At 38.5% G+C, this 57,671-nt stretch carries 58 protein-coding genes, 1 other RNA gene, 1 pseudogene and 2 other annotated features (2 of these 62 running past the window's edge); of the genes and pseudogenes, 9 read left to right on the forward strand and 51 right to left on the reverse strand.

The features are described 5' to 3' along the window. From deoC to lepA, 11 genes are all read right to left on the reverse strand, one after another. Nucleotides 1–208: the 5' end (the start) of a deoxyribose-phosphate aldolase gene (gene deoC, locus AC1VU3_RS09335; protein ID WP_482983346.1), read on the reverse strand. It extends 464 nt beyond the left edge of the window; 208 of the gene's 672 nt are visible here — the first part of the coding sequence; the start codon lies at nt 206–208; the stop codon falls past the left edge of the window. Nucleotides 209–744: 536 nt separating this feature from the next. Then, nucleotides 745–2,085, reverse strand: a complete 1,341-nt coding sequence (gene mtaB / locus AC1VU3_RS09340; protein ID WP_482983347.1) for a tRNA (N(6)-L-threonylcarbamoyladenosine(37)-C(2))-methylthiotransferase MtaB — start codon at nt 2,083–2,085, stop codon at nt 745–747. 14 nt (nt 2,086–2,099) lie between these two features. Continuing rightward, the gene (locus AC1VU3_RS09345) at nt 2,100–2,840 is read right to left on the reverse strand and encodes a 16S rRNA (uracil(1498)-N(3))-methyltransferase (protein WP_480387632.1); all 741 of its coding nucleotides are present in this window, start codon (nt 2,838–2,840) and stop codon (nt 2,100–2,102) included. A 12-nt stretch (nt 2,841–2,852) separates the two neighbouring features. Next, nucleotides 2,853–3,797: a 50S ribosomal protein L11 methyltransferase gene (gene prmA / locus AC1VU3_RS09350; RefSeq protein ID WP_482983348.1), complete on the reverse strand. Its 945-nt coding sequence runs from the start codon at nt 3,795–3,797 to the stop codon at nt 2,853–2,855. Nucleotides 3,798–3,813: 16 nt separating this feature from the next. Further along, nucleotides 3,814–4,932, reverse strand: a complete 1,119-nt coding sequence (gene dnaJ / locus AC1VU3_RS09355; protein ID WP_480387630.1) for a molecular chaperone DnaJ — start codon at nt 4,930–4,932, stop codon at nt 3,814–3,816. A gap of 144 nt (nt 4,933–5,076) precedes the next feature. After that, nucleotides 5,077–6,903, reverse strand: coding sequence for a molecular chaperone DnaK (gene dnaK, locus AC1VU3_RS09360; protein ID WP_480387629.1), 1,827 nt, complete (start codon nt 6,901–6,903; stop codon nt 5,077–5,079). Nucleotides 6,904–6,963: 60 nt separating this feature from the next. Then, nucleotides 6,964–7,536 carry a nucleotide exchange factor GrpE gene (gene grpE / locus AC1VU3_RS09365; RefSeq protein ID WP_482983349.1) on the reverse strand — a complete coding sequence of 191 codons (573 nt, stop codon included), beginning with the start codon at nt 7,534–7,536 and terminating at the stop codon, nt 6,964–6,966. Between the two features lie 16 nt (nt 7,537–7,552). Continuing rightward, on the reverse strand, nt 7,553–8,590 hold the full coding sequence (gene hrcA, locus AC1VU3_RS09370; RefSeq protein WP_480387627.1) for a heat-inducible transcriptional repressor HrcA: 1,038 nt from the start codon (nt 8,588–8,590) through the stop codon (nt 7,553–7,555). Between the two features lie 95 nt (nt 8,591–8,685). Then, nucleotides 8,686–9,819, reverse strand: a complete 1,134-nt coding sequence (hemW, locus tag AC1VU3_RS09375; protein WP_482983350.1) for a radical SAM family heme chaperone HemW — start codon at nt 9,817–9,819, stop codon at nt 8,686–8,688. A 214-nt stretch (nt 9,820–10,033) separates the two neighbouring features. Next, entirely contained in the window at nt 10,034–10,219 is a 186-nt protein-coding gene (locus tag AC1VU3_RS09380) for a hypothetical protein (RefSeq protein ID WP_480387625.1), read from the reverse strand. A gap of 103 nt (nt 10,220–10,322) precedes the next feature. After that, nucleotides 10,323–12,152, reverse strand: a complete 1,830-nt coding sequence (lepA, locus tag AC1VU3_RS09385) for a translation elongation factor 4 (protein WP_482983351.1) — start codon at nt 12,150–12,152, stop codon at nt 10,323–10,325. Nucleotides 12,153–12,468: 316 nt separating this feature from the next. On the opposite strand from lepA, the pseudogene AC1VU3_RS09390 reads away from it, so the two are divergent. Further along, a pseudogene (locus tag AC1VU3_RS09390) lies at nt 12,469–12,582 on the forward strand (YjcZ family sporulation protein); the annotation flags it as partial. Between the two features lie 108 nt (nt 12,583–12,690). Here the strand turns inward: AC1VU3_RS09390 and spoIIP are convergent. Together spoIIP and gpr are read right to left on the reverse strand one after the other, a co-directional pair. Then, complete coding sequence (gene spoIIP, locus AC1VU3_RS09395) at nt 12,691–13,512, reverse strand: stage II sporulation protein P (protein WP_480387569.1); 822 nt, start codon at nt 13,510–13,512, stop codon at nt 12,691–12,693. Nucleotides 13,513–13,563: 51 nt separating this feature from the next. Further along, a complete protein-coding gene (gene gpr / locus AC1VU3_RS09400; RefSeq protein WP_480387568.1) occupies nt 13,564–14,577 on the reverse strand; it encodes a GPR endopeptidase in 1,014 nt (337 codons plus the stop codon). 157 nt (nt 14,578–14,734) lie between these two features. Between gpr and rpsT the strand changes: the two genes are divergently transcribed. Continuing rightward, on the forward strand, nt 14,735–14,983 hold the full coding sequence (gene rpsT, locus AC1VU3_RS09405) for a 30S ribosomal protein S20 (RefSeq protein ID WP_480387567.1): 249 nt from the start codon (nt 14,735–14,737) through the stop codon (nt 14,981–14,983). An 80-nt stretch (nt 14,984–15,063) separates the two neighbouring features. On the opposite strand, the gene holA is transcribed toward rpsT, so the two are convergent. Next, nucleotides 15,064–16,068, reverse strand: coding sequence for a DNA polymerase III subunit delta (gene holA, locus AC1VU3_RS09410; protein ID WP_480387566.1), 1,005 nt, complete (start codon nt 16,066–16,068; stop codon nt 15,064–15,066). Nucleotides 16,069–16,221: 153 nt separating this feature from the next. On the opposite strand from holA, the gene AC1VU3_RS09415 reads away from it, so the two are divergent. After that, nucleotides 16,222–16,356: a YqzM family protein gene (locus tag AC1VU3_RS09415; protein ID WP_480387565.1), complete on the forward strand. Its 135-nt coding sequence runs from the start codon at nt 16,222–16,224 to the stop codon at nt 16,354–16,356. A 210-nt stretch (nt 16,357–16,566) separates the two neighbouring features. On the opposite strand, the gene AC1VU3_RS09420 is transcribed toward AC1VU3_RS09415, so the two are convergent. The 12 genes from AC1VU3_RS09420 to AC1VU3_RS09475 form a co-directional block, all read right to left on the reverse strand. Next, nucleotides 16,567–18,726 (reverse strand): DNA internalization-related competence protein ComEC/Rec2, encoded by a 2,160-nt coding sequence (locus AC1VU3_RS09420; protein ID WP_482983352.1) that lies wholly within the window; start codon nt 18,724–18,726, stop codon nt 16,567–16,569. A 122-nt stretch (nt 18,727–18,848) separates the two neighbouring features. Next, nucleotides 18,849–19,412 (reverse strand): ComE operon protein 2, encoded by a 564-nt coding sequence (locus AC1VU3_RS09425; RefSeq protein WP_480387563.1) that lies wholly within the window; start codon nt 19,410–19,412, stop codon nt 18,849–18,851. Between the two features lie 65 nt (nt 19,413–19,477). After that, nucleotides 19,478–20,089, reverse strand: a complete 612-nt coding sequence (locus AC1VU3_RS09430) for a helix-hairpin-helix domain-containing protein (RefSeq protein ID WP_480387562.1) — start codon at nt 20,087–20,089, stop codon at nt 19,478–19,480. Nucleotides 20,090–20,159: 70 nt separating this feature from the next. Continuing rightward, entirely contained in the window at nt 20,160–20,894 is a 735-nt protein-coding gene (locus AC1VU3_RS09435) for a class I SAM-dependent DNA methyltransferase (RefSeq protein ID WP_480387561.1), read from the reverse strand. Beyond that, nucleotides 20,894–21,244, reverse strand: a complete 351-nt coding sequence (rsfS, locus tag AC1VU3_RS09440; RefSeq protein WP_480387560.1) for a ribosome silencing factor — start codon at nt 21,242–21,244, stop codon at nt 20,894–20,896. The genes AC1VU3_RS09435 and rsfS overlap by 1 nt, the downstream gene beginning before the upstream one ends. A 4-nt stretch (nt 21,245–21,248) precedes the next feature. Next, on the reverse strand, nt 21,249–21,815 hold the full coding sequence (gene yqeK, locus AC1VU3_RS09445) for a bis(5'-nucleosyl)-tetraphosphatase (symmetrical) YqeK (protein WP_480387559.1): 567 nt from the start codon (nt 21,813–21,815) through the stop codon (nt 21,249–21,251). Continuing rightward, nucleotides 21,805–22,377, reverse strand: coding sequence for a nicotinate-nucleotide adenylyltransferase (locus tag AC1VU3_RS09450; protein WP_480387558.1), 573 nt, complete (start codon nt 22,375–22,377; stop codon nt 21,805–21,807). Before AC1VU3_RS09450 ends, yqeK begins: the two co-directional genes overlap by 11 nt. Further along, nucleotides 22,374–22,676 (reverse strand): ribosome assembly RNA-binding protein YhbY, encoded by a 303-nt coding sequence (gene yhbY, locus AC1VU3_RS09455; protein WP_480387557.1) that lies wholly within the window; start codon nt 22,674–22,676, stop codon nt 22,374–22,376. Before yhbY ends, AC1VU3_RS09450 begins: the two co-directional genes overlap by 4 nt. Further along, entirely contained in the window at nt 22,663–23,490 is an 828-nt protein-coding gene (gene aroE / locus AC1VU3_RS09460; RefSeq protein WP_480387556.1) for a shikimate dehydrogenase, read from the reverse strand. The genes yhbY and aroE overlap by 14 nt, the downstream gene beginning before the upstream one ends. A 13-nt stretch (nt 23,491–23,503) precedes the next feature. Continuing rightward, complete coding sequence (gene yqeH, locus AC1VU3_RS09465; protein ID WP_482983353.1) at nt 23,504–24,622, reverse strand: ribosome biogenesis GTPase YqeH; 1,119 nt, start codon at nt 24,620–24,622, stop codon at nt 23,504–23,506. Further along, entirely contained in the window at nt 24,604–25,125 is a 522-nt protein-coding gene (locus AC1VU3_RS09470) for a YqeG family HAD IIIA-type phosphatase (RefSeq protein ID WP_480387554.1), read from the reverse strand. Before AC1VU3_RS09470 ends, yqeH begins: the two co-directional genes overlap by 19 nt. A 36-nt stretch (nt 25,126–25,161) precedes the next feature. Beyond that, a complete protein-coding gene (locus AC1VU3_RS09475; protein WP_480387553.1) occupies nt 25,162–25,944 on the reverse strand; it encodes a phosphatidylserine decarboxylase in 783 nt (260 codons plus the stop codon). Nucleotides 25,945–26,048: 104 nt separating this feature from the next. On the opposite strand from AC1VU3_RS09475, the gene pssA reads away from it, so the two are divergent. Together pssA and sigK are read left to right on the forward strand one after the other, a co-directional pair. Next, nucleotides 26,049–26,570 carry a CDP-diacylglycerol--serine O-phosphatidyltransferase gene (pssA, locus tag AC1VU3_RS09480; protein ID WP_482983381.1) on the forward strand — a complete coding sequence of 174 codons (522 nt, stop codon included), beginning with the start codon at nt 26,049–26,051 and terminating at the stop codon, nt 26,568–26,570. Nucleotides 26,571–26,720: 150 nt separating this feature from the next. Continuing rightward, nucleotides 26,721–27,446, forward strand: coding sequence for an RNA polymerase sporulation sigma factor SigK (gene sigK, locus AC1VU3_RS09485; RefSeq protein WP_480387722.1), 726 nt, complete (start codon nt 26,721–26,723; stop codon nt 27,444–27,446). A gap of 195 nt (nt 27,447–27,641) precedes the next feature. Here sigK and mtnN read toward each other — a convergent pair whose 3' ends face one another. The 17 genes from mtnN to cymR form a co-directional block, all read right to left on the reverse strand. Continuing rightward, nucleotides 27,642–28,334 (reverse strand): 5'-methylthioadenosine/S-adenosylhomocysteine nucleosidase, encoded by a 693-nt coding sequence (gene mtnN, locus AC1VU3_RS09490; RefSeq protein ID WP_480387552.1) that lies wholly within the window; start codon nt 28,332–28,334, stop codon nt 27,642–27,644. A 97-nt stretch (nt 28,335–28,431) separates the two neighbouring features. Beyond that, complete coding sequence (locus AC1VU3_RS09495; RefSeq protein WP_482983354.1) at nt 28,432–29,094, reverse strand: YrrS family protein; 663 nt, start codon at nt 29,092–29,094, stop codon at nt 28,432–28,434. A gap of 431 nt (nt 29,095–29,525) precedes the next feature. Next, complete coding sequence (gene greA, locus AC1VU3_RS09500; protein WP_480387550.1) at nt 29,526–29,999, reverse strand: transcription elongation factor GreA; 474 nt, start codon at nt 29,997–29,999, stop codon at nt 29,526–29,528. Nucleotides 30,000–30,110: 111 nt separating this feature from the next. Then, entirely contained in the window at nt 30,111–30,749 is a 639-nt protein-coding gene (gene udk / locus AC1VU3_RS09505) for a uridine kinase (protein WP_480387549.1), read from the reverse strand. Continuing rightward, entirely contained in the window at nt 30,749–32,020 is a 1,272-nt protein-coding gene (locus AC1VU3_RS09510) for a peptidase U32 family protein (RefSeq protein ID WP_480387548.1), read from the reverse strand. Before AC1VU3_RS09510 ends, udk begins: the two co-directional genes overlap by 1 nt. A gap of 34 nt (nt 32,021–32,054) precedes the next feature. Beyond that, nucleotides 32,055–32,981: a peptidase U32 family protein gene (locus AC1VU3_RS09515; RefSeq protein WP_482983355.1), complete on the reverse strand. Its 927-nt coding sequence runs from the start codon at nt 32,979–32,981 to the stop codon at nt 32,055–32,057. 5 nt (nt 32,982–32,986) lie between these two features. After that, on the reverse strand, nt 32,987–33,622 hold the full coding sequence (locus AC1VU3_RS09520; protein ID WP_482983356.1) for an O-methyltransferase: 636 nt from the start codon (nt 33,620–33,622) through the stop codon (nt 32,987–32,989). 110 nt (nt 33,623–33,732) lie between these two features. Beyond that, nucleotides 33,733–34,851 (reverse strand): endolytic transglycosylase MltG, encoded by a 1,119-nt coding sequence (gene mltG, locus AC1VU3_RS09525; protein ID WP_482983357.1) that lies wholly within the window; start codon nt 34,849–34,851, stop codon nt 33,733–33,735. Nucleotides 34,852–35,137: 286 nt separating this feature from the next. Continuing rightward, on the reverse strand, nt 35,138–35,431 hold the full coding sequence (locus AC1VU3_RS09530; protein ID WP_480387544.1) for a DUF1292 domain-containing protein: 294 nt from the start codon (nt 35,429–35,431) through the stop codon (nt 35,138–35,140). Nucleotides 35,432–35,442: 11 nt separating this feature from the next. Then, on the reverse strand, nt 35,443–35,862 hold the full coding sequence (gene ruvX / locus AC1VU3_RS09535; protein WP_480387543.1) for a Holliday junction resolvase RuvX: 420 nt from the start codon (nt 35,860–35,862) through the stop codon (nt 35,443–35,445). A 2-nt stretch (nt 35,863–35,864) separates the two neighbouring features. After that, nucleotides 35,865–36,131, reverse strand: coding sequence for an IreB family regulatory phosphoprotein (locus AC1VU3_RS09540; protein ID WP_053588802.1), 267 nt, complete (start codon nt 36,129–36,131; stop codon nt 35,865–35,867). 75 nt (nt 36,132–36,206) lie between these two features. Next, nucleotides 36,207–38,840, reverse strand: a complete 2,634-nt coding sequence (gene alaS, locus AC1VU3_RS09545; protein WP_482983358.1) for an alanine--tRNA ligase — start codon at nt 38,838–38,840, stop codon at nt 36,207–36,209. Nucleotides 38,841–38,973: 133 nt separating this feature from the next. Then, nucleotides 38,974–39,179, reverse strand: a binding site (T-box leader). Nucleotides 39,180–39,215: 36 nt separating this feature from the next. Continuing rightward, nucleotides 39,216–41,633, reverse strand: coding sequence for an SF1B family DNA helicase RecD2 (recD2, locus tag AC1VU3_RS09550; RefSeq protein ID WP_480387541.1), 2,418 nt, complete (start codon nt 41,631–41,633; stop codon nt 39,216–39,218). Nucleotides 41,634–41,650: 17 nt separating this feature from the next. Next, nucleotides 41,651–42,307: a tetratricopeptide repeat protein gene (locus tag AC1VU3_RS09555; protein WP_480387540.1), complete on the reverse strand. Its 657-nt coding sequence runs from the start codon at nt 42,305–42,307 to the stop codon at nt 41,651–41,653. 11 nt (nt 42,308–42,318) lie between these two features. Beyond that, a complete protein-coding gene (gene mnmA, locus AC1VU3_RS09560; RefSeq protein WP_480387539.1) occupies nt 42,319–43,431 on the reverse strand; it encodes a tRNA 2-thiouridine(34) synthase MnmA in 1,113 nt (370 codons plus the stop codon). A gap of 15 nt (nt 43,432–43,446) precedes the next feature. Further along, nucleotides 43,447–44,586, reverse strand: coding sequence for a cysteine desulfurase family protein (locus AC1VU3_RS09565; RefSeq protein WP_480387538.1), 1,140 nt, complete (start codon nt 44,584–44,586; stop codon nt 43,447–43,449). A gap of 12 nt (nt 44,587–44,598) precedes the next feature. Further along, nucleotides 44,599–45,021 (reverse strand): cysteine metabolism transcriptional regulator CymR, encoded by a 423-nt coding sequence (cymR, locus tag AC1VU3_RS09570; RefSeq protein WP_480387537.1) that lies wholly within the window; start codon nt 45,019–45,021, stop codon nt 44,599–44,601. Between the two features lie 220 nt (nt 45,022–45,241). Between cymR and AC1VU3_RS09575 the strand changes: the two genes are divergently transcribed. Continuing rightward, nucleotides 45,242–46,540: a replication-associated recombination protein A gene (locus AC1VU3_RS09575; protein ID WP_480387721.1), complete on the forward strand. Its 1,299-nt coding sequence runs from the start codon at nt 45,242–45,244 to the stop codon at nt 46,538–46,540. Between the two features lie 225 nt (nt 46,541–46,765). Here AC1VU3_RS09575 and AC1VU3_RS09580 read toward each other — a convergent pair whose 3' ends face one another. The 3 genes from AC1VU3_RS09580 to ssrS form a co-directional block, all read right to left on the reverse strand. Further along, on the reverse strand, nt 46,766–46,960 hold the full coding sequence (locus AC1VU3_RS09580; RefSeq protein WP_480387536.1) for a hypothetical protein: 195 nt from the start codon (nt 46,958–46,960) through the stop codon (nt 46,766–46,768). A 63-nt stretch (nt 46,961–47,023) separates the two neighbouring features. Further along, nucleotides 47,024–47,782, reverse strand: a complete 759-nt coding sequence (locus AC1VU3_RS09585) for a tRNA threonylcarbamoyladenosine dehydratase (RefSeq protein ID WP_480387535.1) — start codon at nt 47,780–47,782, stop codon at nt 47,024–47,026. A gap of 91 nt (nt 47,783–47,873) precedes the next feature. Next, nucleotides 47,874–48,060, reverse strand: a non-coding RNA gene (gene ssrS / locus AC1VU3_RS09590) — 6S RNA. Nucleotides 48,061–48,269: 209 nt separating this feature from the next. Here ssrS and AC1VU3_RS09595 point away from each other — a divergent pair. Then, nucleotides 48,270–48,896, forward strand: coding sequence for a LysE family transporter (locus AC1VU3_RS09595; protein WP_480387534.1), 627 nt, complete (start codon nt 48,270–48,272; stop codon nt 48,894–48,896). A 92-nt stretch (nt 48,897–48,988) separates the two neighbouring features. Continuing rightward, nucleotides 48,989–50,263 (forward strand): MFS transporter, encoded by a 1,275-nt coding sequence (locus tag AC1VU3_RS09600; RefSeq protein WP_480387533.1) that lies wholly within the window; start codon nt 48,989–48,991, stop codon nt 50,261–50,263. 76 nt (nt 50,264–50,339) lie between these two features. Here AC1VU3_RS09600 and AC1VU3_RS09605 read toward each other — a convergent pair whose 3' ends face one another. The 3 genes from AC1VU3_RS09605 to hisS form a co-directional block, all read right to left on the reverse strand. Then, nucleotides 50,340–50,615, reverse strand: coding sequence for a YqhV family protein (locus AC1VU3_RS09605; protein ID WP_480387532.1), 276 nt, complete (start codon nt 50,613–50,615; stop codon nt 50,340–50,342). A gap of 1,144 nt (nt 50,616–51,759) precedes the next feature. Next, nucleotides 51,760–53,517, reverse strand: coding sequence for an aspartate--tRNA ligase (gene aspS / locus AC1VU3_RS09610; protein WP_482983359.1), 1,758 nt, complete (start codon nt 53,515–53,517; stop codon nt 51,760–51,762). 4 nt (nt 53,518–53,521) lie between these two features. Next, nucleotides 53,522–54,796 (reverse strand): histidine--tRNA ligase, encoded by a 1,275-nt coding sequence (hisS, locus tag AC1VU3_RS09615; protein WP_482983360.1) that lies wholly within the window; start codon nt 54,794–54,796, stop codon nt 53,522–53,524. Nucleotides 54,797–54,866: 70 nt separating this feature from the next. After that, nucleotides 54,867–55,109: a binding site (T-box leader), on the reverse strand. 113 nt (nt 55,110–55,222) lie between these two features. Between hisS and AC1VU3_RS09620 the strand changes: the two genes are divergently transcribed. Continuing rightward, nucleotides 55,223–56,746, forward strand: coding sequence for an N-acetylmuramoyl-L-alanine amidase family protein (locus AC1VU3_RS09620; protein ID WP_482983361.1), 1,524 nt, complete (start codon nt 55,223–55,225; stop codon nt 56,744–56,746). Nucleotides 56,747–56,836: 90 nt separating this feature from the next. Here AC1VU3_RS09620 and dtd read toward each other — a convergent pair whose 3' ends face one another. Together dtd and AC1VU3_RS09630 are read right to left on the reverse strand one after the other, a co-directional pair. Further along, nucleotides 56,837–57,274 carry a D-aminoacyl-tRNA deacylase gene (dtd, locus tag AC1VU3_RS09625; protein ID WP_480387528.1) on the reverse strand — a complete coding sequence of 146 codons (438 nt, stop codon included), beginning with the start codon at nt 57,272–57,274 and terminating at the stop codon, nt 56,837–56,839. 13 nt (nt 57,275–57,287) lie between these two features. Next, nucleotides 57,288–57,671, reverse strand: the 3' portion of a protein-coding gene (locus AC1VU3_RS09630; RefSeq protein ID WP_482983362.1) for a RelA/SpoT family protein. The gene runs 1,809 nt beyond the window's last position; 384 of the gene's 2,193 nt are visible here — the last part of the coding sequence; the start codon falls outside the window, past its right edge; its stop codon occupies nt 57,288–57,290.

Here is a 57,671-nt window from a genome sequence, read left to right on the forward strand (position 1 = left end):
TTGCCCCTAAAGGAAAGCCAATTACAGTACAAACCTTTACTGGAGAACCTTTCAAAAGCTGCGCACTGTATGCAACCCATGTAGGATTCACACAAACGGAAGCAAATTCATATTTTCTTGCTTCTTCACAAAGAGTCTCAATTTGTTTCTTTGTTGCATCTTGTTTTAATAATGTATGGTCGATTAAACCGGCTATGTTTTTTGTCATATGATGACTCCTTCCAACTTGTACGTACCTCTTTATATTACTGGTAAATAGAAAAAAAATCTAGGAACTAAGTATATTTCACCACTTATACTTAAATCAAGTGAGAGAGTGTAATTTTAACTTGGTTCTTTTTACCTTTTTTAGAACACTAATGTTATCCACCCGCAACCCGGGGTTGATTTGCGTTTTGGCTGGACGCTTTCCTGGGGACGCGGCTCCAACTAAATTGTTTCGGATGCTTCCGAAACAATTGGATTTTCCGCACGCGCTTTATCCCCTAGGAGTCGCCAGCCGACACTTCAATCAACTTTTTCTAATATGCCATCCCCTACTTTCTTTGATGAACACTATTAAAACGGTTAAAGGTCACAAAACAAACGAAAAGCACTTATAATTCTTCAGCTTGATAAGAAGAATCATAAGTGCTTTCTTAATTTTTGAAACTCAGGTTCTTCCCAGCAACGGAGGCCAACAGGATGTTGGTCATGCAAACTTTCAGTAAGTCATAGCAGAACGCGACTCGTAAAATCTTTTGATTAAACAAGCTCTCCTACTTCTTCTAAAACTCGTACAAATTGTCCTTCGTTGTATGGATAACCTGCTCGAGTAATTTTCACGCGTACAAGTTTACCAATTAACTCTTCAGAACCAGGTATAACAACTTTTAAATAATTGTCTGTATAACCTTCTACATACTCTCCATCTGTTACATGCTTCGATTTTTCCTCAGGAATAATCTCTAGAACCTCATCCTCGAATTTCGAAGCGTATTCTGCAGCAAGCTGATCATTGAGAGTGATTAAGCGATGTACTCGTTCATTTTTCACATCTTCATCTACCTGGTTGTCCATTCTTGCTGCCGGAGTACCAGTACGCTTGGAGTAAGGGAAAACATGTAACTCAGAGAACTTTTGGTTACGGATAAAATTATACGTTTCCATAAATTCTTCTTCTGTTTCCCCTGGGAAACCAACAATAACATCAGAAGTAATGGCTAAATCAGGTAAAGCCTCTCTTAGTTTATCCAGTCTATTTGCGAAAAACTCCATTGTATACTTTCTTCTCATACGTTTTAATACTGTATCAGAACCAGATTGAATCGGTATATGAAGGTGTCTTACAACGATTTTAGAATCGCGTAAAACCTCGATAACCTCATCAGATAATTGGCTTGCCTCGATGGAACTGATTCGAAGGCGTTTTAATCCTTTTACATTGGCCTCGATATCTCTTAACAGCTGGGCAAGATTATAATCTTTCAGATCTTCTCCATAACCACCTGTATGAATACCTGTTAGCACGATCTCTAGATAGCCAGCGTCTACTAATTGCTGTGCTTGTCTTACTACTTCTTGAGGATCACGAGAGCGCATTAATCCGCGAGCCCACGGGATGATACAGAAAGTACAGAAGTTGTTGCATCCCTCTTGAATTTTAAGAGAAGCACGAGTGCGGTCCGTAAATGCAGGAACATCTAATTCTTCATACAAGCGATTTTTCATAATATTACCAACCGCATTGATTGGTTGGCGTTCGTTTTTAAACTGCTCTATGTAACCAAGCAGCTTTGTGCGCTCCTGTGTACCTACCACGATATCGACCCCAGGAATTGCCATGATTTCTGCTGGAGAGGTTTGTGCATAGCAGCCTGTTACACAAATGACAGCATCCGGATTTTGGCGTATCGCCCGTCGAATAACCTGTCTGCTTTTTTTATCCCCAGTGTTTGTTACTGTGCATGTATTAATTACATAAACATCCGATTTCTTCTCAAAATCAGTACGCTCATAACCATTTTCTTTAAATAACTGCCAGATGGCTTCTGTTTCGTAGTGATTTACTTTACAGCCTAATGTATGGAATGCCACAGATGCCATACCTTACACCTCTTTCATTCATATTCATAGGAAATTGCAGAAAGCGCATAGAGTGGCGCTGTTTCTGTCCTCAAAATCCTTGGACCAAGGGCAATAGTTTCAAAGTCATTTTCTATTAAACGTTCTATTTCCTGAGAATCTAATCCACCCTCAGGACCAAAAACGATTAGTATCGACTTTTTATCATACACCTTTTTTAATTGGTCGGCAAACTTTTGACGCTTACTTTTTTTGGCATCCTCTTCATATGCTATAAATTTTACGTCATATGTTTTGGAAATCTTTATTAATTCTTCAAGGGTAATCGGTTGATGAATCTCTGGTATAGAAGATCGATGAGATTGCTCAGATGCTTCCTTTGCAATTTTCTGGAGTCGACTAATCTTCTTCTCATTTTTCTTATCATCCCATTTCACGATAGACCGCTTTGCCTTCCACGGATAAAGAGCAGCCATTCCAAGCTCCGTACCCTTTTGGGTAATCAGGTCTAGCTTATCTCCCTTTGGAAGTCCACAGACCAACGAAACACGGATTGGCATTTCATTTGTTCCCTCTAGCTTATTTAGTACTCTAAGCTGCACAGCTTTAGCTGAGCCTTCTACAATTTCCATTTCGTACGTTTGCTGATGACTCACTACATATACCACGTCTCCAGATGACATGCGCATCACCTGTATCATGTGATGCGCATCTTCTCCAGCTATGGTTATTATACCGTTATCTCCAACTAGTTCTTCCGTAAAATAACGTTGCATTTTTTTTCTCCCCTATAAGCTAGGCTTTCTAGAGATAATGGTTACCCAATCCTCCATCATCATCACTTCTTCTATTTCAAAACCAGCAGCTTGCAAGGACTGACGTACGTCCTCCTTCTTATTCGCAATAATTCCAGAGGTAATAAATAAGCCGTTGTCCTTCACAAGCTTAAAGGCATCATTCGTAAAGGTCATGATAATTTCTGCTAAGATATTCGCAATCACAATATCCGCTGGTTCCTTTACATTGTCTAAAAGATTACCATGTGTAACTTCTATGGTATCCTCTACATGATTTAACCGGATATTTTCCTTTGCAGATTTAACCGCCACTTCGTCCAGATCTAAAGCATGAACATGACTTGCCCCTAATTTAGCTGCACCGATTGCAAGAACACCAGATCCAGTCCCCACATCAATGACAGTAGAATTAGGTTGAACATTTTTTTCTAATGCCTGTAAGCACATAACAGTAGTCGGATGAGTACCAGTGCCAAAAGCCATCCCTGGGTCCAGCTCAATAATTATCTCATCACTATTGACACGTTCATATTGCTCCCAGGTCGGTACAATCGTAAACCTGTTAGAAATTTTCACCGGATGATAATATTTTTTCCAGGCTGTTGCCCAGTCTTCTTCATCCACTTCTTGGACAGTCAGTATATTGTGACCAAGATCAATGTCAAAATTTAATAGGTTGTTGATCGCAAGCTTAATCTCTTCAACGGTTTCTAACAAAAAGCTAGTTTCAGCTAGATAAGCTTTTATTCGTACCCCATCGGCTGGAAAATCATCTGGATTTAGATTATATATTTCTCCAAAGAAATCCTCACGCTCCTTTATGAGGTCCTCAGAATCTTCAATTACTACTCCACTTGCTCCTGCTTCGTGTAGGATATTACTTATTGCTTCCACCGCTTCATTCGTTGTATGAATGGATAGTTCCGTCCACTTCACTTGCGCCAACTCCTTTTTAGTCACCTTTTATCGTTCGTTTAATTTTTTCGAATAATGTACTACCCTGTTCTTCTGGAATATCTCCACTGATTTCTGCAAATTCTCGTAGCAATTGCTTTTGCTTTTCAGTTAATTTCTTAGGCGTTATAACCTTCGCAATTACATGCTGGTCTCCCATACCGTAACCGTGGACATTTTTTACACCTTTCCCCTTTAAACGGAACTTTGTACCAGATTGTGTACCTGCTGGGATTTTAAGCTTAACTTTTCCCTGAACTGTCGGGATTTCTAATTCATCACCAAGTGCTGCTTGAGCAAATGTTAATGGAAGCTCAAAATAAATATCATCGCCGTCTCGCTCAAAGCGTGGATCCGGCTTCACTCGGAAAACAACATACAAGTCGCCAGCTGGACCGCCATTTACTCCAGGCTCTCCCTGACCAGTCACACGTAATTGTTGGCCATCATCTACACCGGCTGGAATCGTAATCTTAATTTTCTTGCGCTTGTTAACGGTTCCTTTTCCATGGCAAGTAGAACATTTCTCTTTTATTAGCTTGCCCGTTCCCTCACAGTAATTACATGTTCTCTTCGTTTGAATTCTTCCGAAAGGAGTATCTTGTGTAATCGTAACCTGTCCGCTTCCTTTACAATGCGAGCATGTCTCTGGATGAGTTCCCTTTTTCGCACCTGTTCCGTGACAAGTATCACAAGTTTCTTCTTTTGTTATCTCTATCTCTTTTTCTTTTCCGAAAACAGCTTCCTCGAAATCAATTGTCATGGCATACTGAAGGTCATTTCCTTTTCTAGGGGCGTTAGGATCTCTACGTCTTGTGCCTCCACCACCGAAGAAGGAGCTAAAAATATCCTCAAAACCGAAACCATCTCCACCACCAAAGCCACCAAAGCCTTGATTTGGACCAGCATGGCCAAACTGGTCGTATTGCGCACGTTTTTGCTCATCACTTAACACTTCATACGCTTCTGATATTTCCTTAAATTTCTCTTCCGCATTCGCTTCTTTGTTAATATCTGGGTGGTATTGCTTTGAAAGCTTTCTATATGCCTTCTTTATTTCATCTTGAGATGCTCCCTTAGAAACTCCAAGGACCTCATAGTAGTCTCTTTTGCTCATAATTCACTCTCCTGCTCTTTAACTTACACATAAAGATAATTGTAACATGGACAAAATCGTAATAGCAAAATAAATCAGTTCAGCAATCGGTAGACAATGAAAAAGCCAAAGCCGAGAACCGGTCTTTGACTTTTTCCATCGACATTACTTGTCTTTATCGTCGTTAACTTCTTCAAATTCTGCGTCGACTACACCGTCATCAGATGGTCCGCCTGCTTGCTGCTCAGCACCTGCTTGAGCTTGAGCTTGCTCATAAAGCTTCATGGTAAGCTGTTGCACAACTTCGTTTAACTTATCTCTTTTTGCTTTGATGTCTTCAACGTTTCCTGATTCAAGTGCAGATTTTAGTTCTTCTTTTGCATCTTCCGCTGACTTTTTCTCGTCATCAGAGATTTTACCCTCTAAATCCTTCAGCGTTTTTTCCGTCATGAATACTAATTGATCTGCTTCATTTTTTAATTCTGCTTCTTCTTTACGAGCTTTGTCAGCTTCAGCATTTGCTTCTGCCTCTTTTACCATACGCTCGATTTCGTCATCGGATAAAGAAGAGTTAGATTGAATTGTAATGTTTTGTTCTTTTTGAGTTCCTAAATCCTTCGCTTTAACGTTTACGATACCATTTTTATCAATATCGAACGTTACCTCGATTTGTGGAACACCACGTGGTGCTGGTGGAATATCCGCTAATTGGAATCTTCCAAGTGTTTTATTGTCAGCAGCCATTGGGCGCTCCCCTTGAAGAACGTGGATGTCTACTGCTGGTTGGTTATCTGCAGCTGTAGAGAAAACTTGAGATTTAGATGTTGGGATCGTTGTATTACGTTCAATCAACTTCGTGAACACGCCTCCCATTGTCTCGATACCAAGTGATAATGGAGTTACATCTAGAAGAACTACGTCTTTTACGTCTCCAGTTAATACGCCACCTTGAACTGCAGCACCCATTGCTACCACTTCATCTGGGTTAACTCCACGGTGTGGCTCTTTACCAGTTTCTTTCTTAATAGCTTCCTGTACTGCAGGAATACGAGTAGAACCACCTACAAGGATAACTTTGTCGATTTGAGCTTTTGTTAATCCTGCATCTTGAATTGCTTGACGAGTAGGTACCATTGTACGTTCCACCAAGTGAGATGTTAACTCATCAAATTTTGCACGAGTCATCGTTAATTCTAAGTGTAACGGACCAGCTTCACCAGCTGTGATGAATGGTAAAGAGATTTGTGTAGAAGTTACACCAGAAAGGTCTTTTTTCGCTTTTTCAGCAGCATCTTTTAAACGTTGAACAGCCATTTTATCTTTTGAAAGATCAATGCCGTTTTCTTTTTTAAATTCTGCTACTAGGTAGTCCATGATTACTTGGTCGAAGTCATCTCCACCTAGACGGTTGTCCCCTGCAGTTGCAAGTACTTCAAATACTCCGTCACCTAACTCAAGGATAGATACGTCAAATGTACCTCCACCTAAGTCATAAACAAGAATTTTTTCATCTTGCTCCATTTTATCTAAACCATATGCTAATGCAGCTGCAGTTGGTTCGTTGATAATACGTTCTACTTCTAAGCCAGCAATACGACCAGCATCTTTAGTTGCTTGACGCTCAGCATCATTAAAGTATGCAGGAACTGTGATAACTGCTCTTGTAACTTTTTCTCCAAGATAGTCTTCTGCAAATCCTTTTAAATATTGAAGGATCATTGCTGACACTTCTTGTGGTGTGTATTCTTTGTCTTCTGCTTTTACTTTTTCAGAAGTACCCATTAAACGTTTAATAGATGCGATTGTGTTAGGATTTGTGATAGATTGACGCTTTGCCACTTCCCCTACTTGGCGCTCCCCATTTTTAAATGCTACAACAGATGGTGTTGTACGATTTCCTTCTGGGTTAGGGATAACTTTTGGTTCCCCACCTTCAAGTACGGATACACATGAGTTTGTTGTTCCTAAGTCAATACCAATGATTTTAGACATACATTTTCCTCCTATAGATACCTGTTATATATTTAATGATAAGCTGCTTTCAATGAAGGCTTATTCGTTTACCTTCACCATGGAAGGACGAAGGATTCGATCCTTTAACTTATAGCCTTTTTGAAGCTCTTGAAGGACAATCCCTGATTCTTGACTTTCATCCTTCTCTTGCATTACTGCTTGGTGAAGGTTCGGGTCGAACGGAACGCCTTCCGATTTAATTGGCTCAAGCCCTTCTTTTTCAAGAGCAGCCTGTAAAGAACGGTATACCATATCCACACCTTTTGCTAAAGAGATAGCCTCTTCAGTAGTTGGTTGGATTGCTAATGCTCGTTCTAAATTATCTAATACCGGTAAGATATCCGTTAATACGGACTGTGCTCGGTATTTAGTATCTGCTTCCTTATCAAGCTGGACGCGTCGCTTGTAGTTTTCAAAATCAGCAAGCAAACGGATATAACGATTCTTTTCCTCTTCAAGCTGTTGCTTTAAGAGCGTTACTTCGTCAGCTTCTTCTGCTGAAGTTTCTTCTACTGACTCTTCAGTTGCGTCTACTACCTCTGTTTCTTCGGTAGTTTCTTCTTTTTCTTCTCGTATTTCCTGGTTTTTTAGAACCTCTTTATCTTTTTCCATTACTAGCAACTCCCCTTTATCCATGCTGGCCATGTATAATTCTAGATAATTCTCTAGATAAATCTCCACTCATCACATCAAGGAGTGAAACTACACGCTTATAATCCATTCTGGTAGGACCTATTATAGCGATTGAACCGCGTTGCTCTTCTCCAATATCATAGGATGCCGTAATAATACTACAATTCTCCATCCCAATTTGGTTATTTTCGGAGCCTATGCGAATATCAATTCCTTTTTTGTTTAAATGGAATAGCCCTGGTATTTGATTTACTTGTTCCATCCAATACATGATATGTTTTGCTTTTTCCACATCATTAAATTCAGGTTGGCTTAGCAGTTGCATTTTCCCACCATAGTATACCTTTTCCTCATGTTCTATTTTCATAGATGTCTGCAAGGAATTTAATAAGTGGGTCATTCTACCATTGTTATGGCGGAGAACAGTGGATACAACAGTCTCGAGCTTGGTATGAAGCTCATGGAGGTACACACCTACCAAGTGCTCATTAATAATGTTTACCATGCGCTCGATATCAGATGCACTAAATACTTCTGGTATGGAAAATACCCTGTTTTCTACATGTCCACTATCCGTAACAATGATAGCCACAGCTGAGTCTTCCGTTAATGGAACGATGGAAAATCTCTTTACACGATGCTTTCTCACATCTAATCCTAACATAATTGAGGTATAATTCGTTAGCTCTGACAATATTTCGGCAGATTTACGGATAATTTGTTCCGTTTCAACCAACCGTTCCTGGAAGATTGAACGCATTTGCGTTATCTCTTCCTTCGTAACAGCCTGTGGAGTTAATAAATGATCCACATAATAACGATAGCCTTTTTCAGAAGGTACACGACCAGATGAGGTATGTGTTTTTTCTAAGAAACCCATATCCTCTAAATCCGCCATATCGTTTCGTATAGTGGCTGGACTAAACGGTACTTCTTCTTTTTTAGAAAGCTGACGAGACCCGACCGGTTGAGCGGTTTCAATAAAATCATCTACCGTTACTTGCAATATAAGTAATTGCCTATTTGTTAGCATGATTATCACCTCTGTTAGCACTCGAACGTCGAGAGTGCTAATACTCATATAAAACTTATCAAATCTATAGAAAAGTGTCAACGATTTCAACCAATTTATTTAAGAAAATATTGAAAAACTTCATTCCCTACAAATCTGCCTCTACGTGTTAGGGATATATATCCATTCTCTATTTTTACCAGTTGCTTTTTTAACAGTTCATCTAGCTCTTGTCCATATATTTCTTCTAACGACTGCTGATAAGTGTGTTGAAAATCCGTTAAACTGACTCCTTCATTTTTACGTAAGCCTAGGAACATTTCTTCTTCCATCTTTTCTTGATCTGTGACTTCCTTTTGGCTAATTATAGGCTTAGTCTCTTCCTCTATAAGCTGCATATACTTTTTTAATGGTCCATGGTTGGAGTAACGGATACCATTCACATATCCATGCGCACCCGCTCCAAGACCTAGGTATTCCTCGTTGTTCCAATAAAGAAGGTTATGCTTAGATACTTTGCCATCTTTAGAAAAATTACTTATTTCATACTGATCATATCCATGCCTCTCCATTTCATCCATCAACAAACCATACATTTCTGCTTCTAAATCTTCTCCTGGAAGAGAAAGCTTTCCTTTAGACAGGAGGTTATAAAAAATAGTCTTTGGCTCTACTATTAAGGAATAAGCAGAGATGTGGGGAATACCCAATGAAAAGGCTTCTTTCAGAGAATCGTTCCATTGCTCCATCGTTTGGTTTGGCAGACCATACATTAAATCAATGCTAATGGAAGGAAAATTAATGTTTTTGGCATGTTCAATTACTTGATACACATGCTCGTTTGCATGGGTTCTGCCTAATACTCTTAATAAGTCCTGATTAAAAGTTTGAACCCCCATGCTTAATCTATTCACGCCAAAATTTCGCATAATCTGCATTTTTTCAAGCGTCAGCTCATCAGGATTTGCTTCCGAAGTGAATTCCACTACATGCTCCATTGGGATATTCTGCTGAATCAGTGTAAATAATCGCTCTAATTGCTTTGGTGATAAGGAGGTTGGTGTTCCTCCACCTATGAATATTGTTTCAATTCTCGATCCTGCTAGTTCACTAGCCCACAGTTCCATTTCATGTCCGAGCGCCTCAATATACTCATCTACCGGCTGATTATGAAAGAAAAATTTATTAAAATCACAGTAATTACATATTTGATGACAAAACGGTATGTGTAAATATACACCTTTAACCATACTATTCGTTCCTTCTTTCTATTCAAACTTCCACATAAAGCAAGAAGGAGGCCTAAAGCCTCCTTCCACCATTTTCTATGAGAATATTTATTTGATTCATATTAGAGTTTTTGTCTTTCTATGTATAAATTATAGCCGATTTTTGGGGAAGCTACAAACTTTTGAATTTAAATAAAGATGTAAAAAGCAACCTATCTACCAGAGAGATTGCTTTTTATGTACTACGGACCTGCCGGACAATGACCCTGGCTAGTGCATCCAGGAGCTGGAACATCTCCACTACCATCATTTCCAAAATGCGGATTACCAGAGAACCTGCACTTACACTGCTAGCAAAAAAAGGACCAATAAGTAAAATAGATCCAGTTAGCAAAGAAATTGCTTTACCCTTCTTTTTCATATACGACATAATCCTTGTACTAAATACAAAAAAAACCTCTAATTATTAGAACTATATCTAATAGTTAGAGGTGTACTATAAACTTCTTAATCAGAAATGCCGTTTATTTATTTGGCTCGTCCATCTTCAGAACAGCCATAAATGCCTCTTGAGGAACTTCTACAGAACCAACCTGCTTCATACGCTTTTTACCTTCTTTTTGTTTCTCCAGAAGTTTACGTTTACGAGAAATATCTCCCCCGTAACATTTTGCAAGTACGTTTTTACCGATTGACTTAATGGTAGAACGTGCAATAATCTTTTGTCCAACTGCCGCTTGTACAGGGACTTCAAATTGCTGCCTTGGAATTAAAGACTTAAGTTTTTCTACAATTACTTTCCCACGCTCATATGCAAAGTCTTTGTGGACGATAAAGCTTAAGGCATCTACCTTTTCACCATTTAATAAAATATCCATTTTTTGAAGCTTCGATTCCTTATAGCCAATTAACTCATAATCAAAGGATGCATACCCTTTTGTGCTTGATTTTAAAGAATCAAAGAAGTCATAAACGATTTCTGATAATGGAATTTCATAAATAATGTTTACACGGGCAGAGGATAAATAGTCCATCGTGATAAAGTTACCACGTTTACGTTGGCACAGTTCCATTACAGATCCAACGTAATCCTCAGGCACCATGATAGAAGCTTTTACATACGGCTCCTCGATACTTTCGATTTTTTGAATGTCTGGCATCATCGATGGGTTATCTACTTTTACACTTTCACCCTTCGTTAGCTGTACATTGTACACTACGCTTGGCGCTGTTGTGATTAAATCGATTTTAAACTCACGCTCGATACGCTCTTGAATGATTTCCATATGTAATAATCCTAAGAAACCACAGCGATATCCAAATCCTAAAGCTTGAGAGGATTCAGGTTCAAACTCTAATGCCGCATCATTCAATTGAAGCTTCTCTAATGCTTCTCGCAAATCATTATATTTAGAGTTATCAATTGGATATAGTCCGCAGAATACCATTGGGTTCATTTTACGGTAACCTGCTAATGGCTCTGATGCTGGATTATTCGCTAATGTGATGGTATCCCCTACACTTGTATCTCCCACGTCCTTCATAGAAGCAGTTAGGAAGCCTACGTCTCCAACAGTTAATTCATCACGTTGAGTAGTTCTCGGAGTAAATACTCCTGTTTCAACAACATCAAATTCTTTTCCAGAGGACATCATACGAATTTTATCTCCCGGCTTTACAGTTCCTTCTACAATTCGGATATAAGCAATAACTCCACGATATGGATCATAAAGAGAATCAAAAATAAGTGCTTTCAGTGGAGCTGCAGGATCTCCTGTAGGAGCTGGAACCTTTTCTACAATCTGTTCTAGAATTTCTTCGATTCCAATTCCTGCTTTTGCGGATGCATGCACTGCTTCAGAAGCATCTAATCCAATAACTTCCTCTACTTCCTGTTTTACGCGCTCAGGATCAGCAGCAGGCAAATCAATCTTATTAATAACTGGTAAAATCTCTAGATCATTATCTAAAGCCAAATAAACATTCGCTAAAGTTTGAGCTTCTATCCCTTGAGCAGCATCTACTACTAAAATTGCTCCCTCACAGGCTGCTAGGCTTCGAGAAACCTCATAGGTGAAATCCACATGTCCCGGAGTATCGATTAAATGGAAAATATATTCTTCTCCATCCTTTGCCTGATACTTTAATTGGACCGCATTTAATTTAATGGTGATTCCACGTTCTCTCTCTAAATCCATCGAATCAAGTAATTGATCCTTCATTTCTCGTGATGTTAACGTTTTTGTTTTTTCTAATATACGGTCTGCTAGCGTAGACTTCCCATGATCAATATGGGCGATAATAGAAAAGTTCCTTATCTTTTTCTGTCGTGCCAGTCTCTCTTCATTGTTCATGCATGTTCACTCCTAATTAAACTATTATGAATTATACTATGAAGAGAATGTATATTACAACAGCTAGAAGAAGAGATGCCTTACAGTTCATTGAATGGCTGGCTCAGCAGTCATTACAACCGGCTACTTTACAAAAATAAACAGCCATAAATATTTATCCCATATATAAATCTATATTTTCTCTCTCATTTCTAAACTAATTAACTATTTCACTATAAATAATTTGCGTACTATATCATATCTAGTATTTGGGAGGTGTTAAATAATGTCAAATAACCAAGGCGGGTCCTACGGAGAAAACTATTCTAATCGTAGTGGGTATGGGAACAACAATTCTGGATTTGCGTTACTTGTTGTGCTTTTCATACTGCTAATTATTGTAGGTGCAGTAATCACTTCAGGAAATAGCGGATATAAGGGTGGATATTAGTATGTAACACTGCTATATAATTTTCTCCCTAGACAGATATAAAAAAGACAAAATACATCAAGGGCTAAAACCTCTGCATGTATTTTGTCTCTATTTTTGGTCGTATACCTAAGAAGTTACCTTTTCATTAAACACATTTGACAAAGCCCTCGCTAGGATTGCAATTGTTCTATTTAATTCTACTTCGGAATTATCGGGACCTCCAAGCTCTACTAACAGTGCATTCTTTGAAAGATCTTGATTATAAACTCCATCTACCCCCTTGCCATACTTAGGCAAAGTTCCTCTCGATATACCAGGCACGAGTCTATTCATCTCATCTGACACTGCTTTGGCTATCTGTGCATTCCACTTAAAATTAGGATGCTCCTCACCTATGACAAAAATAACCTTTGCATAGGATTCTTCCCCAACCTGCAATGTCGTAATATTTCTCTTAGCGGCATCTCTATGAAAATCTATGACAAAATCATATTGTTCCTTTTCTATTGCTTTTTGTACATAAGGTCGAATATCATGATAGTTTTTAATATTAAATGGCTTATCTATTTCTACAAAGTCTGCTTCCAACTGGTTAAATGCAAACTGTGCAGTTATTTGCTCTGCGAAGGCAGATATATTTGTTTCTTGATGATAGGTAGCAATCTTTTCACCTTTGTCCTCTAGTATAGGCTTGAATGCTTCCTGCCAATGCGTAAAATAGACTAACGCTTTTTTAGGCGGAATAAATTCTGCCACAGCTTCTACCTTTGGTTTTGCATCAATTTGTGCTGCATAGACTACAGGTATCTCCTCGCTCTTTTTCTCTCTCACCGTCTCTTTTTCTATTACCTGTTCAGTAGAAAGCGGTGTCTGGAGTGTCGCAATTACAATAGGAGCCAAAAATAGAAGTAACAAAATACTGATCAATTTTTTAACGGAATTAGCCATAGTATCCACCCTCCTCACACAATCGTATGAGGAGAGCGAGAATTTTAGAACTTAATTAGCTGTTAACCAAGTATTTAAACTGCTTGAAAGCATATATGCATAGTTTTCCACCCAAGCATCTGTTTCTTTGGGAGTAACGAATAAAGAAGGATTCTTTCCAGCAAAAACTTCTGCAAATAATTTTCGCTTCTCTTCTGTTGACCAGTGTACCCATTCTCCAAAAATTGGCTGTAGCACCTTCTTATCCAAATTAGATTTCTTACTAGAAGTCATGGGTGTAACTGCCAATGCCGCAGATGGCTTGCTTGATTCTTCCACCTTAGAAGCAATATGGTGTATTACCTGCTCCATCGCATCCGCGTAAAGAACCGGTCCGTCTACAACCATTGGTATTCCTATTGCTATTACCGGAACCCCATATACTTCCTTCGAAATCTCTTTTCTTTGATTCCCAACACCTGAACCCGGATGGATCCCTGTATCCGTAATTTGAACTGTCTTACAAAGCCTTTCACTGTTTCTCGCAGCCAAAGCATCCATCACGACAATCAAGTCTGGTTGAAAAGCATCACTAATCGCTTTCACAAAATCACTTGTTTCAAATCCCGTCTGACCAGTAACACCAGGGGCATACATGACAACCTTCATGTTCTCTTGGTTGGTTAAGTCAGAGCCTTGCAAATACTCAATAGCCTTCGGACCAATTGCATCAGGGGTTATTGAAGCATTTCCTAAGCCAATGATCAGTATTTTTGGGTTTTTCTTCAGCTTTAGGGATTTTTGCAGCTCATGCAGCTTTTCCACAAATATTCTTGCGATATTCTTAAAACTATTTTCATCCTCCGGAGAAAGGGTTAAATCTGTAAGGGTAATATATTTCCCTTTCTTTTTCCCAATATTCTTTTCTCCTTCCTCATCTACCTCAATAGATGTGATAAGAACTGCACCATCACGAGTTTCCTCTAATTTTATACCCTCAGAATCCTTTAATGTTTCCTTTTGTTTTTTCGTACGATGTTTAACCATTTCATCTGATTCATCTAATAAATCTGTACGTCCCCACATATATTTTCACCTCAAATTTAGTTTGGTCTAACTGTCAAGTAAATATTCTTGGCTTTATATATTGCAATTTAGTTTTTCGTTTGTTAAAATAATGCTTGTTGTATAAAACTGTATACAAAACTTGTATCATCTCAGACCTTATTAGGAGGTGAAAGGTATGCCAAACATTAAATCTGCTATTAAACGTGTTAAGAAAGCGGAAAGCGTAAACGCTCAAAATGCAAAAGCTAAATCAGCTATGCGTACTGCTGTGAAAAAAGCTGATACTGCAGTGCTTAACAACGATGAAAACGCAAAAGAACTTATTAAAGTTGCAATTCAACAAGTTGAAAAAGCAGCTTCAAAAGGTTTAATTCATAAAAACGCAGCTAGTCGTAAAAAAGCTCAATTAATGAAAAAAGCGTAAGTTGAAAAAAGACTGGTCGATCTTATCGACCAGTCTTTATTTATAATTCTTTTTAAAGGACCACTTGCTTCAACATTTCCTCAGCTTAATAGAAATAATTCTAGAATCCGCTCTCTGTTACCACTTAATGTCTTCAGCTGTAAATCCACCGTTGCGATATCATTTAATGCTTTTAAAAGCTTCTGTTCATGATGCAGCATAGGATGATCCATTAGAAGCTTCACACGATATGGATGCACCTTTAACTGGTTGGCAATTTGTTGTGCATGGTATCCTTTTTTCTTTAAATGACTAATTTGTGCCATCAAGCGTACTTGCGAGGCGATTAAAGCATTTAACTTCAGCGGATCCTCTTTTCTTTTTAATAAATCATGATAAATCTCGATTGCCACACTTTTATTGCCAGATAAATAGGCATTCCCCAAAGCGAATACATCCTCTTCTAGCGTCCTAACGAGAAGCAATCTAACTGTCTGCTCATCAATCTCATGCTCTTCTCCAATGTACGTAGCTAGCTTCTCTATTTCATTTTGAAGATGGACCAAGTTAGTGCCTCCCATCTCTAGCAAGCTTTGCACTGCTGAATCCGAGATAGTTTTTCCGTGGCGACCGGCTTCCTGGACAATCCAGCTTTTTATGTCATGCTCTTGAAGGCTAATAGCTTCTATTACATTGGAATACTGTTTCATTGATTTCGTAATTTTTTTTCTTTCATCCAATTTTTCGTAAGGAGCTATAAATACAGTAACAGCAGTAGGAGACGGATTTTTTAACCAATCTTCTAGCATTGCAAGATTATGTACTACCTTTTCCTTCCCTTTTTCTGTCGCTTTAAGAAAGAAAGCATTTTTGGCAATAATAAGCTTACTATCTGAAAAGAAAGGCAATGTGTCTGCCTCATATATTACTTCCTCAATGGTTGTTTCCTCCAAATCAAAGGTAACAACTTCTCTTTCTGAATCCTTAGAGAAGTTAGCTTTAAGCCTTTTGATTGTTTCCTCTATAAAATAGCCCTCAGAGCCAAATAATAAGTATATCGGTGAGATTTCTCCCTTTCCAATTTGCATCCATTTTTCTGTGATCATTGCGTAGCTCCTTGCTTTTATTATATGTATATTATAACGTATTTCAGTTGAAAGTTTTGCGAAAAAAATGACAGCTAGATGAAAAAGAAGGTAATGTATATAGATTTTTCTTGTACTATCCGATATAATTAGGTGGAAATAGGAGGGGTAGCAATGAATGAGTTTGAACAAAATGTACAGTCGAAGCGTAATGACGCTATCGACTCAGGCGTAGGTTTTGTAGTCTCCTTTGGATTTTTTGCAACTATGTTTATAATTGCAGTAGTTATTGAGTTTTTAGCTCGATAATAACCAGAAAGGGACAGTTTGTTGAGATGGTCTCTTTACGACAAGGATGGTGGCAATGTAATGCGATCACCGCACGATCAATGCCACATAGCAGATATCTAATGTCATAGAAAAGGGTTGTCCCATGAGTTTTTTACTTCTGGGACAACTCTTTTTTCCTATCAAAATTCCCATGAGATCGGATACTTACCTGCCTACATATCGAGTGCTTTAATGTATGAAATAAGTGACCTTCCCCTCTTTCGTTATCTCTACTTCTATCGCACCTACTTCTCCTGTCTGAAAATAGGGGATGCTTAACATATCTAATCTATCTGTTACTTCCTTATGAGGATGACCATATCTATTTTGAAAGCCCGCTGTAATAATTGCTAAATCTGGCTTCGTGTGTTCTAAAAATTGCTGGTCACTCGAAGTTTTACTACCATGATGTCCTAGCTTGATTAATGTGAGATCGTTTAAGGATGTTCCGTACATTTCAAGTAAACGCTGCTCCCCTTCCTTTTCTAAATCCCCTAAAAATAATCCATGAAAATAGTTATTGTACATAGATAGGATTAAAGAATCGTTATTTCCCTCATAATCGCTGTTCTCCGGATATAGATAAGTAAAGATGAAAGGACTTAGCTGAAAAAAATCTCCTGCCCTCTTCTCCAAAATGGGCACTTGGTGAAGGTTTGCTACTTTTCTTAACTCATCCATTGTCTTTTCCTCCAAAGAGCCTGGACTTATATGAATTTCCTTCACCTTGATAGCCTCTAAAATTTCATCTGCTCCCTCCATATGGTCTGCATCTGCGTGTGTGAGGATCAAAGCATCCAGCTGATGAATTCCTTTTCCTTTCAAAAATGGCACTACTACCTGCTCTCCCACTTTATATTCGTTTTTGCTGTTTTTCCACGCCTCTTCGTTTTGAAAGCGAAGTAGCCCTCCTGTATCAATCATAATCGTCTTATTCCGATAAGGCAGCTCGATAACAATACAATCACCTTGCCCAACATTTAAAAAGGTAATTCTCGTAGAAGAATCCAGAGAAGGATAAATCTGTATAAGGATAATAGGTATTACGAGCACACAGAAAGCTCTCTTCCATTTTTTCTTCCCTTCAAACATAACCAAAAAAGAGAGTAGACCAATATATGCAGCAATAACAATCGGAATAGGAGGCATCATAGGATTCCACATCTGATAGGGCAGACTTCCTAATAAGAGTATCCCATCTTGCAGAAACAACCGAAAAGGTTCATAAACAGATAACAAGATGCTAGTAATAAGGGGAGAAAGAAAACTGATAAAGAGTAGTAGCAGATTAATCGGAAGAATAATGAAAGAAAATAGAGGTACAAATAATAAATTTGCTAAAAAAGAGGAAATCGAAATTTCAAAAAAATGAAAGAGTAACAAGGGGAAGACGATCAGCTGGCAAAGGAATGTGATAAAGAAAGATTGAATGATATAGGAGGATTGACGTTGAAGTAGCTTGGAAGAAAAAATTAAAGAAAACGCTGCTAAATAAGATAATTGGAAGCCTATTTGGAAAATCACCCAAGGAGTTATAAAGATAAAGCCGATTATACTTATTGCAAAGGCATCCTCTATCGGGATTTTCTTACGGACCCTCCCACTGATTAGTATAATTAAGGAAACCGAAACAGCTCTCCATACAGAGGGTGCTCCACCAGCAATAAATGCATAAAGAGGCAAGGCGACAATTAAAAGGACACTTGCAACTTCCTTTCTAACACCAACACGCAAGAGAGTTTCATATAAAAGCATCACTATTAGACCGACATGTAAACCGGAGATTGCAAATAAATGAGTAATCCCCAGCGTTTGATAGGCAACTTGTAGCTCATCGTCTAACTCTTCCCTACTTCCAATTAAAAGAGCCTCTGCCTCGGCTTGAAGCGTCTTTGGAAAGGTGTTACCAATGTGCTCCTTCAGTTGAAAGCGCTGATCGGCCATTATTGTTCTAAAGCTATTATTCTTGTCGATATATGTATAATTCTCGACCTCAACCTGACCAGAAGCTCCATTACTCTTTATATAGTCATCCATCCGAAAAGCATACTGATGAGCATATGGAGCCTCCATAGTAGGATATGCGTCTACAGCAAAACGAGAGCCCGCCAGAGAATAAGAAGAAAAGTACACTTTTTCCTCCTCCGTTCTCAGCTTCCATTTAACATACCACTTCTGTCCATGCTCTGAAACTGCAAAGCCTCTGATGGTCTGGCCGTTAATTTTATAAACTTCTGTCCAGGTCAGTTCTTTTATATCAGTTTCTGCAGAGAGGTGGATTCTTTCATTGACAAGTCCAAAAGTAAGCAATCCAAGAAAGATATAGGTAGATAAGACAACCAGGTGCATCCTTTTATATAGCAGAAAGGGTAATAATACTATCAGTAAAATTAAATATTCGTTCAATTCATAAGCTAGCAGGGTTCCTAATAGAACAAAAATAGCTCCGTAAATCCATGTCCCTCTAAAAATTATAGTCCGAATAGGCTTGCCACCTTCTCTTCATAAGGTTGTAGCTCCTCAGGGCTAGCCCCTTTTTCTCTTAATTTCTCCATTAGCTCCATATATAAGGAAACCTTGTCTTCTTGAAGGAAATCAATTTTTCTTTGATCAAAAGGAACATGGAATACTTCTACTCCAGCAGTTTCCAGAAGTTCTACTGCATAGGGATTATTTTTATAATCCTGTGCGTAATACAGTCGAGCAATTCCACTTTGAATGATAGATTTTGTACAAGGTAGGCACGGAAAATGCGTTACATAAAGATCAGCTCCACTAGCACCAATCCCATACTTTGCGCATTGCAATAATGCATTCATCTCTGCATGAATCGTACGTACACAATGGTTGTCCACTACATAGCAGCCGTTATCAATACAATGGTCTCCACCTGAAATAGAGCCATTATACCCGCCTGCTATAATCCGCTTGTCTCGGACAATAGTAGCCCCTACCGCCAATCGAACACAAGTACTTCGTAATGCTAATAAATGGCTTTGTGCCATAAAAAACTGGTCCCATGTTATACGCTCCATATAAATACCTCCAAATTTTGCTTTATACTAAGTTTAGTAGTTTAGAAGACAAAGTTCAATATTGCTTATTTTACGGTAATTAGCTGCTCTAGATGCTCATAGGTTTTTTCCCCTATTCCCGGAACATTCATGAGGTCTTTTACATCTTTAAAGGGACCATTTTCCTCTCTATATTGCAAAATCGCTTCTGCTTTAGATGGCCCTATCCCTGGAAGAGACGTCAAGGAAATAGCATCTGCTTTGTTTAAATTGAGTAGACGCTCCTTCTCCTGAGGAGCAATTTCTTCGCTTGGTTCTTCTCCAATGAGAGGAATAGAAAGAACCATCTCATCTGTCAAACGCTCAGCATGATTAATGGTACTGCTATTGGCTGTGGAAAGATAGCCACCTGCAAGCTGTATAAGAGCTAAAACTCTTTCGCCTTCTTCAAGCTCATATACTCCTGGTTTGTGAACAGCACCTTTAATTTCTACAAAAATAGTAGTGCTCTCCGTTTCTGATACATTTTGTTCATCTTGTATGACACTTGGTGGGGGAACTTCTATAGGACTAGTAAGAGGTGTACGTTCTGCTTCTGTATTCTTCCAAAAAAATAATAGGACGATAATCGGAAGGATAGCCAATGGGAAAAGGAGTTTCTTATAACGTTGAAAGAATTGTTTATTTAAGGGGATCATCCTCTTTCAAAAGAGGTAAATTATATGGAGTTATACAAAATATACCAAATTTACCTCTTGTTGAAAAGAATTATTTTATTGCGTGGAAAAAATAACGTTGTACATCTTCATGGGAATCTTCAAAAACTGAATCACTTATAGAGATAGAACGAAAACCAACTTCCTTTAGAAGTTCCTTATACTCTTCTAAAGGAAATGTTCTTTGATAATGTGATTCTTCAAATCTCTCATAGTATCCTGAGTGGCCTTTTACAAAGAAGGTGATGTCATGATAGATAGAGTGCTGTTCCTCTCCTGGCTCCGTATGCCATATATAGGCTACATCCTCATCCTCATAAGTAAAAGGGCCATCTGGATAGATGACGTCCATTTTATATAAGGAATGCACATCAAAAAATAGATGTCCATGTTCGTTTAGTGATTCATATATTCCTTGAAAGGTTTCTTTTACCTCTTTCAAATCCTCCAGGTAGTTCAAGGAATCAATTGCAATTACCGCAATATCTATTTCTCCTAGACCATTTAGTCTGGACATAGATTGACATAAGAAAGTAATATCTACCTTGTTTTCTATACATCTGGACTGAGCCACCGCAAGCATATCTTCTGACAAATCCACTCCGATGACCTCATAACCCATTTTAGCAAATTCCATACTTAATACACCGGTACCACAGCCCACATCTAATAGCTTGGCACCCTTTTCAGCAGGCGCATTGGCCGCTACCCATTCTGCATATTTAGAATATGGAATATCCTTCATTAAGGAATCATAAATATAGGCGAATTGATGGTAGGAAGACATTATGCATCCTGCCCAACTTGAATCATTGGTGCATCTCCCCATAATCTTTCCAGGTTATAATACGCACGCTCATCTTTATGGAAAACATGTGCAACGACATCTCCCATATCCACTAGAACCCATCTTGCTTCGTCAAAGCCCTCTAAGCGTTTCACGTTGTAACCAGCAAGTAACGCTTGTTCAGAGAGTTCTTTTGCAATCGCTTGAACTTGACGATCAGAATTTGCATGGCAGATAAGAAAATAGTCTGCAAGTAATGACACCCCTTGCATGTTAAGTACTACTATATCCTCTGCTCTTTTATCGTCTGCGGCTTTATAAGCGATTTCCACTAGTTTTTTTGAATCCATTCTTTCACTTTTCCTCTCTTCTTACCAAATCATTATAACAATGAAATGAATCTGGATATATCGATTGTTTTTTATTTATCAGAAACGCAATACTGTGTTGAACACATTGAAGCATGGCGTCGTTTAAATCTTTTTCTGCTATTTCCCGAAGAACTTCTACCCCGGGATACTGTCGGTTTGGTTCAATCATATCCGCTATATAGATAATCTTTTCAAGATCCGACATACCTACTCGTCCTGTCGTGTGATATTTAATAGCATTTAGGGTGTCCTGGTCCTTTATATCATATTCATGCTCCGCAACATAGCTGCCAACCGGGGCATGCCAAAGCTCATGATGGAACTCTAATAATAAAGGATCCATGCCCTCTGTAATGATTTTTTCCTTTAACCATTCTTTTTCCGCATACTTTACACAATCATGTAAAATTCCAGCTATCTCCGCCTTCTCCTGATCAACTCCATACTTTTGGGCTAGTTTTATCGCTGTTAACGTAACACCCTTCGTATGAATCCAACGTTTCTCCGGCATGCGTTCCTTCATTTCTTCCAGCAGCTGTTCATATTTCATATAGCTTCTCCCTTTCAATGTACTCCCTTACGGCATCTGGAACCAGATACTTAGTCGTGTTTCCGTTTTCAAAACGACGACGTATTTCGGTAGAGGAAACATCTATTTGAGGAATTTCTACTATCTTGATAGGATATGCTGTTTGCAAGCTTGTATGCGGTCTTGCAACACCAATCAGCTGAACAATTTGTACAAGCTCATCAATACGGTACCAGTTAGGCAGGTACTCTACCTGATCCCCTCCAATGATGAAAAAGAACTCGCTGTCGGGCTCTCTTTGCCTTAACAGCTCTATTGTGTCGAATGTATAAGAAGTACCGCCTTTTGTTAGTTCCATATCTTCCACTTTCATAAAAGAACAATTACCAATCGCTAGCTCAAGCATGGTAACTCTTTGCTTGCCCGTTACCCGGAAGTCCTGCTTTTTATGGGGAGGGATAGCATTCGGCATGAATCTGATTTCCTCTAAACCTAAGGCATGGTAAACTTCATTCGCAATGATTAGATGTCCTATATGGGGGGGATTAAAGGTGCCACCTAGTATACCCACTCGTTTTTTCATCGCCCTGCTTTTGGCAGCTCGATTCGTTTGTTATTTTTAGATGGCTTGTACAATACAACTGTTAAACCGATTAGTTGAACTAGCTCCGCATCTGCACCCTTAGCCAACGTTTCTGCCACTTCGTGTTTATCTTCTTCACAGTTTTGTAAAATACTCACCTTTATTAATTCACGGACCTCTAAAGCTTCCCCTATTTGCTTAATCATTGCATCATTAATACCACCCTTACCAACCTGAAAAATTGGTGACAAATGGTGAGCCTCACTGCGTAAAAAACGTTTTTGTTTACCTGTTAACATAATTTCCTCCTAAAAAACCTGTAAGTCTTTCAATCATTGAATCAACATCCGGCAGCACGCCATTCCAATAAGAAAAGGCTAATGCCCCCTGATGGACCAACATTCCAAGACCATTAAGTGTTCGTGCTTGATATTTTGCTGCTTCCTCTAAAAACGGAGTAACCAATGGATTATATACAATATCCGCTACAATTGCATCTTGTTTGACTCCCTTTAGTTGAATAGGGAGCTGTTGTCCTTTTTCCAAACCTACAGAGGTGGTCTGTACGATTAAGTCATACTGCGCTACCTGATTCTCTGCATCCTGCAAGGAAACAGCTTTTCCTACCCCAAGCTCCTGTACTAGTCTTTCTGCATTCGTTAATGTTCTATTGGCAATAGTGATAGAACGATAACCAGATTGCTTAAATGCATAGGCAATGCCTCTGGCTGCTCCGCCCGCCCCTACTAATAGAATGTTGCTAGTTATGGGAACAGATCCTATAGAATGGAGAAAGCCAAGACCATCTGTATTATAACCTATATACTTCCCCTGCTCTGTTCTCACAACTGTATTTACTGCACCGATATTTTGAGCCGACTCGTCTATTCCATCTAAAAAAGGAATAATTGCTTCCTTGTATGGCACTGTCACATTCCAACCGCTGCAGCCTAATAATTTTAGTGCTTGAACTGCTTCAGACAGCTTGTTTTCTTCCACCAGAATGGGAATATAGCTTGCCTCTATATTTTGTTCCTTTAGCCAAGTATCATGCATAAAAGGAGACAGCGAGTGGCTAATTGGGTTGCCTATTACTGCAAACCATTTTTTCATATGGAACTACCTCCTAAATAAGGGAAGGTCGAATGGAGACTTGTACTCCGGCTGGTGCATGAGCAGCTACGACACACCCACCCTTTTGTACAGTGATCCAACCTAACCCTGAAAACACAATGTCCGTCTTATCGTCTTTAATTTTAAACTCATGACGTACAAGTGGCGGTAGCTTCTCTACAAACTTTTCCGAAGGTGGAGAAAGTAATGTTCCACGGTGCTCTGCCCAGAGCTTATCGGCATTTTCAAGTTTTGTTCTGTGAATTGTAATATCGTTTGAAATATAGCAAGTAAAGGCCGCACGCTCTCCTTTTATAAAGTCAAAACGCGATAAGCCACCTAAATACAGCGTTTGCTCACTGTTTAGCTGAAACACTTTTGGCTTAATCTCTTTCTTCGGTGTAATGAACTTCAACTCGGAGGGATCAATATGATGAGCCATTTGATGATGATTAATAATACCTGGAGTATCGTGCAGGGCCTTCTTATCATCTAAAGGAATTTCAATCATATCTAATGTTGTTCCAGGAAAATGAGAAGTTGTAATAATAGCATCTTCACCGGTAGCTTGCTTAATAATACGATTGATGAATGTAGATTTCCCTACATTTGTACACCCAACCACATATACATCTTCGCCTTCTCGATATTGCTCAATAGCTTCCATTGCCTCAGGCATACCTGTGCCTTTATGCGCACTTACAAATAAAACATCAATTGGTGACAAGCCTAATTTTTTTGATTCCTGCTTAATCCAATTGATTACTTTATTTTTTTTCACCGATTTTGGTAATAAGTCAGCTTTATTTGCAATTAAAAGGATAGGGTTATTTCCTACAAAGCGATGGAGACCTGGCAACCAGCTTCCATTAAAATCAAAAATATCTACTATTTTTACAATTAGTCCTTTACGAGTTCCTAAGCCATTTAATATTCTTAAAAAATCATCGTCTGTTAAAGAGACAGGCTGAAGCTCATTGTAATTTTTCAACCGAAAACAACGCTGACAAATGATTTCCTCCTTTTCTAAAGAGGATGGTGGGGCATATCCCGGTTCACCTACAAATTCTGTTTGTATAACAGTACCGCATCCGATACATTTTAACGCTTCTGTCACGCTTCTTCCTCCCATGTCACTTTACCTTTTCTATCTAAGTAACTAAATATTCTTCTTTCAACCATTCGATTAAAACGAGTAACAAAGCCGTCTGATTTTGCCACTGGAATCACTAAGATCGTATGTAGCTTTTGACGATTTCCTCCGAAAACGTCCGTAAGTAATTGATCACCTATTACTACAACCTCTTCTTTTTTCACAGACATAATAGAAAGTGCTTGTCTAAAGGCTTTTCCAAATGGCTTTCTTGCTTTATAAATAAATGGAATACTTAAAGGGTCTGCAAAGGTTTTTACCCTTAATTCATTATTATTGGAGACTATTGTCACCTGGATGCCTGCAGCCTTCATGGAAGCAAACCATTCAATTAGCATAGGAGTCGCCTCCGGTCTATCCCATTCCACAAGTGTGTTGTCCAAATCTGTGATAATTGCTTTAATCCCCTTTTCTTGGAGCATCTCAGGGGTTATGTGAAACACACTTTTCACAAATTCACTGGGTATAAATTTATTGATCAAGTTAAAAACACTCCAATTCCACAATTTCTTGTTCCATTATAGCATATTAGCTATTTTCTCACCCATCCTTACAAATTTTCCAGGAACTAAGTCTCCAGCAAAACAAACACTGCCTTCTTCAAACAAAAGAACTACCGTGGAGCCAAAGGAAAAGTACCCAACCTCCTGGCCTTTCTTCCATTGCTTGTCCAAGCAAGTTAACTCGATTGAATTAATAAACATAGCTCCAACTTTAATATGAAAGCAATTTTTTCCATTAGGCATTTCTAGTTCTGTTAAGAGTCTATAATTTCCACTTATTGTTTCTTTCCCATACTGAAGTCCCCATTTGTTTACTGGATACGATTTATTTCCTTGTATATACTGTCTTTTAATTTTCCCATCAACAGGGGCATGTATGCGATGATATTCGGCTGGACTTAAATATAAAATGATGTATTTCCCATTCGTATATTGTCTACCAATAGTTTCAGAGCCTAATATATTCGCTAGAGTATACGTCTTCCCCTTAACTAGAAATAGACCTTCTTCTGTTATATCTCCAAATATTTCAACGGTGGCATCGACAGGAGAAGTGATACTTTCAATAGCAAGGTCGATTTTTCTATTTTCTTTGTTAATTTCTCTAATAAAAAATTCATGAAGGCATGCATAATCGTCCACATGACATATCATATCGTTAGTGGTAATATTAAAATGCTTCATATAAAAAGGGATAACCATTTTACTTATTTTTGAATGAGCAAAATGCTTTAATAAAGTTGATGACCACTTTCCATTCGTCAGTTCAATCATCGATTGATAAATTTTATCTTTCATTTTTTTTCTCCCTTATAATGCTTACAATTTTTACTTAATCGAAGTATAATGAACAAATATGCTAGTTGTAAAGGAGTTGATTTTTAGTGTACCTTCAGAATGCAATGAGTCAAACCATAAAAAAGTTAAAAACACATACCGCTAATATGATTACGATAGGGAATTTAGCCTTTGGTGGAGCTGCTATTATGGCTACCTTGAATGAATATTACTCATTTAGCGTCTTATTTATATTTGTAGCTGGTCTTTTAGATCGTTTTGATGGAATGGTAGCAAGACGTTTTCAATTAGAATCAGAGCTTGGTAAGCAGTTAGATTCCATGAGTGATATTATCTCATTTGGAATAGCGCCTTCATTACTTATGTATTCACTAGTTCTGCAAAATTTCAATTTTGCTGGTATGGCAGTAACCGTCATCTATATTGCATGTGGTGCTTTCCGCTTAGCAAGATTTAACATTACAGAATCAAATGGTTTTTTTACCGGCTTACCAATTACGGTGGCAGGGGTCCTCTTAACCTTATCGTATTTTGCTATTGAATATGTTCCTCCGGTGACATATATGTTCTTATTTATTATTTTAGCATTTTTAATGATTAGCACTTTTACTCTACGGAAAGTGTAAATTGCAAAAGAGTATTCAGATTTTTGCTATCTGGACACTCTTTTTTATTTTCCCTGAATAGATCTCCTTATTCCCTATGCTTTATCTCAGGGTATATTCCGACTTTTTTAGACATATAATGAGTCATTAAAGCAAAGGGAGGTGAATTCGATCGCTGGTCTATTGACTGCATTTATCAATATTGTTGTAGACCTTCCGCTTGTTCTTGGTTATTTGAAAGGCCAGGCATTCCATCAGCCCTTGACGCCCGAAGAAGAACAAGTGATGATTGCACGATTCTTAGATGGAGATATGACTGCTAGAGATGAATTAATTGAGCGGAACATGCGCCTAGTAGCTCACGTTGTGAAAAAATTTCATCCAAAGCATGAACTCTTGGATGATTATATTTCTATCGGTACGATCGGGTTAATGAAAGCTGTTAATAGCTATACACCTACCAAAAAAACCAAGCTAGCCACTTATGCAGCTAGGTGTATTGAAAATGAGATACTAATGTATCTGCGTTCCTTAAAAAAAGTACAGAAAGATATTTCCTTGCACGAGCCAATTGGAACAGATAAGGATGGACATTCCCTAGAAATTACTGATCTGCTGCAAGGATTAGAAAAAAGTACAGATGAACAATTAGTAGATGAAGAAGATACTAATCGACTATACACTCATTTATCTAATTTAGATAAAAGGGAATTGGATATTATTGTGAGAAGGTATGGGCTCCAGGGACATGAGCCAATGACTCAAAAGGAAATTTCCAAGCAGTTAAAAATATCTAGAAGCTATGTATCTCGTATTGAAAAGAGAGCGTTAGTCAAGCTCTACCAATCTTATATCCATGAAAAAAACTCTTTCGATGCGAACACCAAAAGAGTCTAAGCTTACTTAGTCTTCACTTGTCTCTGCAATCATAATAAAACTTAACACTGCTGTTACTAAAATCGACATAGCCATAATAAAAACCATAATCCTTCCCCCTACGATCGAAATGATTTCCTTCTTTCTCCATCATAGCATATAGGGTAGAGCCAAATAATATGATTTTTTTCTTCTGTTTGTCCATTTAATGACATATTATAGCTTTTCTATCACATGCAAAACGACTTCCGTTGAATGCTTAGCAGCTGTTGGTAAAAACTCATCAAAGCTAATGGAAGATTCTTTTCCTGCTATATCAGACAATGCTCGAATTACAACAAAGGGTACGTTAAACTGATGACAAACTTGAGCAACAGCTGCGGCTTCCATTTCACATGCCTTCATTTGCGGGAAATTTTTTCGAACCTCTTCCACTCTTTCAGGATTATGCATAAATACATCACCAGTAGCTATTAAACCGGTTGCAGCTTGGTGCTCACCAATTTCCTTCACAGCTTCTTCTGCGAATTTCATTAAATCAGCGTCCGCCTTAAAGGCTGCAGGTAGTTGAGGAACCTGACCCATTTCATATCCAAATGCCGTCACATCCACATCGTGATGTCTTACTTCATCCGAAATAACAATTGCCCCTACCTCTAAGTTTGGGTCATAGCCACCAGCGGAACCAGTATTAATGACATAATCAGGCTGATATTCCTGCAAAAGAATAGCCGTTGACATTGCAGCATTTACTTTTCCAATCCCACTTTTTAAAAGTACTATTTCTTTTCCTTTATAGCTTCCAACAGTGTACTCACTATTTGCAATAATTTGAGAGTCGCTATTATCTAGTTTTCCTCTTAGTAGTTCCACTTCTTCTTCCATTGCTCCGATAATTGCTATTTTCATTTTATTACCCCTCTCTAAAACACTTATTTAAAAATATAGGAAAGCGGTACAATACGTCAAGCACCGCTTTCTATACGAAAAGTATGTTCTTATTGTATCATGGCAGAGTTTTTAATGTTTCCTTCTTAGTCGGCTTCCAGCCCTGACCGTCGACCCACTCAAGATAGACACGGTAGATTTCTTTGCTATCTTTGGAGGTGACTGTTCCAACTGATTTTTGTGGGCTACCACCATTTCCTAAATACTTAATATACATATCTGATTCATTTAGCTTAGTTGCATAAGCAATCGCACTAACTTTTTCTTTCCAATCAATAGAATCCTTATCGTAAATAGATACATGCTCTCCAGATTGGGAGGTTCCAATCGGCTGCCAATTCTGATCGACTTCTACTTCTATAACATTCGGATCGTCTGAGCCCTCTGTAAGAATTGATTCCTCTTCGGCTGGTGTTTGACTTGATGTATCAGCTGATTCTGAAGCTGATTCTTCTGATTCTGAAGTAGATTCCTCTTCCTCTTCTTTTATTTCCTTTGTTACAAGCTCCTTTTCTTCTTCCTCCTCAGTTTTGTTTTCTAGTTCAGTAGGTTCCACTGAGGTATTTTCTTGTTCTACTTCTTTAACCGTCTTTTCATCACCCGATACAATGTTCCATACCACCGTTACAATTAGTACTAAAAAAACTCCAATAAGAATATTTAATATAGTATTTGATTTTTTTCTTTTATGACGCGAAAGCATCCTACTATTCTGTGACATAGAAATCCCCCTAAACATGATTCAATAGATTAATATACACGATATTACACCACTTTGGGCTTCATGGAAAACAAAAAGGTACGCACGTTGTTTACGAAATAATCTTGGTTTAGTTACCATATAAAATGGCTAGTTTCGATGCAGGTTCCAAGCAATAACTCCCAGGAAAAAACCAAGACTTTCAAAATAACGTCTTTACATATGGCGACGCTTTATCCTTAAACAAGCTTTCTTGTACCAGTAATTTCAACCTATCATACAAAAAATAGTTAAAAAGTCTTCCACACCTTAGGTGAATAGAAACCATTATTGTTCCAAAGAAAAAAGGCATTGAGAGCAAATAATTGCCTATCAATACCTTACATTTATACGTACAATAAATAATTAGTAAATATGCTTCTTGCATATTTTACATATCTCTAATTGTTCGCTTAAGAGATGGATTTAATTTCTACATCCATTTCTCCACCTGGTGTAATGATTTTAACCTTGTCACCAGTGGATTTTCCGAGTAGTCCTCTAGCAATTGGAGAATCGTTGGATATTAATCCCTCTAAAGGATCTGCTTCTGCCGATCCTACGATTGTATAAGTTTCCTCATCGCCATCCGGAATTTCGACAAAAGTAACAGTTTTTCCTAGTGTTACAACATCATTATTATCTTCTTCTTCAATAATGACTGCATTACGAATCATTGATTCAAGTGTTGAAATTCTGCCTTCCACAAACGCCTGATCTTCTTTTGCTGAATCGTACTCCGAGTTTTCAGATAGGTCGCCGAAGCTACGCGCTATTTTAATACGTTCCACGACTTCTTTTCTTTTAACCGTTTTTAGAACTTCTAGTTCTTCTTCTAATTTTCTCTTCCCCGCAGCAGTCATCGGATATTGTTTCTCTGTTGACAATTCTATACACTCCTTTAAATACCCACTATTCAATAATCATTTTTTATTCATATGCAAAATGATGAGTAGATATGAATTCAATGAAATATTTGTAAATCTTTCATCATCATATTATACAATTGCATTAGTTTCAAGAATAGTTTTTATTTTTGTTACCATTAAATCAATCGCAACTTCGTTTTGACCGCCTTCTGGTATAATCACATCTGCATATTTTTTGGTAGGTTCAATAAACTGATTATGCATTGGACGCACTACATTAATGTATTGCTCTACAACCGATTCAACCGTGCGGCCACGTTCGTGAATATCTCTTAGTATACGGCGAATGATTCGCAAATCGGAATCGGTGTCTACGAATAGCTTAATATCCATCAGATTTCGTAACCTCTCGTCCTCAAGCACTAATATACCCTCTAAAATGATAACATCCTTTGGCTCGATGGTGATGGTTTCATTTGAGCGTGTATGCTGTGCATAATCATAAACCGGCTTCTCGATTGCTTTATCGTTTAACAAGTCTGTTAAGTGCTGAATTAATAGATCATTATCAAAAGCAAAAGGGTGATCATAATTCGTATTTAATCTTTCCTCAAATTCTAAGTGACTTTGGTCTTTATAATAATAATCCTGCTCTATTACTACCACAGAATGATCCTTAAAGACCTCACTAATCGCATGTGTAACACTTGTCTTACCAGAACCTGAACCACCAGTAATTCCGATGATAAGTGGAGTACGCTTTTTCATTATTTTAACCCCTTTCTCATCATATTATTTGGGTATAACTTTACAGGACAAGTAAATTGGACAATTTGTAACGGGTGTCTTGCTGCATCCAATACTTGGTCTTTTTCATCTCTTATTTCGCCCATTGTTAGACGCACATTGTCAATTTCCGGACCGAAAAATTCAACCTCGTCACCTGGCTTAAAGTAATTGCGTTGCTGAAGTGTCACTACCTGCGTTTCTTCGTTGTAATCTAATACTAACCCAACAAAGTCCCAGCCTAGCTTTTTGTCATGTACTCCATACATTTGCTGCTCATAGCCTGGTTCACCCTCAAAAAAGGCAGTATCCGCTTCGCGGTTTGCACATTTTTCCAATTCATCTAGCCACTCTTGTTTAATTTGAAAGTTTTCAGGATCTGCACAATATGCATCAATTACTTTTCGATATACGCTTACTACCGTTGCTACATAATGGATAGATTTCATCCGGCCTTCTATTTTCAAGGAATCGATTCCCATTTCAATCATTTTAGGGATGGATTCAACTAGCTTTAAATCCTTCGGACTCATTGCAAAAGGAGTGTCGTCTTCGTCAAAAAGTGCTTTTTCTTCACCATTTGCTACTTCGTATAAATCGTAATCCCATCTGCAGGATTGACAGCAGCCTCCACGGTTGGAGTCCCTAGCCGTCATGTGATTAGAAAGAGTACATCTCCCGCTGTATGCGATACACATAGCACCATGTATGAAGGTTTCAATTTCTATATCAACCTTTTCTTTCATTAAGCGAATTTCTTCGCCTGTTGTCTCACGTGCTAGGACTACACGATGTAGCCCTTCCTCTTTCCAATACTGAACAGCCTTCCAGTTAGAGAGTGATTGCTGTGTACTTAAATGAAGCTCTAGCTTCGGTGCAGCAGTTCGACAGGTTTCAATAATGAGTGGGTCCGCTACGATGATTCCTGTAACTCCTGCTGATTCTAGTGCCTGTAAGTACTCCTCTAACCCATCCATATTTTCATTGTGCGCGAAAATATTGGTTGTCACATAGATTTTCGCTCCATATCGGTTTGCGAATTCTACGCCTTCCTTCATTTCCTCTATCGTAAAGTTTCCAGCGTTGGATCGTAAGCCGAACTCTTGACCACCAATAAACACGGCATCCGCACCATAATGAACGGCTATTTTCAGCTTCTCCAAATTGCCGGCGGGAGCTAATAATTCTGGCTTTTTTGTAATAACCCGCTTACCATCTATCAGCTCGCTGATTTTATCGATTTTTATAGTCACCTTAACCTATCCCTTCTACATACTCAATCTGGACTTAATAAACAGTTTCCTTAAAATAAAAACCAGTGTCCAATGGTCTAAGTGCTGGTTGTATCTCTTCCACTTTTTTATACAGCTCTTTCTTGATTTCGCGGTAAGTGGAACGCCCTGTATAATAAGCATCTATAGCCTGTCTATATAATGCTGTAATGGCAGTTATATAGTCCGGCTCATGCAAGACGCCCTCTATCTTCAAACTGTCAATTTCAGCATCTAACAGCTCGTCTAGTTCATCGATCATACACATATCATTTGGACTAAAAATATGAGTACCATTCTTATCTTCATAAATCGGATACTTATTGTCACGCTCTTTATCATACAAGAACATAAAACCTTGCTCTTTGTTTTCAATCTCCATCGCTTTATCTTGGAATAAGAAGTAATTTCCGATTAAGGAACGCTTAGACTGGAACATGCAGGTCATTCCATGAACTTGCACCTGTATTTCAACCTCTGCATTTTCTTTTATTTCTATTACCTCTTCTAAGCTAAGCTCACGTGCTAGAACAGCTCTTGTCGCTCCACGTTTACCCCAATAATTTGCTGTGAAATAGTTCGTTGCAGTTTGCTCAGGATTCCAGTGTAAAGGAATTGTCACTCCTGCCTCTCTTCGTGCAATAATTACAGCAGGGTCTCCAAATACAATACCATCTACCCCGATTTCTTGAAGCTTTTGCATATAAGGAGCTAGCTCGTCTACCTTTTCGTTATGAAATAAAGCATTCATCGCTACATATAGCTTTTTACCATGCTTTTTCGTTAAAACTGATGCTTTTTTGATATCCTCTAGTGAAAATTCACCAGCTAAACGCAGACCAAAAAACTGTTCACCAACTAGAAAAGCATCCGCTCCTGCTTCGATTAATGCTTCTATATGCTCTACATTTACTGGAGTAACTAGTAATTCTGCTTTTTTCATATCTGTCACCTCTTTATACTTACTAGCATTCCATCTCCAACTGGAAAGAAGGCTGTTTCATAATTTGGATGCTCTAGTAACCATTTCATAAAATGATGTTGGTTTCGCACCATTGTTCTTTTCCTTTTTGGAACTTCTTCTAATGGCAGCTCTGAAAGTCCATTTAGAAGAATATTATCACAATATATAACTCCATGGTCATTTAGAAAAGACTCATACTTTTCAAAAAAATTTTTGTATTGACCTTTGGCTGCATCGATAAAAATAGCATCAAACTTTCGATTACCTAAATTATCGGCAGTTATTTCTAAAGCATCCCCATGAATCGTATTAATTCTATCTTGAAGATTTTCCCTTGCAATATATTGTTTTGCTATCTCAAATTTTTCTTGATCTCTTTCAATCGTTGTAATATGAACATTTGTTAACTTTTTAGCCATTCGCATGGATGAATAGCCAATAGCTGTACCTATCTCTAGGATAGAAGTAGGCTTTTGGAGTAACAAGAGTTGTAGCAACGACTCCATTCCAGGCAGCTGCATAATTGGCACATGGTTTTCAGCTGCAAATTTCTCCATCTCTAAAAAAATGGGATCGCGAGATTTTATTAAATTCCCAAGAAATTCATCGCTAACTTGCATATAAGGTTTCCCCCTTTTTAAAGAATTGAGATTGTTACCGTACAAAAAACACATCTAATAATAACATAGCAGGAGAAGGAAAGCGATATCGTTTCCTTCTCCTGCATATATTATTTAAGATACTTGTTTATATTTTGAAGATGCTCATCATACGTTTCTGCAAAATGATTTTCTCCATTTTTATCGGCAAGGAAATAGAAGTAATTTGTGCTCTCTGGGTTTAAAACTGCCTCAATAGAAGATTTACCCGCATTTGCGATTGGACCTGGTGTAAGACCTTGGTTTTTATACGTATTATACGGATTGTCCACTTCCAAATCCTCAAATAGTACCCTTTCTTTATGACTGCCTAGCGCATAAAGAACGGTAGGGTCTGTTTGCAATGGCATATTTGTATTCAAGCGATTGTAGAAGACACTGGCTATAATTTCTCTATCTGCTTTGGATGTTGCCTCCTCTTCTAAAAGAGATGCAAAGGTTAATAACCAATGAACAGATTTTTCTTCACTCTCTAATATGTCATGATACTCTGCAACTACTTTGCTTGTTTGTTTAATCATTGTTTCTGCAAGTATCCGATTGGATGGATTTTCTTCATAAAAAGGATAGGTGGATGGGAATAGATATCCTTCTAGAGAATATCGAATATTTTCCCCTTTAATTTCCTCAGTCAGTAAATCAGGATGTGCCTGTATCATTTCATCGACGAATTTTTCACTTGTTACAAGCTTAAAAAAGTCTTCCGCGGAATTCCCAGTCTTTTTCTCAACCACTTCAGCAATTTGCTCGAGAGTAAGACCCTCTGGAATCGTTAGTGTAAATAATGGCTCTCTGTATATTTTCCCTGTTTTAAGACTCTGGATAATTTCATCTAACGTCATATCCTTCGATAAGTCATACGTTCCTGCTTGAAAATCAGATTCATTGTTAAATTTTACATAGTATTTAAATATCCTTGCATTCTTAATAATTCCATTTTTCTCTAAGATAGAAGAAATGCTATCTATTCCAGAACCGATTGGAATTTCAACTGTAACCTTTTCTCCTGATTCAGGATCCACTGGTTGCAGTGCACTTTTTACATAATTATAGCCAAGGAAGCCACCAATACCTATTATCAAGAACAAAACCAGTGATATAATCAGAACAATTTTTCTCACAAGCTTCACTTCTTTTTTCTTGTGTTTCATTCGTTCCAGCATGATTTCTTTTTTCTTATCATTTTCCATGGGATCTCCCCCTTTGTCCTCCTATATTATACATAATAAAAGCTAAAAAGAAAGGTTCTAAGTCAAAGTTAGGGTAGTGTCTTAGAAAGTTCGTTAATCTCCATTTCACTCGAAAAACAGCAAACTGTGTTCAAGAATACATAGTCATACAAGGAAGACCTAAGTCTCCTTCCTCTAGCCTTCTAGCTACATTTCTAATTTCAAACTGTTTGAAACAAATAATAAAACCAAAAGAAAAAGAGTGATGAGAGGAATCCCTTCTCATCACCCTTTAAAAGGAGCTGGCTTATTCTTCGTCTTCTTCCTCTTCAGCTAAAAAAGTGTTTAGCATTTCTTCAATCATATCCCACTCTGCTTCTGATTCGATTGGAAGTAAATCTCCGTCTTCTCCATTTTCGTTTGGAGTGAAGGAAGAAGCATGAATTTCAATTTCTTCGTTTTCATCCTCTTCTGCTCCTACTGGATAGTAAAGAACATATGATTTCCCAAATTCTTCTGATTCAAAAGTAAACAATACGTTACAAAGCTGCTCGTTTCCGTTTTCGTCTACTACTGTAATATTTTCTTGTCCGTGATCCATTTAACGTCACCTCATCTATTTTTTCTGTCAAGAAAGCCTTGTAAAATCATCACTGCAGCCATCTTGTCTATCACTTGCTTACGCTTTTTCCTACTAACGTCCGCATCTATTAACATACGCTCAGCAGCCATTGTTGTCAAACGTTCATCCCACAATGTAACAGGCATATTGTATTTTTCCGTTAATAGTTCGGCAAATCTTTCGGAAGCCTCCGCTCTTGGTCCCACTGAATTATTCATGTTTTTTGGAAAGCCGACAACAAATTCAGTAACTTGATGTTTTTTTACCAATTCATCAATTCGGTCCAAACCAAAGTTTGAATCATCTTCATTGATTTTAATGGTCTCAATTCCTTGGGCTGTCCACCCAAGAGCATCACTTATTGCAACTCCAACTGTTCTGGAGCCTACATCTAAACCCATAATTCTCATGCTTATGCCTCGTTATTCTTTTTGATATAGAACTTTACCAATTCCTCTAGGATTTCGTCTCGTTCCAATTTGCGTATCATATTGCGTGCATCTTGATGGCGAGGGATATAAGCTGGATCACCAGAGAGTAGGTAGCCTACAATTTGATTAATAGAGTTATACCCTTTTTCTTCTAGTGCGGAATGAACTTGTAGCATCACATGTTTTACTTCCTGCTCCATGGATTCTTCAGGAAAGTTAAATTTCATCGTTTTATCAAATGAACTCATGATCAGCACCTCGCTTTCAAAATTTTGTCAAGGTTACGAAATTATTTTATAATTATACCCTATTTTGAAAATAGTTTAAACAGTTTTGATATATTCGTAAACAGAACTTAATGCAGCCTCAAGATTTTCTGGGTCTTTAGCACCTGCCATAGCAAAGTCAGGGCGTCCTCCACCTTTCCCTCCACATTGCTCTGCAACGAATTTTACGATATTCCCTGCATGGTAGCTTCCACCAACTAAATCCTTCGTAACTCCAGCAGAAATCATCACTTTGTCTCCATCTATTGCACCTAATACTATAACTGCCTTATCAAGCTTTTGCTTTAAGTCATCCATCATTTGACGCAATTGGTTATTATCTTTCGCATCAACCTTCACTGAAAGCGCGGTTATATCGTTGACTGTCTGAGCAGAAGCCAGAACAGAAGCAGCTTGACTGTTTGCGATTTTTGCAGACAATGATTCGTTTTCTCTTTGAACATTTTTTAGTTCTGTCATTAATTGGTTAACTTTTGTTAGTAAGTCCTTTGGCTGTGCCTTTAATAAGCTTCCAGCCTCTAGAAGTAATTTCTCTTCTTCTTTTACTGCTTCATAAGCGGCCTTGCCAGTTACTGCTTCTATACGACGAGTACCAGCTCCAATACCACTCTCTGATAGAATTTTGAAGAAGCCAATCTCCGAAGTATTCTTAACGTGAACTCCACCACATAGTTCTAGTGAATAGCGGCCCATTTGAACGACACGTACTATATCACCATACTTTTCACCGAATAGTGCCATAGCGCCCATATTTTTTGCTTCGTCGAGACTGTGATAGCCCGTTACTACCGATATATTATCCCACACTTTTTCATTAACTATTCGTTCAATCGTTTCTAGCTCTTCTTTTGTAACTTGTCCAAAGTGAGAGAAGTCAAAACGAAGTCTGTCAGGACCTACATAGGAACCTGCTTGGTTAACATGTCCTCCTAATACATCCTTCAACGCTTGGTGTAACAAATGAGTAGCAGAATGGTTTTTAATCGTATGTCCGCGAAGTGTTTGATCAACAGATGCTGTCACTTCTCCACCAGCTGTGATTTCACCAGATTCTATTAACACGGTATGAAGGTTTTGTCCATTAGGTGCCTTTTGCACATCCTTTACAAATCCACGGAAGTTGTCATTTTCAATTACTCCATGGTCTGCAATCTGACCTCCACTTTCTGCATAGAAAGGAGTTTTCTCTAGGACAACCTTTACCTCGTCTCCTTCATGAGCAATGCTTACTACTTCGTTCCCTAGAACAATAGTGGAGATAGTCGTCGTAACACTTAGCGTATCGTATCCAACAAATTCACTATCATCTTGAATATTGCTGAACACCTCAGATTGTACTTGCATAGAATCTACGTTTTGGCGAGCTGCTCTAGCTCTTGAGCGCTGAGCTTCCATTTCTTTCTCAAAGCCTTCATGGTCTACAGTCATGCTTGCTTCTTCTGCATATTCCTCTGTAAGCTCAATTGGGAATCCGTACGTATCATACAGCGTAAAGGTAGTAGTACCAGGTATGAAGGATTCTCCCTTTGCTCTTTGCTCCTCTATTACTTTTTCAAGAATTGCTAAGCCGTCATGCAAGGTTTCGTGGAATCGTTCTTCCTCTGTCTTGATTACTCGCATAATAAAGTCCTGCTTCACAGTAACTTCCGGATAAAAATCCTTCATAATCTCTCCAACAACCGGTACAAGCTCGTGTAAGAATGGACGGTCAATACCTAATTGCTTGGCAAATCTAACAGCACGACGTAATAATCTTCTTAATACATAGCCTCTTCCCTCATTGGATGGAAGTGCACCATCTCCAATTGCAAAAGCAACCGTACGAATATGGTCTGCGATAACTTTGAAAGCCACATCTGCTTCTTTATCCTCTCCATATTTGTTCCCAGAGATCTCTTCTGTCTTGGAGATAATCGGGATAAAAAGGTCTGTGTCAAAGTTAGTAGGAACATTTTGTACGACACTCGCCATACGCTCTAGGCCCATTCCTGTATCAATGTTTTGCTTCGGAAGAGGAGTATACGTATGATCAGGATTGTGATTGAACTCGGAGAATACCAAATTCCAGATTTCTAAATAGCGTTCATTTTCGCCACCTGGATATAATTCAGGATCCTCTGGATCATTGCCATATTCTTCGCCACGGTCGTAGAATATTTCAGAGTTCGGCCCACTTGGTCCTTCCCCAATATCCCAGAAGTTTCCTTCCAAACGAATAATACGCTCCTCAGGAATTCCAATTTCATCTCTCCAAATAGCATATGCTTCTTCGTCCTCTGGATGAATCGTAATAGATAATTTTTCTGGTTCGAAACCAATCCATTTTTCATCCGTAAGGAATTCCCAAGCCCAATGAATCGCTTCTTTTTTAAAATAATCACCAATAGAGAAATTCCCCAACATTTCAAAGAACGTATGATGTCTAGCCGTTTTCCCAACATTTTCGATATCATTAGTACGAATAGATTTTTGGGCATTTGTAATACGTGGATTGTCCGGAATTACTCGCCCGTCAAAATATTTCTTTAATGTAGCAACCCCACTATTAATCCATAGCAAGGACGGGTCATTAATCGGCACTAGTGGAGCGGAAGGCTCTTGACTATGCCCTTTTTCCATGAAAAAGTCTAAATACATCTGTCTAATCTGTGCACCAGTCAGTTGTTTCATGATAGTTCCTCCTACTTTTTTTAATTAGTAAATATTAATGAAAAATAGAGCAATTAGAAAGCTTGTACAGACTATCAGCTATCGTGAGGTCCCATTGGAATACTTGCTGAAAATAAAAAAAGCCTTCATCCCTAAAAGGGACGAAAGCTATATTTTCGCGGTACCACCCTAGTTACATAGCAGTTTGCCATGTCTCTCGAAACCTTAACGCGGCTATACGGCAGTGATTAGCTGCACTCAAGAGTAGCTTTCCTAATTATTGTCCTGAGAACTCTTTCAGCCAATGGAGTTCCTCTCTATACAGTCAACAAATAGTACTTTCTCTGTCATCATTTTCATATATGCACTTGATTATAAGGAACGAAAGGAAAACTGTCAATCAGATTCTAAGAATTGATAGGGAGTAATCCCTTTCATGCCGATCATAGGATCTATCGCGTGATAATTATCCCCTGATAGAAAGGAAGAATCTACGAGCGTATTGTCTGCTTCCTCTATTTGTTCAATCTCCTCTTCTTGCTGATCCATTGTCTCTTCTTGCGTCAGGCGATTACATAGGGTAGTAAGACGTGTTAGGTCGTCTGTTCTTTCTACTCCCATTTTAAAAACCTCTGGATCTCCACAAAGTATGAGGAAATTTTTCGCCCGTGTAATACCAGTATAAAGAAGATTACGTCTAAGCATTTTCATATAGCTTCTTGTCACCGGCATAATGACTGTTTGAAACTCGCTTCCCTGTGATTTATGTACAGAGCAGCAATAAGCTAACGTGATCTGATTTAAATCTGTTTTTTCATAAGTTACCTCATTACCGTCAAAAGAAACTACCATCATTTCCTTTTTATCCGCAGTTTCTGCAGCTCGAAAGATACTAATTACCTCTCCCATATCGCCATTGAACACATTGCTTTCTGGCTGGTTAACCAGTTGCAGAACCTTGTCTCCAATCCGATACGTTGTATCTCCAAAAATCATTTCTTTTCTTGTGCCATCTGGATTCGGATTCACCATTTCCTGAATCATTTTGTTTAAAGTATCAATTCCCGCAGGCCCTCTATACATTGGTGCCAGCACTTGAATCTCCCGAATAGAGAGCCCTTTTGAAAGAGCACTCTTTAATACTTGCTCCACTACCTTTGGAATCTGTTCAGTCGAAGCTTTTATAAACGAGCGGTCCTTCGTTTTATTTAGCAAAGTAGATGGAACTACCCCATTTTTCATATCATGGGCTAACTCAATAATGGAAGACCCCTCTGCTTGACGATAAATATCCTTTAATTCAACAGTTGGAATCCTTTTAGAGGCAAGTAGATCCTTCAACACTTGACCCGGTCCAACAGGTGGCAATTGATCTTGGTCCCCCACAAAAATGACTTGTGCATCCTTCGGAATAGCCTTTAATAATTGATGTCCTAACCATGTATCAAGCATGGAGGTCTCATCGATAATGATTAATTTGCCCTCTATTTCTTTTCCCTCTGCATCCGCATCCTCTTGACCAGTGAAGCCTAGTAACCTGTGAATTGTCATAGCAGGCAATCCTGTTGATTCACTAAGTCTCTTGGCTGCTCTACCTGTTGGAGCCGCCAAAACAATAGGAAAGGCCTTTTTGTCCTTTACCCATTCTTTTGGGTCCAATGAAAGACCATGAAGCTCCGCATAGAGCTCCACAATCCCCCTGACAACTGTTGTCTTTCCGGTACCGGGCCCTCCTGTTAACAGTGTGATAGAAGAATTCAACGCTGTCTCGATTGCCTTCATCTGCGTATCAGCATATTGGACACCTAATCTATCCTCTAACTCTCCCACATGCTTTTTTATTTCTGAAATTGGGAAATTTTGAAATTGGTCATTCTCTTGTAAGAGTAACTCAATTTTGGAGCTGATCCCAACTTCCGAGAAATAAAGAGAAGGTAAATAGAAGCGATTTACCTCTCCAATAATTCTACTTTCTTCTGCAAGCTCTATACAGCAGGTGGTGATAGACTCGTATGTAATTTCCTCTCGCTGTGAGCTTTCTAAAAGTCTCTTTACTTCTTCTAGCAGCTGCTCTGCATATAAGAATACATGCCCCTCACTAAGAGAGGCATTTTGTAAGAGAAAATAAATGGCAGCCTTGATTCGATCCGGATGATTCCCTTTCATCCCAAGCTTAAAGCCTAGCTCATCTGCACGGATGAACCCCACTCCCTCTACCTCTTCAATTAGACGGTAAGGATTTTTGGTTAAGACATTCATTGTTTCTTCACGGTACACCTGGTAAATCTTCATTGCCAGCTGTGGACCGAATCCCCACTCATTTAACTGGATCATCACCTTTTCTAGACCCAAATTTTGCTCTAATCCAGTTCGTAAGGTATTCTTTTTATCCTCTCCAAGCTTTGGAACTTTATCTAACACACTTGCATCATCTAATATTTTATTGATAGCATTTGGTCCCAATAGCTGAACAATCTGTTCCGCAGTCTTCCTACCTATTCCAGGAAATAAATCGCTAGAAAGATAATGGATGATACCAGTTTCTGTAGCTGGGACTTCCTTTTGAAAAGTCTCGACTTGAAACTGAATACCATACTTCGGATGATTTTTAACAAAACCGGTAAACTTATATGCTTCTTCCAGAACTAAAGGAGGAAAATAGCCAGTAACAATTATTTCTTTTTCTGTATATGTAGTATTAGTGGACTTAATCTTAAGTTTTATAATGGAGAACAAGTTTTGGGGATTATGAAAGATCGAGACAATCGGTCGACCTGTTATAAATTGCTTTTCATTGTTCACTTCGTTGTTCACGATTGTCTCTCTCCTTTTTAATTTCGTAGTGAAATCATATCGTACACATATTTCGCTTGGTCGTAAGTTGGTTGAATGGTAAATGCTTCTTTTAAATGCTTCAATGCCTTTTCTGTTTCTGAAGTTGATACAGCATATAGGACACCTAGATTATAATGGGCATCTGCATTCTCTGAATCGATATCCAATATTTCTTTAAAAATCGGCTCAGCTTGCTCGAACATCTCTAAGCTAGCAAGAGCAATTCCATAGGTCAGCTTGATTTGCACGTCCTCTGCATCTAACTCATATGCTCTTTGTAGATACGGAAGTGCCAGCTTAGGAAGATCTCCCTTTTGAAAGCATTTTCCTAGCATATAATAGGCATCTGCTCCAGAAATATTGTTAGCTATCGCTTTTTCATAGAGCTTTGCAGCTTCCTCAAATCTTTCGGCATTATAATAGAGATTTGCTAAGCTATAATAAGCAGTTGCAGCTTTCTCATCTAACGTTATGGCTTTCTGGAAGAATCTTTCCGCACGCTCTTGATCATTCATAGAGGCAAGTAAGTTACCAAAATTAATATAACCGATTGCCTCCGTAGGCTCCTCTTCTATAGCCTTTGTAAAGTATTCTGCTGCTTTTGTGTAATCCTTTTCCTGTATCGCTTGTATCCCAAGTTCATTGTAATTCATCCTATTACCTCCTAGCCTACGTACTCTAGCTTATGTCCTTCTTTAAATACCTCATCAATAGTTGCTCCTCCAAGACATTCGTCGCCTTGATAAAAAACAACTGCTTGACCTGGTGTAATAGCACGGACCGGCTGGTCAAACGTTACCTTCACTTTATTATCTGGCAATAGTTCCACCTCTACCCCCACGTCCTCTTGACGATAACGGAATTTCGCAGTACAGCGGAAGGTCGATGGCTTTTCCAAGGTAGTAGTAAAGGATAAATCGGTAGCAAGTAAGCTTGTGGAGAACAACGCATCATTATTGATATTTTGTCCAACCAATAAGACATTTCGTTTTAAGTCCTTACCGATTACAAACCAAGGATCTCCTGCTCCTCCAATTCCAAGACCATGACGTTGTCCAATTGTATAGTACATAAGACCATCGTGCTTGCCCATTACTTTTCCGTCCATCGTTTCCATGGCACCTGGTTTTGCAGGTAGATATTGACTTAGAAACTCTTTGAAATTTCTTTCGCCAATAAAGCAAATACCAGTAGAATCCTTTTTCTTTGCAGTAGCAAGCCCTTGCTCCAAGGCAATTTCTCTTACTCTCTTTTTATCTAAATGGCCAATTGGAAACATTACTTTTTCCAGCTGTTCTTGTGTTAGCTGGTTAAGGAAATACGTTTGATCTTTATTAGTATCTTTCCCGCGAAGCATACGTGTTTGTCCATCACGCACCTCAACTTGCGCATAGTGACCAGTCGCCAAATAGTCTGCTCCTAATGCAAGAGCATGATCTAAAAATGCTTTAAATTTAATTTCTTTATTACACATGACATCTGGGTTTGGCGTTCTTCCTGCTTTATATTCATCTAAAAAATACGTAAAGACCTTGTCCCAATATTGTTTTTCAAAATTCACTGCATAATAAGGGATGCCAATTTGATTACATACTTTAATAACGTCCTCATAATCCTCTGTCGCCGTGCAGACGCCATTTTCATCGGTATCGTCCCAGTTCTTCATGAAAATGCCGATTACATCATACCCTTGTTCTTTTAATAAGTATGCTGCAACGGAGGAATCAACTCCTCCTGACATTCCTACCACGACTCGTGTATCTTCTTTTCTTTTCATCTTTTATCACTCATTTCATTCATACTTCCGAATAATGCTGCTTATTTTTTCTGCAGCGAGAACTGCATCTTCCACTGTATTATTAATTCCAAAGCTGAAACGAACCGAGTTACGAAGCTCTGGTGTGTCTTCTCCATACATTGCCACCAACACATGGGAGGGATCAATGGATCCTGCAGTACAAGCCGATCCACTTGACGCATCGATACCAGCCATATCGAGTTGTATTAAAAATGTTTCTACATCCGTCTTAGGGATACTAATATTTACAACATGCGCAAGCGTGTGCGCTATGTCACCGTTAATCGTGAATGGTACATTGTTTTCCTTTAACGTCCTTAGAAATACATCTCTTAATTCTTTATAGTGTAAATGATTCTTATCTAAGTTCTCCTGCTTAAGCTGTGCTGCTTTCGCAAAAGCAACAATTGCAGGTACATTCTCTGTTCCTGCTCGTTTTTTTCGCTCTTGTTGACCACCATAAAAGATTGGCTTCAAATTTACTCCTTTTCGCTGATAAAGGAAACCAACCCCTTTTGGTCCATTAATCTTATGGCTTGTGGCACTTAGCAAATCAATATAACATTCTTCTACATCTATTTTGACGCTTCCGTATGCTTGTACAGCATCTGTATGGAATAACGCCTGATGATCCTTTAGCAGGTTTCCTATTTCTTTGATGGGCTGAATGGCTCCAATCTCATTGTTCGCAAACATCACGGAAACTAAGATAGTATCGCTTCTTAGAGCTTTTTTCAAGTCTTCTACATCAATAAGCCCGTTTTGGTCCACCGGCAAATAAGTGATTTCATACCCTTCTCGCTCTAGTTGCTCACATGCATGCAAAACTGCATGATGCTCAATGGTTGTTGTGATAATGTGTTTACCATTATTCGCTCTAGCATACGCGGTGCCAAAAATCGCATAGTTATCAGCCTCTGTCCCTCCACTTGTAAACGTAATTTCGTTTTCAGAGGCACCGATTGTTTTTGCTAAGATTGCTCTCGCATCGTCAAGCTTCTTTCTTGCGAGTCTACCAGTTTGATGAATACTGGAAGCATTCCCGTATATGTGACTCAATTCATCTGTAAAAGTTTGGATTACTTCTTCGGACATAGGTGTAGTTGCTGCATGGTCCAAATAAATTCTTTTCATTTTATTACTCCCTTATATATAAAACATATAGCCGTCATTTTCACTTGCATCTTGCTGGTGCTTAGCCAAATCCTCAATAGTAGTAGTGTCCAAGACATTTTTTACAGCATCTCGTATACGAAGCCATAGCTCTTTTTGTGGAGCAGCCTCTGCCTCTATTCCTTCTATTATTTGGATTGGTCCTTCCAGAACTCGAATGACGTCCCCTGCTGTTATTTCGCTCGGATCCTTAGAGAGCATATATCCACCATATGCCCCTCGAACACTGCGAACCAAGCCTGCATTTCTCAGTGGAGAAATGATTTGCTCCAGATAGGCTTCTGATAAGCTATAATCTGCTGCAATTTGACGTAGTGCAAGCGGTCCCTCTCCAAATTTCTTCCCTAATGCTACCATTATTGTTAAGCCATATCGGCCCTTTGTTGAAAACTTCACCTTTTACACCTCATTAACAGTTAACATTCCAAAATGTTTATTTCCTTACCCCTTCAGAGGATCTATACTTCTCCTATTAGAAAGGAAAAAATTCTGTTCCTAGTATAGCATAATTAGGCTTAAGGATGACTTGGAAATGACTTTTTTAGTCATCTTCTATATAATAAAAGAACAAATGTACGTTTACTACTTATCAGCTTCTCATGAAGGAGAGATTATCTTGCAGAACGAACCACTCGCATATCGCATGCGACCTCAAAATCTTGATGAAGTGGTAGGGCAACAGCATATTATTGGCCCACAAACCGCCTTATATAAAATGATCACGAATGGACATGTTCCCTCCATGCTGCTATACGGTGACCCTGGAATAGGGAAAACATCGCTAGCTTTTGCGATAGCTGGTACAACAAAACTCCCGTTCATCGCTTTGAACGCCACCACCTCTGGTAAAAAGGATGTGGAAGAAGTAGTCGGAGAGGCGAGAATTAGTGGAAAGGTTATCTTATTTTTAGATGAAATTCATCGCTTTAATAAGCTTCAACAGGACACCCTTTTACCTCATGTGGAAAATGGATCGATAATATTAATTGGTGCTACAACCGAAAATCCATTTCATGACGTAAATCCAGCGATAAGGTCACGCTGTGGGGAAATTAAACAATTAAAACGGCTTACTACAGAAGATATTTACATCCTCCTTCAACGAGCACTTAAAGACAAAGAAAAAGGCTTAGGAAAGATACCAATCCAAATTAGTGAAGAGCAACGAATACGTATTGCCGAGGCAACAAATGGAGATGCAAGAAAGGCACTTACCCTGTTAGAATCCACCGTTTTTGCAAGCTTTGAAGAGGACGGTGTAACCGTAGTCAGCGACTCTATTCTTAACAGCTTAATAGATAGAGTAGGAGTCTTTGGAGATAAAAAGGGTTCCCATTACTATAATCTACTCTCTGCCTTACAGAAATCTGTCCGAGGCAGCGACACAGATGCGGCCTTATATTATTTAGCGCACTTATTAGAAAATGGAGATCTGGTTGCTGTATCTCGTAGACTGCTAGTCATGAGTTATGAGGACATCGGTCTAGCTAATCCTTCCGTTGGTCCTCAAGTATTAGCCGCTGTTCAAGCAGCAGAAAGGCTTGGATTACCTGAAGCACGAATCCCTCTCGCCAATGCAGTAGTGTTGATGTGCTTATCAGAGAAATCAAATTCTGCCTATCTAGCATTAGACGCAGCCATCAATAGCATTCATGAGGGAGTAACAGGTGAAATACCAAGCCATCTCAAGGATACACATTATGCAGGAGCAAAAGAGCTTGGACATGGTGGTTATGTTTATCCACATGACCATAAAATAGGTACCTTTGGAGGGTGGGTCAACCAAAGCTATTTACCAGATAACTTAGTCGGCACAAAATTCTATACTCCTATTGAGGCGGGAGAAGAAAAGCGTTTGGCTGGCATTTATAATCGATTAGAGGAATTTAAAAAGAAAGATAATGAAAGAAAATAAAAGATAACGAGTAAGTATAAGACTGGCATTTGCTTACTCGTAAAAAGATTTATATTCAAAAAAGATATATCTTTTTTGAATATAATTTCCCAGGAAATGTAAATATTATTCTAAAATAAGGAATTGCCCTTCATTCCTTTTGGTCAAGAAGCATAAAAAAACACAACAAACAGGTAACGGAAGCATTTCTCGTTACCTGTTTGTTGTGTTTGGATTTGAATTATCTTACACGCCCATTTTTCTACGTGTATTACTAACCTTCTTCGTTTGCTGACTTTTTGCCTTTTGGTTTGTTGCTTGCATATTCCCTTTTGCATTATTACCTGTTGCCTGGTTTTTCTTTTCTTCTAGTCGAAGCTTCACTGCTTCTTGAAGAGACATTTTCTTTTTGGGCTCTTGTTGGTTTGATGTTTCTGTCATCCTTTTCCACCTCACATACTTGTCTTTACTTAAGTATAAGTGATGTGGTAAAAACTGCAACTATTACTGAACACGATTTATCTGAATATCTTTTAAAATATCATTAATTACCCAGCTTGCACAGATTAATCCTGCAACAGAAGGTACAAAAGCGTTAGAGGATGGTGGCATTTGGGCTTTACGGATTGTTGCATCCGGCTTCCCTACTGTTCCTACAACATCCTCCCGTACTATAATCGGACTCTCATCCGAGAATACTACTGGAATCCCTTTTCGGATGCCGTCCTTTCTTAGCTTTGTTCGAATTACTTTCGCTAGAGGATCAGTATGCGTCTTAGAAATGTCTGCAATTTTAAATCTAGTAGGGTCCATTTTGTTAGCCGCTCCCATACTAGATATGATCTTAATCCCTCGTTTCAGGCATTCCTTCATCAAATGTATTTTATAAATAATTGTGTCAGATGCATCAATTACATAGTCAATGTTCATTTCGAAGAATTTTTCATAGGTTTCTTCGGTATAAAACATATGCATATCGATTACCTCACAAGCTGGATTAATATCGGCGATCCTTTCCTTCATTACCTCTGATTTCGATCGTCCAATCGTTGAAATATATGCTACTAGTTGTCTATTAATATTCGTGATATCCACGTTATCCTTATCTACTAATAGTATTCTTCCAACTCCACTTCGAGCACATGCCTCCGCAGCAAATGAGCCAACACCACCAATACCGAGAATGGCTACTGTCTTATTTTTTAATAATTCGATACCTTCCTTGCCAACTGCAAGTTCATTTCTAGAAAATTGATGCAACATATGATAACACTCCATTTATATCAGTTTAGTGGGAATTAACTCATTAAAAAACCTCTAGCAACAGTTGCCAGAGGATTATAATAAAAGTTTGACGAATCCCAATCGTGCCGACTAATCAAAGCATATCGTTTTGAACCCGCACATAGCAGGTGGGTGCCCTCTTTATTATTTTTGAAGTCCCTCTGAAAGGGCATTTCATTAATAATAAAAGTAAAGCTCCCGACGATAAAAGTGTTCGGTCAAAACTGATTGGCATATAGCGAACACATCAGGATTCGTATTACTTGTATGTTACCACATCTTTTAAAGAACAGCAATTGTTTCACCATGCTATTATTTAACTATTCTGTTTATAGAAGATAGTCATATTTTCGTAAATATCCCACATGGCAAAAAATGTAAAAAGAAAAAATCTAAAACAACTAGTCCTACTTTGTCCTACTTTTGAATATCATTCATTGATACGACAAATAACGGAGGGCTATCTGTGAATTCTTTATTTACTTATTTTATATTGGGTGTATCATTGGCTGCACCAATTGGCCCAGTCAAAGCAACATTAATCAACACAGGAATTAAAAATGGGTTCTTTCATGCATGGTTTTTTGGTTTAGGTGCTATTGCAACAGATATCCTCTACATGTTGATGGTTTATTTTGGCGTAGGTCATTTCATTGACAATCCTGGGGTACAAACATTCCTATGGGCTTTTGGATTTTTTGTGCTTATGTATACTGGTATTGAAAACCTTTTAACAGTAAATAATATATCAATGGATTCAAAATATCGGAAGGTAGTAAGACTACGCCATTCCTTCCTGGCTGGCCTTCTAATGGCTATGCTTAATCCTTTAACCATATTATTTTGGTTAGGGATATACGGCTCTGTCTTAGTAGGTGGTTCAAGTACTATGTCTGGTCTTGAGGTAATATTATTAAGTGTTACGATTCTTTTAGGCATAACAGCAGTTGACCTATTTATGGCCTCTATTTCTAGCGGCTCTAGAAGATTTTTATCGACATCTTTACTTAAAACAATCTCCATTATTTCTTCTCTGTCTATGATCGGTTTTGGGATCTATTTCGGCATACAAGCTTATCATTCCTTATTTTAATTCAACCTATTCTTCATCCATATTAACTATTGCATAATTTCGCTTCTGAAAGGAGAACATACCCTTATTGAAAATAATAATGAGGTGTGTTTATGAGCAAGAAACATCGTCATAACGGAAAGAAAGCCTCCACTAAAAAGAGCAACCACTTCACCGTTACGAAAATGTGTATTTTAAGTCTCGCTTCGATTCCATTGGTCATGACGCTCGGGAACTCCATGTTAATACCTGTACTACCTATTTTAGAAAAAAAAGTGGATATTAGCTCGTTTCAATCAAGTATGATTATTACTAGCTACTCCATCGCAGCAATCATTCTTATTCCTGTTGCCGGGTATTTATCTGATCGAATTGGAAGAAAAGCAGTCATCCTCCCTAGTTTACTGTTAGCCTTAATAGGTGGATTGATTGCCGGCTTCGCTTCTTGGAAGCTAGATGATCCATTCACTTGGATTATTATCGGTAGAATCTTACAAGGGATAGGAGCATCTGGAGCGATGCCTATTGTCTTACCATTAGTTGGTGATATATACAAAGATGATGATGAAAAAACTAGTGCGACATTAGGAATTATTGAAACATCCAATACTTTTGGAAAAGTTTTAAGCCCTATATTAGGTTCTGCATTTGCTGCTCTCTTATGGTTCCTGCCATTTTTTTCAATTTCCTTCTTCAGCTTAATATCCATACTTCTAATTATGTTTTTTGTAAAACCTCCCAAGGAAAAAAGAAAACCCGATAAGCTAAAGGTTTTCCTTAGTAAGGTGAAGCATACTTTCAAGAAGGAAGGCAAGTGGCTACTCTCCATTTTTTTAAATGGAATTTTTGTCATGTTTGTTTTATTTGGAGTACTTTTTTTCTTATCCGAGGAATTAGAGAGAATTCATCATATAAAAGGAATAAAAAAAGGGTTTGTCCTTGCAATTCCGTTGCTTTTCCTTTGTATTGCTTCCTTTTTGACAGGAAGAAAGATTCAAGGCAAGCTAAGCTCGATGAAGAAAATTATGGTAGTTTCACTAGCTTTAACCTCAATAAGTGTCATTTTTGTTGGATTTGTGAAAGATAAACTGATCCTCCTGCTCATTGTTACCAGTATTTTAGGAGTGGCGATTGGGGTACTGCTTCCCGTATTAGATGCACTTATTACTGAAAATATTAAAAAACAGCAACGAGGAACGATTTCTTCCTTTTATAGCTCTGCACGCTTTATAGGAGTAGCAGCTGGCCCGCCAGTAGTTTCTCTGGTCTTAGATAATTTCTTAAATGGACTATACATCACTTTTAGCGTAGCTGGTCTTATTCTCCTGTTTATGGTGATAAAATTTATTAACGTAGAAGAATTAGAAAAAAGGAAAAAGGCTTTATAGTTAAAAACTAATTGTAATAATCTAAAAAGAGGTATCCCATAAGCTAAAGTCTTATGGGATACCTCTTTCTTCTCCTTTATTTGGAATTTAAGCTATAGAGTATCAACAATATGCCAGCAAATAAGCATACAATCTTTGTCATTGAAACCTTATCTGCTAAGCCTACTAACCCGATTCCTGTCGTAACAATTAAGATAGTAGGTCCAACTAGAGCAAGAAGGGAATTAATATAAAGAGCCTTTTCTAAGTCATTGAATTTTAACATGAACATTGCAGCGGTTATCTCTATGCTCCCTGATATCATTCGTAATGCAATGATAAACAATAGTGCTTTTTCAATAACTACAATCATCCTCCCAAATACAATAGATAAACTATCATATGTGAAAGCATGTCTTATATATGTTTAAAGAAAGCTTACAAAAATAAACAGTGCATTGGTTAGTAACTCCAAAAGAAATATTTGTAAGTGTTCTAAACTTTAATCAGACCTCACGGTTCTCCGCTGCGTCGGACGCTTTCCGTGGGGGCGTGGTAAGCCAGCACCCATCGCTTACGCGCGTGGTTGTGCTGTCTTTCCTACCACCTTGCTCCCACTGGAGTCGCCGACGCTGCTCCGAACCAGTAGGTTTGCTACTAAAAGCAAATTTAATAAATTATGTCTTAAATAAAATAGAACATGTTGCTATTAGAGGATTTACTAAAATAAGAAACACTACTTATGGTTCTATAAGGTAGTTAGCATTAGTGCTCTTTGATCGGAACTGACGCTGCCATTAGTGTAGGATTCTTATAAATAAATTTTGTTTGGAAGTGGAGAAAGATAGTATTTCTGTAATATCACTTCACCTTATTATAAAATAACCAATTGTTTTTGCTACCCTCAGGGCATGCTTTTCACAGGAAGCCTACACGATGTTGGTCAGGAAAACGTTGTCACTCGATATTGTAACTTTAGGTTCATTACCAAAAGCCAAGGATGACGTATTAGAAAAAGTTGATTGAAGTGTCGGCTGGCGACTCCTAGGGGATAAGCGCGTGCGGAAAATCCAATTGTTTCGGAAGCATCCGAAACAAGATGGAAAACTAAGAACGGCACATCGTGTGCCAACGTTTTCCTGAACAACATCCTGTTGTCCCGAAGCCGCGCCCCCAGGAAAGCGTCCAGCCAGAACGGAAATCAACACCATTTTTGTTTTTAGTGTTTCTTACAAATAAGCCACAACTCCACACTTACGCATGAGGCAATATTGTCTCGATTCTCATTCTACTTCTGTAGGAGTCAACGAGGATACTCCAAACAAATAGAATTTCCTACTAACAATAATTACTATACATAACCAAATTTAGCGAGGATTAGCTTAATGCCAACACCGTTCTGTTTAAGGGTAAGGAACAAAATAAAATAAATAAGAAGCACTTATGGTTCTATAAGATGCTAAGAACATAAGTACTTCTTATTTTTGATTCTTTTCAACCTGATTTTTAAAGCATTCTTATTTTAGCTTTAAATTTAATTCCTCTAGTTGAGCCTCCGCTACTGGGCTAGGAGCTTGTGTTAGTAAACAGCTTGCACTAGCAGTTTTAGGGAAGGCAATTGTATCACGAAGATTTGTTCTGCCGGATAATAGCATTACAAGACGGTCAAGTCCAAATGCAACTCCACCGTGTGGAGGTGTGCCATATTCAAATGCTTCTAATAGGAACCCGAATTGAGCTTTTGCTTCTTCCTCTGAGAATCCTAGCACCTTAAACATTTTTTCTTGAACCTCTGTTGAATAAATTCGTAGTGATCCCCCGCCTAGCTCATAGCCGTTTAAAACAAGGTCATATGCCTGTGCTCTTACCTTACTTGGATCAGTTTCTAGGTATGGCAGGTCCTCATCCGCTGGTCGTGTAAATGGATGGTGGGCTGCATAGTAGCGGCCTTCTTTCTCGTCATATTCAAATAATGGCCAGTTGACAACCCATAGGAATTCAAAACGACTTTCATCAATCAAGGATAGATCTTTCGCCAATTTAAGACGAAGTGCACCTAGTGCGTCAGCAACAACAGATTTTTTATCTGCTACGAATAGCAATAAGTCTCCAGATTCACCTTCTAGCTTGTTCATTAAGGCTACTGCTGACTCTCCTTCGAAGAACTTAGCAATCGGTCCTTTAAGTCCTTCTTCATCCACCTTCAGCCACGCAAGACCTTTTGCACCGTATCTACCGGCATACTCTCCAAGCGCATCAATATCCTTACGAGAATACTTTTCCGTTGCTCCTTTTACATTAATCGCTTTTACCTGTCCACCATTTTCTACTGCGGATGCAAAAACCTTAAAGGAGCTGTCCTTTACTAGCTCTGAAAGGTCCTGTAGCTCTAACCCGAAGCGTACATCCGGTTTGTCAGAACCAAAGCGATCCATCGCTTCATCGTAATCCATCCGAGCGAAAGGAATAGAAACATCGATTCCTTTTACATCCTTCATAATTTTTTGCATCATGCGCTCATTCATTTCCATGATTTCATCGATTGATAGGAAGCTCATTTCCATATCGATCTGTGTAAACTCAGGCTGACGGTCAGCACGTAAATCTTCATCACGGAAACAACGAGCTATTTGATAGTATTTCTCAAAACCGCCTACCATTAATAATTGCTTAAACAGCTGTGGGGACTGTGGAAGCGCATAAAACTCTCCATCATGCACACGACTTGGTACAAGATAGTCACGTGCACCTTCTGGAGTAGACTTAGTCAGGATTGGTGTCTCCACCTCAATAAACCCTTCGTCATCTAAGAAGCGACGAACTGTTTTTGTTATATCTGAACGCATTTTAAACGTGTCGTACATTACAGGTCTTCTTAAATCTAGATAACGATATTTTAATCTTATATCTTCCCCAGCATCTGTTTGATTTTCAATAGCAAAAGGTGGGTTTTTCGCTTCATTGATAATTGTTACCTCTGATGCATATACCTCAATTGCACCAGATGGCATATTTTTATTTACTTGGTTCTCTGCTCTTGCTACAACCTGTCCCTTTACCTGAATGATATATTCGTTGCGAAGCTTCTCTGCAATTTGTATAGCTGCCTCGGAGATTTCTGGGTTAAATACCACTTGGACTAAACCAGAGCGATCACGAAGGTCCACGAAGATAAGTCCGCCTAAGTCTCTTCTTTTTTGAACCCAGCCGATTAACTCAACCGATTGCCCAATATGTTGTTCATTTAATTCGCCACTTGTATGTGTTCTACTCATATTCTTATTCCTCCGATAACTTTTGTACTTCGCTTACTAAAGAGCTAAATGGAACTAGCTGCTGATTTCCTGTTGTTAAATCCTTTAACATAGCGCTTTGTTTTTCAAGCTCTTCGTCTCCTATGACGATCACCGCTTTTGCATGCAAGCGATCAGCAGATTTAAATTGAGCTTTTATTTTACGATTTAAATAATCGGTTTCTACAGAAATACCATTTTGTCTAAGCTCATAAGCAATTGATATAGCTTTGCTTTTTGCTGCTTCTCCCATAGAAGCTACATAAACATCAATAGAGGATTTATCGTCAAATGATATGCCCTCTGCCTCCATCGCTAACAAGAGACGTTCGATGCTCATTCCAAAACCGATGCCAGGCGCATCAGGACCACCAAGCTGTTCTACCAGCCCATTATATCTTCCGCCACCCGCTAACGTAGTAATTGCTCCAAAGCCCTCTGCCGCACTCATAATCTCAAAAGCAGTGTGATTATAGTAATCTAACCCTCTAACTAAGTTAGGGTCTACTTCAAACGGTATATTCAATAAAGTTAAGTATTCCTTTACCTTTTCAAAATAGCTAGCCGATTCTTCGTTTAAATAATCGGCTAAAGAAGGAGCTGCAACCATTAATGAGTGATTTCTATCTACTTTACAATCCAAGATTCTCAATGGATTTTTTTGTAGCCTGTTTTGACAATCAGAGCAAAACTCTTCAATATGTGGCTCGAAGTGATTGATTAACGCCTCTCTGTGCGCAATACGGCTCTCTGTATCTCCCAAGGAGTTAATAACTAGCTTTAATTTCTTTAAGCCTGCCTTTTGGTAAACAGACATTGCAAGGGAGATAACCTCTGCATCGATAGCTGGATCCATGCTGCCAATCGCTTCTACCCCAAACTGTACAAATTGACGATATCTACCTGCCTGTTGTCTTTCATATCGGAACATTGGTCCCATATAATAAAGCTTGACTGGTTGATCTGGATATCCAAACATTTTGTGCTCTACAAAGGAACGTACCACTGACGCAGTTCCTTCTGGTCTTAACGTAAGAGAACGATTCCCTCTGTCCTGAAATGTATACATTTCCTTTTGAACAATATCCGTTGTATCTCCTACCCCTCTTGTGAATAACTCTGTATGTTCAAAGATTGGAGTGCGTAGCTCACTGTAATGAAAAGCCTTGCATTGCTCTCTTATTAGCTCCTCTACCATCTGCCATTTTGGCGTTTCCGATGGAAGGGTATCTTGGGTTCCTCTAGGTAATTTTATGTCCATTTCTCTTCTTCCTCTCTCAATTTTGGCAGTAAACTGGAAAATATAAAAAAGCCCCCGCCCCTTGCATATTGCAAGGGACGAGAGCTAATAGTCAGCTTCCGCGGTTCCACCCTAGTTGGCCAAAATGTTTTGACCCTCTCATTACTGGATAACGGCCAGCTCCGTTTTTGCCTAATAAAGATATTATCTCTTTCGACAAAAATCCTCGCGAATGTTGTTCACCCTTTGTGCGATGTAGGAAAGCTTCCAGCCACGTCTTTCCCTCTCTTGCCATCCAAAGCAAAGAAGCTACTTTTTCGGTCATTGGTTATCTTAGTTTTTGATTATACTTTATCATAATGACGTTGAAGAAATAAGTCAACCTTTTTAAATAAAGAGTAGTAATTTTTTTTCTAACTATTTAAAATAGGTTTAGGAGGTGTTTCAATGAAAGATAAATTCATCCACAAAATGACAATATTTTTTCTATCCTTTCTACTTATTCTTCCTGCCATTGTTCAGGCAAACAACCAAGAGTATGTAGTAGACGTTGCCTCACTAAAGGTTCGATCAGGTCCAGGACTAACCTATAGTACTATTGGGGCTGTGGTGAAAAATGAGAAACTGAAGGTTGTTGGAAAAGAAAATGACTGGCTACAAATTGAGTATGGCTCTGGTACAGGCTGGGTTGCTAGCTGGTACACAACTGCACAGGCTCAAGAGCTTTCCAAGAAACAAATCGTTTCGAAAGTAAATCGTCTAAACGTACGAACACTACCTTCCACATCCGCTCCAGTTATTGGTCAACTCAATGAGGGAGATCAATACACCGCTGCTAAAACAGAAGGAGAATGGGTTGAAATTGACTTTCAAGGTCAATCAGGCTGGGTAAACAATACATATGTCACTATTATTGACCAAACTACCGAAGAAGATACAATACCAGCCGATACATCCGCTAAAACATTTACTATCTCAGTGGATACACTGAATGTAAGAACGAAACCCGATTTGTCCTCTAAAAAAATTGGACAAGTCCACAAGGGCGATTCTTTTGAAATTCTACAAATTGACCACCAATGGGTTCAAATCGAAGTATCCGGAAAAAAAGGCTGGGTATATAGTTTTTATGGAACAATAACAAATAAAGCTCCTTCTAATTCGCAAAAGCAGGAGAATATAACAATACTTTACAATGGAACAAATATCCGGTCTGATAGCTCAACATCAAGTGAAGTAGTTTATAGAGCATCAGCAGGAGAAATTTTTACGATAAAAGAAAAGACAAACGATTGGTATCAAATTGAACTTCCAGACAAGAGTACGGCCTATGTGGCAAGCTGGGTAGTATCTTCCGGTTCCTCTTCTGAGACAACAACCCTGAAAGAACCTACGAAAAAAGAGAGTCGGAAAAAAGGAACATTAAAGGGATTAACTATTGTTATTGATGCAGGACATGGTGGGAATGATAGAGGAACTACTGGAGCCTTAGGGACAGATGAAAAGGATATTACATTGAAGACTGCTGAACTATTATCGAGCAAGCTTCAAGCAGCAGGAGCCAATGTAATCATGACAAGAGAATCTGACGTATATGTGGACTTACGTAAGCGAGTTTCCATAGGTCACCAAGCTGGTGCTGATGCCTTTATCAGCTTACACTATGATGCTATCAATAATAGCTCCGTTCGAGGCTTCACTACCTATTACATGCATGGCTATCAAAATGAGCTAGCGAAGTATGTACACGACGGCTTAGGAAATATGATTTCCCTCAGGGACCGCGGTGTTCAACCAGGCAACTATCTTGTTCTACGAGAAAATAAACAAAGAGCTATTTTAATAGAGCTAGGATATCTCAGCAATCCTACAGAGGAACAGCATGTAACAACACACGCATTTCGTGAACAAGCTACCCACGGAATTTACAATGGGATTATCAACTATTTTGATAGTCTATTAGCTAAATAACACTCACAAGACAGAAAGAGAGCACTTATGATTCAATTGTTCAGTAAAGTGAATCATAAGTGCTCTTTATTTGCTTCGGGAAATACTGTATTATGCCTCTAACATGATTGTGACAGGGCCGTCATTTGTAAATGTTACGTCCATCATTGCTCCAAAGACTCCTGTTTCCACCTTAAAGCCCTTCGCTTTCAGCTTTTCATTAAAAAGCTCCCATAGTGGCTTCGCTTGCTCTGGTCTTGCAGCTTCTGTGAAGCTAGGTCTTCTTCCTCTTCTCGTATCTGCGTATAAGGTAAATTGAGAAACTGACAGAATAGAACCACCTACCTCCTCTAACGAAAGGTTCATTTTACCATCGTCATCTTCAAAGAGGCGTAAGGCTGCAACCTTATCAGCTAAATAAGTAATCTCTTTCTCTGTATCTGAACTGGTTATTCCTACCAGCAGTAAATACCCATGATCAATCTTTCCTGTTATATGGTTGTCCACCGTCACACTTGCATGCTTACAGCGCTGTAATAAAACTTTCATAACTGGCGCTCCTTTAATTAATGATACGTTGAACTGAATAGACATCAGGCAACTGTTTTATTCGATCCGCTACTTTGTTCAAATGAGCAATGTTGGAGATTAGAATAGATAGATGGATAGTTGCAATATCATTATCTGACTTACCACTAACAGCAACTATATTCGTTTTTGATTCATTAACCACCTGTAAAACCTCATTTAATAAGCCAGCCCGGTCAAAAGCAAATATCTCTATATCTACTTGATAATCCTTCTTCACATCGGCAGCGGCATGCTCCCATTCCACTTGTATGATTCGTGTATGAGCCTCTTCGTTTTGCACGTTCGGACAATCTGCTCGGTGAACAGATACCCCTCTCCCTTTCGTGATGAAGCCAACAATATCATCTCCTGGTAC

It is taken from the genome of Psychrobacillus sp. Z16_25, assembly GCF_056856695.1.

Coding starts and splice junctions, on each gene's coding strand:
- yqeH (WP_482983353.1), bottom strand. CDS start 24,622: ATGGGAGGAAGAAGCGTGACAGAAGCGTTAAAATGTATCGGATGCGGT.
- rpsT (WP_480387567.1), top strand. CDS start 14,735: ATGCCAAACATTAAATCTGCTATTAAACGTGTTAAGAAAGCGGAAAGC.
- mtaB (WP_482983347.1), bottom strand. CDS start 2,085: ATGGCATCTGTGGCATTCCATACATTAGGCTGTAAAGTAAATCACTAC.
- grpE (WP_482983349.1), bottom strand. CDS start 7,536: ATGGAAAAAGATAAAGAGGTTCTAAAAAACCAGGAAATACGAGAAGAA.
- AC1VU3_RS09430 (WP_480387562.1), bottom strand. CDS start 20,089: ATGATCCCCTTAAATAAACAATTCTTTCAACGTTATAAGAAACTCCTT.
- AC1VU3_RS09555 (WP_480387540.1), bottom strand. CDS start 42,307: ATGAATTACAATGAACTTGGGATACAAGCGATACAGGAAAAGGATTAC.
- AC1VU3_RS09425 (WP_480387563.1), bottom strand. CDS start 19,412: ATGGAGCGTATAACATGGGACCAGTTTTTTATGGCACAAAGCCATTTA.
- yhbY (WP_480387557.1), bottom strand. CDS start 22,676: ATGTTAACAGGTAAACAAAAACGTTTTTTACGCAGTGAGGCTCACCAT.
- AC1VU3_RS09530 (WP_480387544.1), bottom strand. CDS start 35,431: ATGGATCACGGACAAGAAAATATTACAGTAGTAGACGAAAACGGAAAC.
- AC1VU3_RS09620 (WP_482983361.1), top strand. CDS start 55,223: ATGAAAGATAAATTCATCCACAAAATGACAATATTTTTTCTATCCTTT.
- AC1VU3_RS09435 (WP_480387561.1), bottom strand. CDS start 20,894: ATGTCTTCCTACCATCAATTCGCCTATATTTATGATTCCTTAATGAAG.
- mnmA (WP_480387539.1), bottom strand. CDS start 43,431: ATGAAAAGAAAAGAAGATACACGAGTCGTGGTAGGAATGTCAGGAGGA.
- udk (WP_480387549.1), bottom strand. CDS start 30,749: ATGAAAAAGCGTACTCCACTTATCATCGGAATTACTGGTGGTTCAGGT.
- dnaK (WP_480387629.1), bottom strand. CDS start 6,903: ATGTCTAAAATCATTGGTATTGACTTAGGAACAACAAACTCATGTGTA.
- AC1VU3_RS09515 (WP_482983355.1), bottom strand. CDS start 32,981: ATGAAAAAAGCAGAATTACTAGTTACTCCAGTAAATGTAGAGCATATA.
- AC1VU3_RS09520 (WP_482983356.1), bottom strand. CDS start 33,622: ATGCAAGTTAGCGATGAATTTCTTGGGAATTTAATAAAATCTCGCGAT.
- AC1VU3_RS09420 (WP_482983352.1), bottom strand. CDS start 18,726: ATGCACCTGGTTGTCTTATCTACCTATATCTTTCTTGGATTGCTTACT.
- holA (WP_480387566.1), bottom strand. CDS start 16,068: ATGATCACAGAAAAATGGATGCAAATTGGAAAGGGAGAAATCTCACCG.
- lepA (WP_482983351.1), bottom strand. CDS start 12,152: ATGAACAATGAAGAGAGACTGGCACGACAGAAAAAGATAAGGAACTTT.
- pssA (WP_482983381.1), top strand. CDS start 26,049: ATGAGTCAAACCATAAAAAAGTTAAAAACACATACCGCTAATATGATT.
- spoIIP (WP_480387569.1), bottom strand. CDS start 13,512: ATGGCTAATTCCGTTAAAAAATTGATCAGTATTTTGTTACTTCTATTT.
- AC1VU3_RS09380 (WP_480387625.1), bottom strand. CDS start 10,219: ATGAAAAAGAAGGGTAAAGCAATTTCTTTGCTAACTGGATCTATTTTA.
- gpr (WP_480387568.1), bottom strand. CDS start 14,577: ATGTGGGGACGTACAGATTTATTAGATGAATCAGATGAAATGGTTAAA.
- aspS (WP_482983359.1), bottom strand. CDS start 53,517: ATGAGTAGAACACATACAAGTGGCGAATTAAATGAACAACATATTGGG.
- rsfS (WP_480387560.1), bottom strand. CDS start 21,244: ATGGATTCAAAAAAACTAGTGGAAATCGCTTATAAAGCCGCAGACGAT.
- mtnN (WP_480387552.1), bottom strand. CDS start 28,334: ATGAAAATAGCAATTATCGGAGCAATGGAAGAAGAAGTGGAACTACTA.
- ruvX (WP_480387543.1), bottom strand. CDS start 35,862: ATGAGAATTATGGGTTTAGATGTAGGCTCCAGAACAGTTGGAGTTGCA.
- mltG (WP_482983357.1), bottom strand. CDS start 34,851: ATGGAAAATGATAAGAAAAAAGAAATCATGCTGGAACGAATGAAACAC.
- AC1VU3_RS09565 (WP_480387538.1), bottom strand. CDS start 44,586: ATGAAAAGAATTTATTTGGACCATGCAGCAACTACACCTATGTCCGAA.
- AC1VU3_RS09540 (WP_053588802.1), bottom strand. CDS start 36,131: ATGAGTTCATTTGATAAAACGATGAAATTTAACTTTCCTGAAGAATCC.
- alaS (WP_482983358.1), bottom strand. CDS start 38,840: ATGAAACAACTGACTGGTGCACAGATTAGACAGATGTATTTAGACTTT.
- AC1VU3_RS09585 (WP_480387535.1), bottom strand. CDS start 47,782: ATGTTGCATCAATTTTCTAGAAATGAACTTGCAGTTGGCAAGGAAGGT.
- AC1VU3_RS09415 (WP_480387565.1), top strand. CDS start 16,222: ATGAATGAGTTTGAACAAAATGTACAGTCGAAGCGTAATGACGCTATC.
- hisS (WP_482983360.1), bottom strand. CDS start 54,796: ATGGACATAAAATTACCTAGAGGAACCCAAGATACCCTTCCATCGGAA.
- AC1VU3_RS09475 (WP_480387553.1), bottom strand. CDS start 25,944: ATGAAAGATAAAATTTATCAATCGATGATTGAACTGACGAATGGAAAG.
- hemW (WP_482983350.1), bottom strand. CDS start 9,819: ATGGTTAAAGGTGTATATTTACACATACCGTTTTGTCATCAAATATGT.
- AC1VU3_RS09580 (WP_480387536.1), bottom strand. CDS start 46,960: ATGACAGAAACATCAAACCAACAAGAGCCCAAAAAGAAAATGTCTCTT.
- AC1VU3_RS09345 (WP_480387632.1), bottom strand. CDS start 2,840: ATGCAACGTTATTTTACGGAAGAACTAGTTGGAGATAACGGTATAATA.
- AC1VU3_RS09600 (WP_480387533.1), top strand. CDS start 48,989: ATGAGCAAGAAACATCGTCATAACGGAAAGAAAGCCTCCACTAAAAAG.
- AC1VU3_RS09450 (WP_480387558.1), bottom strand. CDS start 22,377: ATGAAAAAACGAGTGGGTATACTAGGTGGCACCTTTAATCCCCCCCAT.
- dnaJ (WP_480387630.1), bottom strand. CDS start 4,932: ATGAGCAAAAGAGACTACTATGAGGTCCTTGGAGTTTCTAAGGGAGCA.
- dtd (WP_480387528.1), bottom strand. CDS start 57,274: ATGAAAGTTTTATTACAGCGCTGTAAGCATGCAAGTGTGACGGTGGAC.
- yqeK (WP_480387559.1), bottom strand. CDS start 21,815: ATGAAATATGAACAGCTGCTGGAAGAAATGAAGGAACGCATGCCGGAG.
- hrcA (WP_480387627.1), bottom strand. CDS start 8,590: ATGCTAACAAATAGGCAATTACTTATATTGCAAGTAACGGTAGATGAT.
- AC1VU3_RS09495 (WP_482983354.1), bottom strand. CDS start 29,094: ATGTCACAGAATAGTAGGATGCTTTCGCGTCATAAAAGAAAAAAATCA.
- aroE (WP_480387556.1), bottom strand. CDS start 23,490: ATGAAAAAATGGTTTGCAGTAATAGGCAACCCAATTAGCCACTCGCTG.
- AC1VU3_RS09605 (WP_480387532.1), bottom strand. CDS start 50,615: ATGATTGTAGTTATTGAAAAAGCACTATTGTTTATCATTGCATTACGA.